The following is a 57,671-nucleotide window of genomic DNA, read 5'->3' as shown; positions in this document are numbered from 1 at the left end:
ATTTTGAATTTATGGTGTTGTGGTTCTTATTTATAACTGGTTTAAGAAGCGGTGAATCACGGGCCTTGTTATGGGACGATATCGACTTTGTCCATGGGACAGTTGATATCAATAAAACATTAATTTTTTACAATGCCAATGACTACTACTTCTCCACGCCAAAAACGCAAGCAGGTAAACGGGTAATTGTTTTAGATGCACAAACTAAGGAATTTTTACTTGAATGGTACGAAGACCAAAAATTAATGACGAGTTCTAAGTTTGTATTTTCGCTTGATGGTGTACCAACGCCAACAATGACCTATACACGGATTGTTACTGCTTACTCCGAAATTGCGGGTGTCCATCGAATTACCGTTCATGCGCTACGGCATTCGCACGCATCAGTGTTAATTGACATGGGAGAAAATCCATTAGCAATCAAGGAACGTTTAGGCCACGCGGACATAAAAACGACACTCGGAATTTATGGTCATCTGTACCCCAAAAGTAATCTTGAAGTTGCCAGCCGATTAAATGGTCAAATTAAGGCGCCACAGTGACAAAAAACTTAAAAACGCCAGAATGTGCCATTTTGGTGCCACTTGGCATATCTAACGCTTCAAAACATTGATATTAAAGAGTTTCAACGCAGTTGTTATGTTTCACGTGGAACAACACACAAAAAGATGGTCTGAAAAAGATCATCTTTTTTAATAACAAACTTTTAACGATTGTATCAATCACTGATTCCTTGCGGTAGCTGCGGTTGAGAAGAGTTTTTAGGCTGATTCAGTAATTTTTGTCTGCTCAAGGTTAAGACTACTGAAGTGGTGAAGATGATTAATAAAATACCAGTAATGGCAAAGATTGGCAAAGCTGACAGATGATCAAATAAGAAACCAAATACAATTGTCCCAAGTGGCATTAATAACATACTGATCGTGCTAGTTAGTGAGAAAATCCGTCCTTGCATGTGCTGCGGGATTAATTGTTGCATATACATGCCCAAAGGCGTGTTAATGAAGACCAATATTATACCGTTTAAAGTATTTAAGGCAATAAAGTAAATGGTATTTATATCGGCAGATAAGTTTAGAATTTCTGGAATTCCTACAGCAATGAAGACGAGTGATAAAAAGCCGATGTTTAAATATGAAATTAGAACTGGATGGTGTTTTAATTTCCTTAGGCTCAATAAAATTCCTCCAAGAAACATCCCAACGGCCAGGGATGAATCTGTGATCCCATACTGGGTGCTGGACAATTTCAACGTTTTAACCAGGAAATAGGGTTCGCCAACGTTGACAGCAGAGAAGAAAAAATTAATGGCTGCCGAAGAAATGATTAAAATACGCATTAAACGTTGGTTACGTAAATATTGAAAACCAGCGCGAAAATTCTGCCAGACTGTTTCTGTAGAGCTTGCATCTGTTGATTGAGGTTTTTGCTCTTGAATTGCATTCTTAAAACGAAGAAACATGATTGTGAATAAAGCAATTAGTTCAAATCCAATTTCAATAAATGCAAAATTGTCTATAGAAATCAATGTATAGACGAGAGCACCAATAATTGGTGCCAAGAAAGAAGCTAACGACGAAACAGATTGGTTTAACGAATTTACTTTCTGTAGTTCATCCGAGTCAAATAATTGAACAAGGCTTGCAGTGAGCGTTGTACTGAGAAAATTATCGGTAATTTGAAGGATAACAATTAGGCCGATAAGTTCCGCAAAATATTGGGCTGGCCATAGCTGAAAAGTAAAACCAAATAAAAGTAATCCAAGACTAGTTGTGATTTGAGCGGCAATCATAACTTTACGATGGTTGAAAGTATCCACCACAAAGCCAACGAAAGGAGTCAAAAGTAGAGAAATAATTGGTCCCGTAATTAATGACACACCCATACCTAACGCAGAACCGGTTCGATGAAGAATATATAAACCGGTGGCAAAAGACAGCATGCCACTGCCAAACCCACCAGTGAACTTAATTATCAATAACCTAATGGTTTGTGCAGATAATTTAATTTTATTCATAATAGCATCCCCAATTTTGAAGTAAAATTGTCCTTCAATTATTGATTAATAGTTTCTAACGCTAAACATAATGAACTGTAATGTCGCCGATATTAAAGTTCCCGGTAATCGTGACTAAAGGTCCAGTTTTTGTGGGCTTTTCTCCTGTTTCAGCAACTTCAGTGATAAATGAACTTAATTTAATTTGTGTGTGCCATTCTTTGGGCACATACAGGTAAATCTCACCCATGCTTCCGTTGAGGCTGATATTGGCTTGATCAGCAACGATACTTGCTTGATCAAAATAAATTTTAGCGTCCCCCATCGTCACATTAATTGTTGCCTGCTGAAAATTAGCAGATTGGACGTAACGAATAGCACTCCCCATGCGTACATTGACATCGACGTAGGATTCATAGTCCGTTGTTGTACTTTCTGAATAACGCTGACCATTGCTATCGATCGTTTTATTGACAATAATGTGTTGATGGGGATGAACTTTTCGTTTTAAAGGCTGTAACACGAGTGATAATCCAATACTTAGGAGTAAAGCAGCACCCAGAATTGTCCAGGGAACTAAATTGGTGATGCCAAGGGGTTTCGCATAAAGAATACTGATAAAAGCCAGGCTGAAGACAGTGCCGCTTACGCTAAAGTAAGCCATGCTCTTGATAGTAGCAGCCACCAAAATTAAAGTTAGAAAAAGTGTCCACATCCCGATATGATAAGTAAGCCAACCTGCTTTACTAGCGATTAAGACAAAAGCACAAGCTAAGAAAAATACTCCCCAGAACCAATGACCCCATTTTATTTTTGTATTCATAATTATTACCTCATTTCATTTAATCGTTCTTGTAGTTGTTTGTAGTAACGGCGCGATGCGTAAATTTGTTTATGCGAATTGCGAAATGAAATCAGACAATTTGAAATGGATTTCGACAATGCATTGACTTGGTACAGATTAATTAAAGCTGATTTCGAAACTTGGAGAAAATAACCAGGAAGTGTATCAGCTAATTCGTAGAGATGCTTTGTACTCGTGTAAATATTGTCTGCTGTATGTATTTGTAATCGCCGGTCTGCAGTTTCAATAAAAAGGATACTATCCAACTTCAGAAAATATTCGGTTTTATCTTGATAGCACTTGATGGTGTCCGCAGTGGTTGATTTTTCCAACAAGTTTTTGAGATGTTGAACGGTCGCATCATCTTTAGGTGTTTTAATAACAACTTCTGGCTCTTGTAACGAGCTATCAATTTCTAGTCGCACTTTCATTCGCATTGCCCCCTTCCTGTTGCTTTGATATTATTAGACTACTTTTAAATGAGGAATGGAATACTTTTTGTTTAAGTGGCACAAAATTACGCGTAACCGGTTAAATGGTGAACAGCTGAGAATCTAGTTAAAAAGTTGAAATAGGTATCAAAGAACATACCATATTAGTGGTAAACTATTGCTAGTTTATTAGAGTATTGAGGATGAAAAATTATGAAGCAAAAATCACAATGGATATTACTACTGGCAACTTCAATGGTGTCATTTATGTCAACAATTGATGCCAGTATTGTTAATATTGCGGTGCCACAACTTTCCCACGACCTTCATGTTCCTATGAATGAAGCTGAATGGGTAGTGTCCGTTTACTTAGTGTTAATCTGTATGTTACTAATATTTTTTGGAAAATTGTCGGATCAAATTGGCCGTATTAAACTTTTTCAGATTGGCACTTTAATTTTTGTCATTGGCTCACTAGGCTGTGGCTTAAGTATGAATTTGCCGCTTATGCTGGGAGCTCGGGTAGTTCAGGCAATTGGAGCTTCTATGACTATGGCGACAAACTTCGGAATTATTACGCAAATTTTTCCACGCAATCGTCATGGGGTGGCATTAGGTGTTAATAGTTCATTTGTTCAGGTGGGAAATATTATGGGTCCGGGACTAGGCGGACTAATTCTTTCTGTTCTTTCCTGGCATTTTATCTTTTTCATTAACGTGCCAATTGGTTTGATTGCTTTTGTGTTTGGATACAAAATTTTTCCTAAAGAGCCTGCAATCCATGAGAAAGTACAAATTGATTTTCCCGGCTATTTGGCCTATGTGCTCGCAATAGTTAGTTTTTTCGTGGCCATTTATTGGGGTCAAGAAGTTGGGTTTGCCAAACTGAAAATCCTGGGATTATTCTGCTTAAGTGCCATTTTTATTGCCATCTTTATTTTTCACGAAAACCGAGTCGGCAACCCACTTTTAAATTTACAAATTTTCAAAAATGTGGGATTTTCAATCGGTGTTATTTCAACAATGCTAGTATTTGCGGTTGGTTATTTTAATAATATGATCATGCCTTACTATTTGCAGGAAACTCTGAAATATTCGTCTGCAGTCGCTGGGCTAATCTTGATGGCCGTCCCACTTTTGAATATTTTTTCAGCACCGGTTGGTGGCATGATTGGTGATCGAATTGGTGCGGACGAGGTTTCCTTAATCGCACTTGTGATCTTTTTAATTCCTGAACTGATTTTTATGTTCATTACGCCTAATTGGGGGATTGTTTGGCTGGTTATTGGGCTAATGTTGTTTGGTTTGGCGAATGGGGCGTTCCAAAATAATCCAATGATAATGGGAAATGCTGGCAAACAGTTTCAAGGAATTGCGGGATCGATTGCGGCGTTGGCACGCAACTTAGGGATGTCAATTGGTCTGTCGTTGTCGACATCTCTGTTATATTTTGGTATTAGTCAAAAAGCGGGTCGGCATATTACCACGTACCCAGAACATAATCCAAACTGGTTTGTTTATGGTATGCATTTTAGTTATTGGTTTGCGTTTGCTCTGATCGGAATTGCACTGGTTTTATTGATTACTTTAGTTAAGCATCAGAAGAAGGCAGTCTAAAAAAGCGAGATTAAGCAAAAGGATTTTTCTGCTTAATCTCGTTATATTTTCCGGATATTATTTCTAAAAAGTGAAAAGAAGCAAGTTCTGCTCAGAATCTAACTGCTTTTCCCCTTTTTTATGTTTAATTACCTAGTTATTAGTTAAAAATTTAGTTAATTGAACTTCAAAAATTGGTGTCCAAACTTGCTTGTAACCCATTTGGGTAGGGTGGGCATCGTCAGCCATAAAATAGGGACTAGTTTTAATCAAATTATGGAGGACAGGATCTGCCCAGAGATCGATGATGGCGAAATGCCACTTTTTCTGTAGTTGGTATAACTGACTGATCAAACTTGCATAATCTTGATCTGGCTTACGCATGCAAGTGTAGAAAACAACAGGACAGCGAAAATGGGCTTGAACGTAAGCTAAAATATCTTCCATGGCGCCAAGGGTTGTCTCACGATCAAAACCGTCAGTTTGCACATCTGGAGTAATTTGGCCTAGGTCTTTATTAGCCCGGCTATCATTTGTAGAGAGCTGACAAACAAAGAGATCATAATTAGCTTGATCATCAAAATCGGTTCGAAGGCGACTTGAATACGTCTTTGGTTCGAGTCCTGCTAAAGTGGTGCCACTGATGGCTGATTTAGTAGGAATAATACCGTCTTTTGTTTGCAAGTACTCTACAAAAGACTTGCCTTTTGCAGCTGCGCCATAGGTAATTGACGAACCTAAAAAGGCAATACGTTTACCATATAATTTGGAACTGGGGTTCAAAACTTCTGTTGAAGGAAGATAAGCAGGCAAATTGCCCAACATGATTGCTTTTAACGGACGGGGAATTTTGTGAATCCCAACGGCAGTCGCTGCCAATATACCAGTATTTAATAGGAATTTTTTCATGTGAATCACCTCAGAATTATTGTAGCACGGAATAAAAAGCTGAGATGAGTTTTATGAGGAAATAAGGGATGAAAATGAACCCTTGTAAAGTTGTCAATTTGGATTTTGACTATCAAATTATGAAGAATTTATATCAGTTTAAACTTTGAACGAGATTTTTGGCAGAGTTTGCACTAAAATAGAAAATAAATAAGTTAATTGAGGAGTTTCCATGAAAACTATAAAAAGTATTCTAAGTTGGGTAGTACCGATTCTAATTGGGTTAGCAATTGCTTTATTAGTTCGTAGCTATCTGTTTGAAATCGTACGGGTTGATGGCACGTCAATGGAACCCAATCTGGTTAATAATGAACGCGTTTTTGTTTTAAAACAAGAAAAGATTAAACATCTGAGTGTCATTGTTTTTGATGCCTATGGTGCTGATCCCCAAGCCACTCCAGGGACGGAGTATGTGAAGCGAGTTATTGGGATGCCAGGTGATAAGATTTCATATAAAAATGGCAATTTGTACGTAAATAACAAGTTAGTACCTCAGAAATTCATCAGTGCGCACGAACGAACGACAGGAACAGAAATTGGAGCAGAAGCGACAGATTGGAACTTAGCTTCTGTGGCGAAAGCCCGTGGCTGGGGGAATAAGCCCGAAAAGGTGCCAGCTGGTGAGTACTTTGTGTTAGGTGATCACCGAACTGTGTCTAACGATAGTCGTTATTGGGGTTTTGTGAAGAAGAGTGAGGTTATGGGAGTCGTTAAGGTCCCATTCTGGGGTAGTACCGCTGCTAAAAAGAACGTCAATGACCGAACGAGTGATTATTAATCAACTAAACAAATTAGTGTTGAAAACGGATAAATTCCGATTTAACACTTTTTTTCTGGAGAAATTTGCTATTTGCGGAGTCTGCACTAAAATAGAAAATAATAAGTTAATTGAGGAGTTTCCATGAAAATTATAAAAAGTATTTTAAGTTGGATAGTGCCGATTCTAATTGGTTTAGCAATTGCTTTATTAGTTCGTAGCTATCTGTTTGAAATCGTGCGGGTTGATGGCTCATCGATGGAACCCAATCTGGTTAATAATGAACGCGCTTTTGCTTTAAAACAAGAAAAGATTAAACATCTGAGTGTCATTGTTTTTGATGCCTATGGTGCGGATCCCCAGGCCACTCCAGGGACGGATTATGTAAAGCGAGTTATTGGGATGCCAGGCGATAAGATTTCATATAAAAATGGCAATTTGTACGTAAACAACAAGTTAGTGCCCCAGAAATTCATCAGTGCAAACGAGCGAACGACAGGAACAGAAATTGGAGCAGAAGCGAAAGATTGGAACTTGGCTTCTGTGGCGAAAGCCCGTGGCTGGGGAAATAAGCCTGAGAAAGTGCCAGCTGGCGAGTACTTTGTGTTAGGTGATCACCGAACCGTTTCTTACGATAGTCGTTATTGGGGGTTTGTGAAGAAAAGCGAGGTTGTGGGAGTTGTTAAGGTTCCATTCTGGGGTAGCACCGCTGCTAAAAAGAATGTCAATGATCGAACGAGTGATTATTAGTTAATTAACAAATTAGTGTTGAAAAGGGATAAATTCCGATTCAACACTTTTTTTAGGAAAAATTTGCTATTTATGGTAAAAGTATTAAAATATGATTAGTTTATTCTTAATTTTATGTTTAATTTTGGAGGTGCCACATGGGAAAAGAAGTTTCACAAGAAAACGTTGCTAAGTTTCGAAAAGTTTTTAATGAGGATAACCGCAATGCTGTTGTCCAACGGGCAGCTACAAAAAACGGTGTTTTAAATGCCAGTGAAGATATTGCCGCTAAAGTACGCTTAGATCACACTTTCTCCGTTGAAATTGATACTGGTAAAGTTTCCAACCAGCTACATAGTGGTCGTTGTTGGTTATTTGCGTTATTGAATACCCTTCGGCATCAAGTTGCTGATAAATATAACGTCAAAGATTTTGAATTATCTCAAGCTTATTCTTATTTCTGGGATAAGATTGAACGAGCCAACATTTTTTACGAAAATATTATTCGCACTGCTGACAAACCAGCGAATGATCGTGAAGTTGAATTTTACTTAGAAGGACCTGGTGGTGACGGCGGTCAGTGGGCAATGGCGGCCGGATTAGTTCAAAAGTACGGGGTTGTTCCTTCATCTGTGATGCCTGAAACTTTTAATACAAATGATACGACCGGTTTCGGGGGTGCTTTAAATAACAAGTTACGTAAAGATGCTATTGAATTACGGGAATTAACAAATAGTGGTGCTTCTGAAGGTCAATTGAACGCCAAACGAGATCAATTGTTGGGTGAAGTTTATCGCATGACAGCCATCGCAGTTGGCGAACCACCTGTAAAGTTTGATTTTGAATATCGTGATGACAAAAAGAATTATCACCGAGAAGCCAACGTCACACCAAAAGAATTCTTTGATAAATACGTTGACGTTGATTTGGACGATTATGTGGTTGTTAGCAATTCACCTGATAAACCATTTAATAAGTTATATGGTTTACCAGCTGAAGATAATATCGTGGGTGGAAAACCCATTACGCTTTTAAATGTCGAAATGGATGTCATACGAAAAGCGGCCGTTGCTCAACTTAAGGATGGCGAGACCGTCTGGTTTGGCAATGATGTTTTGGAACAGATGGATCGCAAAGACGGTTTATTAGATAGTAAACTTTATCAAACCGACGCGCTGTTCGACGTTGATTTAAGCATGAGTAAGGCAGAACGTTTGCAGTACGGACAAGCAGCTGTTTCACATGCCATGACGATTACTGGTGTCGATGTGGTCGATGATGACGTCACAAAGTGGAAAGTCGAAAATAGTTGGGGCGAAAAGAACGGCGATAAGGGATACTTTGCCATGACCGATGACTGGTTTGAGAACTATGTCTATCAAGTTGTGGTCCATCGCAAATATTTAACGGCTGATCAGTTAAAGATCGCTGATTCGAAACCAGAGCCGTTACCAGTTTGGGATCCAATGATGTAATTAAAAGAAATTCGCGAAGACCGGTGTAAAAAGGCTGGTCTTTTTATTTTGGCAAAATAGGAAATAGTCTACCGTGAAAAGATTAAATAAAAATAAAAGAAAATTGTTTACATTTATTTTCGGAACGCTTATAATATCCTCTTGTATATTAAACTGGACATTGAAAGGAGATAAACATGCAAAAGCTTGTGAAAAATCATGGGATTGCGCTAATTGTTTGGATTGGCATAATTTTAATTAGTATTTTTAGTTTACCTAATATTGATCAATTAGTAAGATCTCATGGTGATACCAAGATACCTAGTGCTGCACAAAGCCAAATTGCAAATCGAATTCAGTCCAAATGGGGCTATGGACAAGGGAATACGACGCAAGTAGTTGCTATTTTTAATAATGGCAACAAAAAATTAACCGCAGATCAAAAAGAGAATATCAATAGTACCATTAATTATCTGCGCGATAACAAGAAGAAATTGGGAATTAAGGATATTACGGCTGCATCGGATAATGCGGAAACCCGTAAACAATTAATTTCAAAAGACAAGACAACAGAACTTGTTCAAGTGTTGGTTTCAAAGGATCATGGTTCTTATAAAACCATTGATCGAGAACTAACCAAAGCCGTTAAAACCCCTAATGTGAAATCTTACATTACCGGTGGTGACATTCTGAATGAAAAGTTCTCGGAAGCTACCCAAGAAGGGGTTAAGAAAACTGAGATTATTGCGGCAATTTTCATTTTTATTGTCTTAATTTTAGTTTTCCGATCACCAATCGTCCCATTAATTTCCGTTTTTACAGTGGGTGTGTCGTTTATCACAACGCTTTCGATTGTGACGAACTTAGTTTCACGAGCTAACTTCCCATTCTCAAACTTTACCCAGGTCTTTATTGTGGTGGTCTTATTCGGAATTGGAACTGACTATAATATTTTGCTGTATGATCAATTTAAAGAGCAGTTAAGTAAGGGTGAAGATCGGCATACGGCTAGTAAAAAGGCCATTCGAACGGCCGGGCGCACCATTTTATACAGTGGTTCTTCTGTATTTATTGGTTTCCTAGCACTTGGTTTATCTAAGTTTTCGATCTATAAATCAGCAGTGGGCGTTGCTTTAGGTGTCGCTGTTTTAATTGTTGTTTTATTAACCTTGAACCCATTTTTCATGCACGTATTGGGCAAAAAGATGTTTTGGCCATCTAAGAAATTTGATGGTCATTCACAAAGCAAGATGTGGCATGCTTTAGCGAATTCTTCAATTTTGCATCCACTAATTGCTTTGGCATTAGTGTTACTTTTAACTGTGCCTTTTGTGATAACTGGTTCAGGAACTTTAAATTATGATGATTTAGATGAATTGAGTGATACATTACCTGAAAAGGTTGGATTCAATGTAGTTAAGGATCATTTCTCAGCAGGAACTGCTGAACCATCCACACTATATATTCGCTCTAACAAACGTTTGGATAATGAAAAAACTTTGAAGTTAGTTGATCAAATTACCAAACAACTTCAAAAAGAAAAAGGCATTAAAACGGTCGCTTCTGCTACCCAACCTGGTGGTTCTGAGATTGGTAAATTGTATGTGAAGGGCCAAGTCAAAACAGTTACAACTGGGATTGATAAAGCTCACACAGGCTTGAATACAATTGGTAAAGGTCTAACTAGTGCGTCTGATCAGTTAGCCGCAACCAATATGAGTAGTGGTTTGAATAGTGTTCAAAAATTAATTGATGGAACTGAAGTTTTGCGTAATGGTTCCTTGAAGATTACAAGTGGTGCTAACCAACTTTCAAGTGGGGCTTCCAAAATTTCTTCTGGAGTTTCGTCAATGGGAACCCAAATGGAACCTTTAGTTAGCGGTTTGAACCAATATGCTGGTGGTGTTGACACTTTAAGTTCTGGTCTAAGCCAACTTGGTAATAGGTCTGGAGACTTAACCAGTGGTTCACAAAGCTTGCTGAATTCAGCTCAAAAACTGTCAACTGGAGTTTCTACACTGAATAGTGCAGCAGTCCAGATTGATTCACAATTGGATACGCTCCAGCAATCATTAAGTGCTGGAAATGCAGCAATGAGTGGATTCTCTGGTTTGAGTAGCAAGGTTAAAGAATTAAATGCTTTAAAGGCAAAGTTGGCTCAATCACAAAACGCAATTAATAGTCTTAAACAATTGGCACCATTATTGACTGGGTTGGAATCGGCTAAGAAAAACTTAGCTTCAGCTGCAACAGATTCTGCAAAAGCTGCGGCTTCTAATACAGACGCTCTTAAAACATTGGCTGGTATTGATCAAAGTACACTGTCATCTGCTGACAAACAAAAATTAGATACAGCTAAATCACAAATTACAGAGGGTGCTGAGACAGCGGGCGCTTCAGCACAAACGATTAAGACTACCGGTGAAACATTAAGTGGGCTTTCAAGTCTTGAAAAAGAATTGGATGCAGTCAATATTGATTCCAACACACTCACTGAGCTGAAACAGCTTGAAACAGTGATGAATTCAACAAACATTAGTGAATCACAGCTTAAAGAGTTGAGTTCATTGAGAACACAATTACGGAGTGCTTCTGGTAGCATTTCAAAACTGAAACAGTTTACGGCTGGTGTTGAGCAACTTAACACGCAGGTCAATAAGAATTCTGCTTTAGTTAACGGTGTTTCTCAGCTGAATAGTGGGATTAATACGTATGCTAGCAAGGTTCAACTTGCTTCAAGTGGTGCTTCCACATTAGCAAGCAAGAGTAGTGAACTAACTAGCGGAGTAGGAACTCTTACTAGTGGTTTAGGCACGTTAACAAGTAGCCTTAACCAGCTTTCAAGTGGTGCAAGTACTTTGGCAAGTTCAACGCCTGCTATGACAAGTGGTCTTGATCAGGAAGTTTCTGGTCAAAAGCAAATGTACAGTACTTTGAAAGGCTTATCCGGAAAAGTAACTACGCTTCAATCCGGTTTGAAGACAGCCGCAAAAGGAACTAAAACGATTGGTTCTGGGATGACAACTGCAAATAGTTACTTAAACGGTATGGGGAATTCTGCGGTAGGTAAGACCTTCTATATTCCTGCAAAGCAAATTCATGGCAAGTCATTTAAACCCGTTTTGAAGACTTACTACTCTGAAGATCGGAAAGCAACCAAGTTAACAATTGTCCTTGATTCAAATCCTAATTCAGCTGCTTCGATGAAGAAGTCTAAAGCTATTCAGAAGCAGGTAAAGGATGATCTTCGTGGAACTTCGCTGAAGGATGCAACAGTTGCAATGGGTGGTCAAACCTCACAAACTGCAGATATTAATAAGGTTGCCGGAAACGACTTTACTCGTACTGCGGCCATTATGATTGTGGGAATTTTAATTGCTTTAATGTTTGTTACCCGTTCAATCTTGATGCCATTTTATATTATCGGCACGTTGTTGTTGGCTTATTACAGTTCCTTAGGAATTACTAAGGCAATCAGTAATATGTTCTTGGGACAATCTATGTTGACTTGGAACACACCATTCTTTGGTTTCATCATGATTATCGCGTTAGGTGTGGATTACAGTATCTTCTTAATGATGAGGTATCGTGATTCCAACAAGAGTTTGAAACCAAGCGCAAGGATCTTAGAAGCTTCAGGAGTCATTGGTGCTGTTGTCCTTTCAGCCATGATTATCTTGAGCGGAACCTTTGCCGCGATGATTCCATCTGGAGTGTTGACGTTAATTCAAGTTGCCTTGGTAGTTATTATTGGGTTGATTATTTTAATCATTATCATCCCAGTACTCTTACCAGCCTTGATTAAGTTAACGTACGAAGGAATTTCATTTGGGAAAAAGAAGAATAAGAATAAACATTAACTTGTAGTTTTCTACAAAGGAGAAGTGATGATTTTAAATTGTCACTTCTCTTTTTTGTATAGAGCGTACAATGGAGTTATATAACTATTTTCGAGGAGGCGAGATCATGGACTTTGATCCAAACTGTGTATTCTGTCAAAAACAACCATCAGATTATGTACTTGAAAACAAACTCGTGATTGCGTTCTGGGATATTCATCCAGTTAGCAAGGGACACTTACTTATTATCCCTAAACGGCATGTAACGCAAGTTTGGGACGTTACGGACGCAGAAAAAGCCGAACTAGTACAAATGATCGCAGATGCAAAAAAACTGTTAGACGCCAAATTTGATCCTGATGGGTATAATGTCACAATTAACTCTGGTGCTGCGGCCGGTCAAAGCGTTTTTCACTGTCATATTCATCTAATCCCGCGTTATTGGAATAAAGTAACTAAACGGGTTGGCGCAATTCCTGGTCAGTTTTTGGTGCCCAAGTCGCGACCAGAGTTCAAGGATCTTAAATAGTTTTGATAGCGAGAAACAACAAAACGACGTATAATTTAGTTAGCAAATGACGCAAGCAAAATGGGGTGAGCGCGATGAAAAGATTTAAAAGATTAGCTATTTTTATTGGAATATCAGTTTTAGGATTAAGCTTGGTATTAACGGGTTGTGCGCAATCTGGAACTGATTCGGGAAGATCCATCAAATCCAGCGCACCAAAAGTTTCTAAAGTGTCCGCCAGCAAACAAATTCGGAATAATAGTGGGTTATGGTATTTTTCTAAATCAGTAAAGGCCAAGTCCAATTCTGGAATAGAGGCGTTTGTGTTTTCAAAAAAAGGAACTGTTGAAGCTTATAACGTAAAAAAGTACTATTCTTCCTATTCAGCAGCTAAAAAAGCTAAGGGTCTTAATAAATTTGGTAAAGGAACTTATAAACTTAAAGTAAATAAACAAAAACAGACAATTGTAACTTTAAAAATGAAACTTTCTGGGATTCCTGCTACTTATCAATTTAAGTTAAAAAAGGGGTTGGCCAAAAAGTATAAGGGACTCATTTTTCATGGCTTTAATGCAGCCCGGACTGTTGATAGCGATAGTGTCAACGGTGTGTTAGTTCAAGTTAGAAAGTAAAAAAGAAGATTATCGCAATTTAAAATGCGGATAATCTTCTTTTCTTGTATCTTGAAGGGTGAAGTAAGCCGGTGACTCCCACGAGGATTTACCAATGATTTTAAACCCTTGTGCTTTATAAAAAGCAAGTGCGTTGGTATTTTTACGTACGCATTTTAAAATAACTGGGGCAGTTGCTAGTTGGCGGACATGGTCAATTAACTGGCGGCCAATTCCTAAATGCATATATTCAGGGTCAATAAATAAAAGATGAACAAAATTATCCTGTTCATAAAAACTAATGAAGCCCACAATTTTGTCATTTAAAACAGCCTTTAAGGTTAATTCACCTTTTGAATCACGTTCAAAGTCAGAATGGGTGGGATGTTTGACCCACGGAAAGGTTTCTTGTCGTGAATGCAGATACACCTGGGCTAACTGCAAAGTATCTTCTGCTTTGGCGGGTAATATTTGGACTTTGTTAGTTTGTGTCATCGCGTACTTTTCCTTTTTAAATTTAATTTTAAAAATGTATTTTAACTGCAATATTGTCTTCACAAAATATTCACAATTTGTGAATATTATTAATCATATAAACAACTTTTTCATTTACTCCCCCCATAAAGTGAATGGATGATCATGTATATGGTCATGTTACTTATTTTCCGTTGCCGCGGCAACGGTTTTTTTGTACCCAAAATTTAGAAACACCAAACTGGTTTGGAAAAGAGATGATCTTTTTAAACCAATTTTTTTGCAAAAAACCAAAACCGGTTTTAAATATGCCTATGTAAGGGTAGAATAAACACATGACACTGGATGCTGCTTATTTTGTTACTATTTGTCGAAACGTTAGTGCATAAAGTGTGCATTTATTATAAAAATTAGTAGTATATTAGCTATCGGGGGATAATTATGAACTGGGTACATATTATCATAGAAATTATTGTTGCAGTGAACTCACTAGCTGCTATTGTGACTGTTTTTCGTGAAAAACGAGATATTGCTGCAACGTGGGCTTGGTTACTTGTCCTCTTTTTTCTTCCCGTTGTCGGTTTCATCTTTTATGCGTTTGCAGGACGAAAACTGCCTAAAGGTAAAATGTTTCAATTGAGAAAAGAAACTAAAATTGAATTACAACGAGTTTTAGCTCGACAAACACAAGAATTAAATAGTGATCATACAGCGGCTGACAAGGTTGTTGAAGATGCAAGCGGGATGGCAACTATGTTTATGAATGCAGATTCCGCCTTTTTGAGTCACCGAAATCGGGTGAAACTAATTACGGATGGTAAAGAATTATTTCATGAAATGTTCCAAGATATTGAACGTGCAAAAAAGCATATTCATATTGAATTTTACACATTTTATGCTGATGAAATTGGTCATGATGTACTCCATCTATTGGAAAAGAAGGCTGCTGAAGGCGTTGATGTGCGTGTTATCTGGGATTCTTGGGGATCAATGGGTACCAAGACTAAATTTTTTGATCATCTTCGTGAACTTGGTGGGCATGCTTCACCATTCTTGGGGACTCATTCACCAGTCACCGACTTTCGTTTAAACTTCAGAGACCATAGAAAAATTGTGGTTATTGATGGTCAAGTTGGGTATACAGGTGGGTTCAATATTGGCGATCAATATTTAGGTCGAAAGAAAAAATTTGGGTATTGGCGTGATACGCATATGCGGATCGCTGGCTCTGGTGTATATGGTTTACAGGCTCGTTTTATTCGTGATTGGAATGCCACTGAACCTGAGCACTCAATTGATAAAGTATTTGATCCCGGTTCAACCTATTTCCCTGTGGCCAAGGTTAATGGTAATACCAGTTTGCAGGTGGTCGCGAGTGGCCCGGATTCGGATACAGAAACCATTAAACTGGGCTATTTGAAGTTGATTTATTCAGCTCATCGTTCAATTTGGATGCAGACCCCCTATTTAATTCCGGATGATAGTGTGTTGGATGCTTTACGAGTAGCGGCACTATCAGGAATTGATGTGCGGATTATGATTCCTCACATGCCAGACCATGCCTTTGTTTACCGTGCAACTCAGTACTATGCACGACAATGTGCTAAATGGGGTATTCAGATTTATAACTATGATGCTGGATTCTTACATGCAAAAACGATGGTTGTGGACGGAAAAATAAGTTCAGTCGGTTCAGCCAATATGGATTTTCGTAGTTTTAAACTAAACTTTGAAGTTAATACGTTCCTGTACGACGAAAAAGTAGCTGAAAAGTTAGAAGATATATTTAAAGCGGATATTCGAAAATCAACTTTACAAACCTCGAAAATGTATGACGAACAATCAGCATGGCTGAAGTTCAAGCAATATTTTTCTCGCCTGTTATCACCAATTCTCTAATTTATTTTTAATTTTTAGTTGACGAGAATTTTTTGGCGTGGTAAGATGCATTCAACTTAATATTTAACGTTAACTTTCATACCAAGTAGCTAATTATCTGGGTGTCAGAAAGTCGGTGGTTGCTGCGAACCGATCAGGATAATTTAGATGAAATACCATGAAACAGTTTCAATTGAACGGATAATAACTAGAGCCGTTACCTTCTAGTGAGTGGAGAGAATCTGTTTTTGGGATTCTTTCAATTTGGGTGGTACCACGGTTTTATCGTCCCTGTTGTATAAATTACAGCAGGGACTTTTTTGTTCCCTAAAATTTGGAAGGAGCGGAAGAATTATGGAAAAACTAACATGCGGAGGAATGCCTCGTTATTAAGGCTTCCTTAGAAATTACAGGTGGTCAAAATTTTTAAGAAAACTAAAAATGAGGTGCAATATGAAAAATAAAGTGAGTTTTAAAGAAGCAGTTATTGTGTTGTTAGCAATGTTAATCATTATGGGATTAGGCGTAATTAAGTTCGGTTTATCGCCACAAGTACCCATATTATTGGTTTTAGTCGTGGTTACATTTTGGGCGCGGATTCGTCACTTTGCCTGGACAGATGTCGATAATGGCATTAAAGAAGGTATTCAAACCGGAATTATTCCAATTTTTATTTTTATTCTTGTCGGCGCATTAATTAGTACTTGGATTGCTGCTGGGATTATTCCTTCAATGATGGTTCTAGGATTTCACATGATTAGTGTCACTTGGTTTATGCCATCGGTATTCTTTGTTTGTGCCTTGGTTGGAACTTCAATTGGCTCAGCGTTCACCATTATTTCCACAATTGGAATTGCCTTTTTCGGAATGGGTATGACAATGGGTGTCAATCCTGCATTAGTTGCTGGGGCAATTATTTCCGGCGCAATCTTTGGTGATAAGTCTTCACCACTATCAGATTCCACAAACTTAGCTTCTGCCGTTGTCGGTGTTGACTTGTTTGATCATATTAAAAACTTGATGTGGTCCACGATTCCTGCCTTTTTAGGCTCATTGATTCTTTACGCCATACTTGGTTTTCACGCTACATCTTCTGCTAATTTGGGAAAGACTGATCAAACTGTGGCAGTTTTACAAGCGCACTTTAGTGTTAATTTCTGGGCAATTATTCCAATCGCTTTGATGTTCTTCTGTGCTTGGAAGAAAATTCCTGCAATTCCAACTTTATTTATTAACATTGTCGTTTCCGTGTTGATGGTATTCATTGAACAACCCCAAACTCAAGTAAGCAAAATTGCCACGATTATTGAAAGCGGGTTTGTATCTAAAACGGGGAATGCAAGTGTTGATGCATTATTGACTCGTGGCGGCATTGGTAGCATGATGGGCACTGTTTCCTTAATTATCCTTACCCTGTCGTTAGGTGGCCTTTTAATGAAGTTTGGCTTGATTCAAGCCGTGATGGAGCCCTTAACAAAGCACTTGAACTCAGACGGTAAAATGGTCACTGCCACAATTCTTTCTGGAATTGGGGTCAACATCTTTATTGGTGAACAGTACTTATCAGTGATTCTACCAGGAAAAGCTTTCAAGAAGGCGTACAATCAATCTGGGTTAGCTAACCTTGCCTTGAGCCGTGTCCTTGAAGATGGCGGAACAGTTATCAATTATTTGATTCCATGGGGGGTTGCCGGCGCGTTTTCCGCAAATACATTGGGTGTTTCGACCCTCCATTTTCTGCCCTTCGCATTTTTTAGCATCTTGTCACCAATCTTCTCGATCATTAGTGGCTTTACCGGGATTGGATTGAAGCATACAACTGACGAAAAAAAAACGGCAACTAAAGAGAAACTCGTTGCTGATTCTGAAAGTAGTTTGAACTAAAAAAGACTAGGATTATCTGATCTTAAAGCTAGTTAAACATCAAAATATGATTTGCCATAATGTTGCAGTAAGACTTGCGAAAGGTTTTGGGCGATGATCTTAGAGCCGTTTAGGTCGGGATGCACGCCATCTGTATAAGTGATTGGCCAAGCGCTTGTTTCAATTAAGTAAATTAGTTGAGGAAATCGATCGGCCAATTGCTTAAGTTCCTTAGCAAAACTCTGATTAAATGGAACTAAGACATTTAAATGAGCGTCCGGAAATAGCGCATGAAGTTCTTGGAAAAAATTTAAGAACTGTTCTTGGACGAGTAGAGCTTCAAAACGGCGGTCATTTGTACCAATATTCACGATGACTTGGTCGGGATGGTAGGCTGGGGCGGGCGTTTCAAAATCGATATATTTCACAAATCGGGGCGCTACCGGCACTCCACCAGTACCATAGCGCAACAAACCAGCTGCACTATAAGCGATACGAATATCTTGCGCATTAAGCAATCTGGCAGTCTGTGCAGCGTAGTTTTGTTCCGCTGCATAGCCAGAAGAAGGGATGCGTTTTAACACCCAACAACCAGCTGTAATTGAGTCACCTACAAACGCAATTGTTCTACCAGCAGGCTTAACCGCAATGAGATTTCCGGAAGTAGGCATGGAAATTGAACTGATTGCTAAGCCTTGCTGATGTAACCAGACCTCATCTGCATCTGAATTTCCCGCAAAGGTAATCCGGATCAGATGGGGCTTTTTTGTTTCAAATTGAAGTTCGCTATGTACTTCATTGACCTTCAATCGAAGCTCGGGCTGGTCATCAATAAAGATGGCGATTTCGGGCTGAAATTTAGAAGTGGGTGTGGTATTTAAAAACTTAAGCTTAAGCCGTTTGGTGTCTTTAGTCATCATTAGTAAAGAGGCACCTAAGTTTGTGGTGTACATCACGGATTGATTATCAATCGTTTTAGGTACCCAACGACCCATAAAATAAACTCCAGAGAAGAGCCCGTTAGCCTTGGCTTCAACGTATTTTGCCTGTGTCATAATTTGTTAGCTCCTCTGTAATTAAAATTAACCAGGATTATCCATACAACTGATTTCATGATCGTTTACTAGTCCAATTGCTTGCATAAATGAGTAAGTGATCGTGGGACCCATAAACTTGAAGCCACGTTTCTTTAGATCCTTAGCGATTTTCTCGGAGAGTGGTGTTTTAGAATGAATTTCGACAGGAATGCGGATGTGATTATTTACCTGACGATTATTGACAAATTGCCAAATGTAATGATCGAAACTTCCAAATTCCTTTTGAATTTTAAAAAATGCCTTAGCGTTGCTAACTGTGTCTTGAATTTTTAAACGATTTCGAATGATGTTGGGATCTTGGAGAAGTTTTTCAGTATCTTCTGCCGTCATTGCGGCAACTTTGTTTAAATCAAAGTTGGCAAACGCCTTTTGAAAAGCAGGGCGCTTTTTTAAAACGAGTTCCCAGTTCAGCCCGGCTTGAAAAATTTCTAAACTCATCATTTCAAAAATATACTGGTCATCGTGGGCTGGCTGACACCATTCATTTTTATGATAGGCGCGAATTTCTGGGCCACCAGTTTTCGCCCAAGTGCAGATAAAATCATCTAATGTTTGTTTCATTTCATGTTACCTCCGCTGGTTGCCAGTGAGGTGGGAATCTGACAACGATTAATTAACTTTATTATATCGCATTTTGCACAAGAACTTGAATTATTAAAATTTGATGATAGAATAAATGCATTATTAATATTAATGCGATGAAGAGAAGAGTAAGTCCAGCAATTGCTTAGAGAGTTCCGATTGGTGAAAAGGAATCGATTGTCAGGATTGAAGATGAGCTCAGAGCTAATGTTTGAGGTACAAGCTTTAAACACGTGAGGATACGATATAATCCCAGATATAAGTTTAGTTTACGTTTGTATCGTTGAGGTGCTGTTTGTGAGAAGAGCATAAACATGGGTGGTAACACGAAGTTTTCGTCCCTAGTCTTTTAATTAAGACATAGGGCGGAAACTTTTTTTATTGCAAAAAAGAGGGTGATTGGATGACTGAAACTATTATTGATTTAAAGAAAATTACGGTGGCATTTAAGGATGGTGAAAACCAAGTCCAAGCAGTTAAGGACGTTGACTTACAAGTGGAAAAAGGTGACATCTATGGCATTGTTGGTTATTCAGGCGCTGGGAAAAGCACATTGGTTCGGGTGATTAATCTATTACAGAAACCAACATCTGGTGAAGTGCATATTAATAACCAAAATTTACTGAAGTTAAAGCCAGTTGAATTACGCCAGGCACGCACCAAAATTGGCATGATCTTTCAGCACTTTAACCTGATGAAATCCAGAACAATTTTAGGCAATGTTGAATATCCACTGTTGAAGACAAAGCTATCCAAAAAAGACCGCATTCAACGGGCCACAGAATTACTAAAGCTGGTCGGTTTAGAGCAGCGCAAAAATGATTATCCTCGTCAGTTATCTGGCGGTCAAAAACAACGAGTGGCAATTGCCCGGGCATTAGCAAATAATCCCGATATTTTGATTAGTGATGAGGCCACAAGTGCCCTAGATCCAAAAACAACCTTGTCGATTTTAAAATTATTAAAACGCCTAAACCAAACTTTGGGATTGACGATTGTTTGAATCACCCACGAAATGCAGGCAGTGAAAGAAATTTGTAATCACGTGGCGGTCATGCAAAAAGGCAAAATTGTGGAACGGGGCAACATTGAAGATATTTTCTCAACGCCGCAAAAGAAGTTAACCCAAGAATTCATCAATATTGCGACCAACGTGGGTCCGGCTGTTGAAAAAGTGACGGAAAATCCAAGTTTTAAACTACTCGCGCAAAAACAACAGTTGGTTCAATTGAACTTCATTGGTCATTCTACTGAACAGCCGATTATTTCCACTTTAGCAAAACAATTTGATGTGGATGGCAATATCTTGTTTGCCAATGTAGAACAACTGCATGAGGAAACATTAGGATTCATGATTTTAGTTTTAACGGGTGAAAGCAAAAATATTGAAACGGCAATTCAGTTTCTGAAAGAAAATCAAGTTCGGGTAAAACGACTTAATGAAGTGCCCAAAAGTGAGGTGCAAAGCTAATGGCAAGTTGGTTTCCAAATGTAATTCATATGCAAACAGAATTTGTTCAAGCCACATGGGAAACTGTGTACATGACGTTAATTTCAGCCATTATTGCGGGCGTATTAGGTCTGGCAACCGGTATTTTCCTGATTGCAAGTCAGCCAGGGGGAATTCTAGAGGACAGCTTCATATATGGTCTCCTAGATAAGATTGTAAACTTGTTGCGATCGATTCCATTCATAATTTTATTGGCTGTTATTGCCCCGTTTACTCGGTACTTAGTGGGTACCACAATTGGTACAACGGCGGCATTGGTTCCTTTGATTATTTGAATTTTTCCATTCTATGCCAGACAGATTCAAAATGCTTTAACGGAAATTGATCCTGGTGTGGTGGAAGCAGCTCAGGCCTCCGGGTCAAGTCCCACCGAAATTATTTTTCGTGTGTACTTGCGTGAAGGGTTACCAGATATTATCCGAGCTTCAATTTTAACGATCATTAGTTTAATTGGTCTAACCACCATGGCGGGAGCAATTGGGTCTGGTAGTTTAGGTGATATTGCAATTAGCATCGGTTATGCGCGATTTGAAAATGACGTCACAATTGTCGCAATGATCATTATTTTAGTCATGGTGTTTGTTATCCAGTTCGTTGGGGATTGGTTAGCAAAACGGTTAGAGCATTAAAAGAGGCGATCTTAAATGAAGTTCAGAGATAGTGTGGGAGGATTAGTACGAATGTGGTTTGAGCAACTATAAACAATAATAAAGACAAGGGGAGTTAGATATGAGAAAAAGTGTTTGGTGGGTTTTAGGGATAATTGTGGTATTAGTCGCTGTAGTGGTTGGGATTCATCAAATAAGCCACTCGGCTAAAGCTAAAACAGAAACGATTACAGTTGGTTCAATGGGTTCGGATTATGACATCTGGAAGCATATTGCCAAGAGTAAGGATGCTAAAGAGGCAGGTTTAAAGATTAAAGTACAGCAGGTCACAGATGGTGTGCAACTGAATAACGGCACGGCGCAAGGCAACATTGATGTAAATGCGTTTCAATCTTATTCTTACTATGAAGCGTATAATAAACAACATCAAAAACAACAGTTATCTGCTTTAGGAACCACTTACTTGGAGCCAATGGGAATTTACTCGAAAAAGTATGAAAAAGTTTCCCAGATTCCGGATGGCGCAACGATTGCCATTGCCAATAATCCCGCTAACACGGCACGCGATTTATTATTGTTGCAGTCAGCAGGTTTAATCACATTGAAGGCTAATTTTAGTTCATTAGGTAATGTGAGTGATATTAAGAGTAATCCCAAGAATCTGAAGTTCAAAGAAATTGATGACACAACTGGACCACGCGTCTTAAAGGATGTGGATGCAGTTCTTATTTCCAATACAGTGGCTTTGGAGGGCCATCTGCATGTACTTTCAGATTCGATTTTTCATGAGAAAGCTGATCAAAGTACGCGTGCTAATATTAATATTTTAGCAACTGCCAAGAAGCATGCGAGTAACAAGCAATACAAAAAGTTGGTAAAACTGTATCATAAGAAAGATATTCAGCGTTATATCAAAGATAAATATTACGGCACTAAAATTGAAGTTCAAAAACCGATTTCTTATTTGAAGTAAATAATTAGTTTAACAAGACATCTCAGCGGTTATTAAGTAACTGCTTGAAAAAAATAATTTTCGGATGCAAAATAGACAGTGTATACATGAAAGGAAGTTTCTAAATTATGGCAAAAGTTGAAAGTTTTACATTGGATCACACAAAGGTTAAAGCACCATATGTTCGTTTGATTACAGTTGAGAGCGGTGCAAAGGGCGATAAGATTTCGAACTTTGATTTACGGTTAGTACAACCCAACGAAAATGCGATTCCTACTGCAGGATTACACACGATCGAACATTTATTAGCAGGTTTGTTACGTGACCGTTTAGACGGCGTGATTGATTGTTCACCATTTGGTTGCCGGACAGGTTTTCATTTGATTACATGGGGCGAACATTCTACCGAAGAAGTTGCTAAGGCTTTGAAGGGCTCATTAGAAGACATTGCCGACAAGATCGAATGGAAAGACGTTCAAGGTACTGACAAGTATAGTTGCGGTAACTACCGTGATCATTCATTGTTCTCAGCCAAAGAGTGGTCAAAAGCCATTCTCGAAAAGGGAATTAGTAGCGACCCATTCAATCGTCAGGTTGTTTAATATATAAGTGAATACGAACTAAAAGAGGCTGGAAATTCTTTCCAACCTCTTTTTTACACTTATTTGACTATCTAATTAGATTTATGAACTTCAGATTTTGACTCATCACCCTGCATACCATTGAAAAACAAATTCAAAACGACGGCGACGATGCTGGCAACAACGATTCCATTCGTGAGTAACATCCGCGCGGCAGTTGGTAAAAATTGGAAAATTTGTGGGTAAACGGTAACTCCGAGTCCCATTCCAATTGACAGGGAGGTAATTAAAATATTTTTATCTTTTGAAAAATCAACCTGTTGGAGAATCTTAACACCTTGGGCACCGACAATTCCAAACATGACGATCATGGCGCCTCCTAAAACAGGATCAGGAATAATTGTAGCTACAGCACCGGCCTTGGGAAGCAATCCTAAGATAATTAAGAAGAAGGCTGAATAGTAGATTGGTTTACGAGTTTTTACTCCGGAAAGTTGAAGAACGCCCACGTTTTCCGAGAATGTGGAATATGGGAAAGTATTAAACAGTCCGCCAAGCATAGCAGCAATTCCTTCGGCCCGGTAGCCCCGCTTTAAATCATCTTCTTCAATTTTTTTACCTGTCAAATCGCCGAGGGCAAAGAAAACGCCGGTGGATTCAATCATTGTGGTTAAAGAAACCATAATCATTGTAATAATTGCGGAGCCGTGAAAAGTTGGGGTTCCAAAGTAAAATGGTTGAGGCAAATGAAACCAGCTGGCCTGGGCCACGGGACTAAGTGATACCATGCCCATTGCGCCTGCTAATAAGGTACCGGCAAGAATGCCAATTAGAATTGCAATCGAATGCATAAATCCTTTTCCCCAAATGTTGACGGCGACAATGATAATGACGGTGACAAAACCAATGATTAAACTCTTGGGATCCCCAAATGATTTGGAAGAAACCGTACCGCCACCCAGATTCTGGAAGGCAACTGGAATTAGGGTAAAACCGATAATGGTGATTAAAGAGCCGGTAACAACGGGCGGAAAGAGATTTTTTATTTTTGAAAACAGACCACTAATTAAGAAAACAAACAGGCCTGCACACATAATGGCACCGTACATCGCACCAATTCCTAAAGCCCCACCAATATTTTGCAACGGTTGAACAGCCTGAACGGCACAGCCAAGGACGACGGGTAAGCCGATTCCAGTTAGCGCCGTTTTTTTTAGTTGTAAGAGCGTGGCAATCCCACACATGAAGATATCAATAGAGACTAAGTAGGTCATTTGAGAAGCTGTAAAATGCAAGTAACCACCAATTAACAACGGGACTAAAACATCTCCAGAATACATGGCTAAGAGGTGTTGCAAACCTAGTAAGGCCGCTTTGGGCTGTGAGATAGTTTGAATTGGTTTTGCATGAGTTGCTTCAATAGACTTCAATTTAGTTCTCCTTTTCTGTCACTTACAACGTATAAATTGAGAATATGAAAGTAAAACAGGCCACAACATTGCTGTTGTGACCTGTATAAGTCTGTCGTCTATTGTTAAAGATACGCCAAAAATAGCTATCTAAAACACTATTCGCCCATAGTCCAACATTTAAGGTGTCGGGTAGAAACTTATCAACCATATTATGACATTATACAGGTAAGTGCTATTAAATTCTGTGGTGCCTAGTTTAGCATATTGTGTTTTGATTAACAACTGGTAAATTTCAAAGAAAGGCTAAATCTAAACGGCAATTTTACTTTAATTTAAGTTCATTGAACACTTTGACTAAGTTAAATTAAGCTAGTTTTTGTAAGCCATCACGAATAATTGCAATCCCAGTTTTGATTTCTTCTTCCGTGATTACTAGAGGCGGTTGAAATCTTAAAATGTGGTCCATAGTAGAAATCATAATCAGGCCATGTTCAAAACAGTACTCACTTAAGGCGGTCACAAAAGCAGATTTAGTGGCTTCAAATTCAATACCGCCATTTAATCCGATCATGCGCACCTGTTTGATAATTGGAAAGTCTTGTTGCAATTCTAAAAATTGGGTTTTGGCGAACACCCCCAATTGTTGCGAGCGTTGAGGTAGATTTAGCCTTTCAACCTCATCTAAAGTTGCCAAACCACCTGCACAACAGATTGGATTGGCTGCAGTAGTTGTGGCATTTGCAGGTGAAGCTAGACTATCCATGATTGGGACTTTTCCAATGACAGCTGAAAGTGGCATACCAGAGGCTAGTGATTTTCCAACAGCCATCAAATCAGGCTCTAAGTTAAAATGATCAATTGACCACATTTTGCCACTTCTGCCAAATCCTTGATTGATCTCGTCTGTACAAAACAAAATCCCGTTATCATGGCAGAGCTGATACAAACCTTGCATATAGTCATTGGGTGGCATGATGATACCCGCATCACCTTGAATCGGTTCAATCAGAATGGCCGCAATTTGGTCGGCAGGAATATCATGTTGAAACAAATCTCGAAGGTCGTCCAGATATCGTTTCGAAAAATCGGCCAAGGTTTCGTTTGGAAATCTTTTTTGCGGATCTGGGAATGGCAAATGGTGAATATCTGGCACTAATGGACCGATATCTCTATGCATATTGGCATCAATGGCTGAAAGGCTTGCCGCGCCTAAAGTTGTGCCATGCCATGAATTTTGAAACGTTAAAATAACGGAACGTTTGGTGTAGCTGCGGGCAAATTTCACAATCCCTTCGGCTGCTTCAGAACCAGAAGTGCTAAACGAAACCTGCTTTGGCGAGTTTCCAGGTGCTAGGAGTGCTAGGTGTTTAGCGAGTTCGATTGCTGGTTCATGATAAAAGTAGCCTGAAATATAGTGAACAAGTTTGTCAGCCTGTTGCTGAATTGCGGCCACTACATGGGGATTTCCATGACCGATATTGACTGCCGAAGCACTTGCTAAAAAATCAATGTAACTATTGCCATCAGCATCCCACACAGTAGCGTCTTTAGCGTGATCCACCACTAAATCAAACTTTGGAACTCGGCCGGCTGGAGCCACGTATTGATGATCCAGTGCGATCAAACGATGGCGATTTGGATTTTTTTCGAAACTCATTTACAACACTTCCCATAGTCATTAATTTGAATTGATTATAGCACAGCAATTTTTGTGAGTTCGTTTTATAATGATGTTACGACATATATGAGGAGCAATCGACATGAAACAGGTTTTGGTTATGGGTGTTGGTGATAGAGTTGGGCAGGCATTTTTCGAAGCTTGCCAAGGCGAAAAAAATAACGAACTTCAATTTAACTTCATTGAAGAAGAGGGAAATATTCCAGCAGGTTTTCAAAATATTCAAGTTGTTGACTTACAGGACGCTGAACAACTAACTGCCCATTTGACACCTGCAGATATTTTGGTTATTAATGTGAGTGGCTGGGACGTAGATTACGTCTTGGATGCGGTGATGGATGCCATTGAAGTTCATCGGATTAAATTAGAGAAAATCATTTTTCGATCCGTAGCCGGAGTCAATGCCGAATATCCAATTAAAAATATTCAAACAGTGACGCACGATCAAGAAGAGTTTGTAAAACAGCAACAGTATGCGGGCAAACTAGTCGACGAATCAGAAATTCCGTATACTATTTTGCGTCCGACAAATGTTTTAGATTCAACTGATCTAAGTTATCGGCTTGTGGATGAAGGGACCACCATGGACAGTGCAAAAGATGTGGGTGCAAAAGCCGTCGCTAAGGTAATTTTAGAAACCGTCAAAAGTGATCAGTACAAAAATCAATCCATTGGAATTTGTGGCTGAAAAATGTGGTTAAATCAAGTATAATAAAAATAAAACGAACATACGTGCGTATTTTTTTGATAGGAGGTTCTTATGACTTTAAAATTTATTTTAGGTAAGGCCAGTCGTGATCAACGACAGGCGATGATTGATGAAGTTGGTCAAGTTTTGGAGGCCGATTCGGAATCACAAGTTTATTACATTGTGCCTAATCATATCAAGTTTCAATCTGAATTAACTGTTTTAAATGCTTTACGAAAAAAGCACAACGGAAACGAGGCCACCTATGCCCAAAATCAATTGCAGGTGTTCTCGTTTTCACGATTGGCTTGGTATTTTATGAAAAATGAACCAATCTATCAAGTGCCAAGATTATCCAAGGCTGGCATAGGAATGTTAATCGACAGAATTATTTTGGAACATCAAGATGAACTGACGGTTTTTAATGGTGAACAGACGCAAACTGGCTTTATTCAACAACTAGCTAGTCAATTTGATGAACTTCAAAAGGGACGGATTACTGCTGAGGATTTTGAAACTTTGACTCAAAAAGTTAATGCTGACGAAAATTCCACAATTGATTTAACGGCCAAAATGCACGATTTAGCAATTATCTATACAGCTTTTGAAGAAGAAATGTTGGGAAATTATGTCGATAGCAATACGCTCATGGAAGCTTTGTGTGAGTACTTAGCCGAGCAAGATTTAAGTCACATGGTGTTTTTATTTGACAGCTTTTCGTCGCTTACGGCTCAAGAAATGAAGTTAGTGAAAGTCCTCATTCAAAAATCAAAAGCAGTGATTTTTAGTTTGACCCTGGATCACGCTTACACGGATTCGAAACCTCAAGAAGAAGATCTTTTTTACGAGTCAGCAAAGACCTATTATCAGCTGTATCATTTTGCGCACGCAAACGCCATAAAAATCAAGACAGATAGTTTTGCAGATCAAACACGGGTGAGTGCTGACCTTGTTAAACTTGAAAACTTCTGGCTCCAGGCGTCTAACATGCAGGATTCTCAACCCGAGAGTTTAACGGATGAAAATAGTATTCAAATTAGGCATGCAGATAGTCGCCAAACTGAAATTGAACAGGTCGCACGGCAGATTAGACAAATGGTCGCAAACGATCCGCAGATTCATTATCATGATTTTCTTGTATTGGCGCGCCATTTAGATACTTATGAAACAGTTTTAACACCAGTTATGACGGAATATGAAATCCCCCATTTTACTGATTTGCAGATTTCAATGAAGGATCATCCGTTTGTAGCTTTAATTGAAGCTTTGTTTGCAGTAAAGTCTCATTATTATCGCTATCAAGATGTGATGCGCCTCTTGAAAACTGAATTACTTATTCCAAAAATTGATGATAAATTTATGGATATTCAAGCCTTTCGCCAAGCAAAGGATTTAACTGAGAACTTAGTTTTGAAGAACGGTTATGAAGGTGGCAAATGGCTGCAAAAAGATGACTGGCAATATATGCGGTTTAATCCCAGTGATTTTGGTATTCAGTCTGATCGTGACATTGCGATTACTAAACAAGTCAATAGTATTCGCAATTACATTCGGCAAACTCTGCCACCGTTTTTCAAAGCTTTGGATCAGGCAAAAACAGGTAAGGAAGCTGTCACTGTTCTCTATCAATTTTTGATTAACCAAGGCGTGACTGAGCAACTTAAAAAATGGCGTGACACAGCGGTTAATGCGGGTGATTTAGCGAAGGGTGCCCAACCAGAACAAACCTGGCAGACCTTTTGTGACATGTTAGATGAGTATGTAGCCATTCTTGGAGATCGCGAGTTTACTGTGGATAATTTTGTGGCATTATTGGAAGCTGGTTTTGAAGGTGCTTCCTATTCATTAATTCCATCCACATTAGATCAAGTTATGATTTCTGAAACAGGGATGGCCCAGATGAATGATCGTAAGTACACCTTTATTATCGGGGCTACAGATGCGGTGATGCCAGAGCAGTTTAATGATCAAGGAATCTTGTCGGATGATGACTGTGCAGCTCTAAAAGACGACTTGTCTGACGAACAATTTTTTACTGATAATACGAATGAACAAGCGCATTTTGAGCGATATTTGAATTACGTGGCGTTCCTGTCGGGATGCCAAACAGTAAGCTTCTCGTACGCGGATACCAATAGTGACGGTATCAAACAAAAATTATCTCCGTATGTACAAGAAATTCGTGATCATTTTAAAATTGAAGTTCAGCGGAGTTTTGATCGCCCTCGTTTAGATGAAGAATCAGTCAGTGAGTTTTTAGGCTCAAAACGAAGTACGTTAACTCACCTGCTACAGGTGAGCCGTGATAGTAAAGATATTCAAAAAATGATTCAACCTAAATGGCAGTATATTTATCGTGTCTTAACTACCGATTTGCAGTTACGTCACCTAACCAACCGCGTATTTCAAAGTCTGAATTATAAAAACGAACCCGTTAAACTTCAACCAGAAATTGTCAGTGATTTATACGGGGATACCATCAATACTTCAATTTCAAAGTTAGAGGAATTTTATCAAAATGAATACGCCTATTTCTTGAAATATGGCTTGAAACTGCAGGAAAGGGATGTATTTGAACTTTCTCCAGCAAGTACTGGTGAATATTTCCATATGGTCTTAGATCACTTCGTAAAGCTGATTAACCAGGAACAAGTGGATATTGCCAATCTGTCTGATTCTGAGATGGAAAACTTCTTAAATGCTGTGGTTAAAGATATCAGAGATGAACCCCAGTTTGAAATTTTAAAAAGTTCAAATCGCATGCATTATATTAACAATCAATTGAACCAAACAATCAAGCAAATGTTGAAAATCTTCGTATTGCAAAGTTCTAGTTCCAAGATGCGTCCAATTAAGACCGAAGTTCTGTTTGGTCAAGTTGGGTCAGAGACTGGCATAAAGTCCTTAGATTTTGATGTTTCACCTACTCAGAAGGTGCGGGTTCGAGGCAAGATTGACCGAATCGATGAACTTAAATTAACTTCAGAATCGGGTAAATCAAGACAATATTTTGGCATTGTCGATTATAAGTCTAGCCAACACGATTTCAATTTTCGGGATGCCTATTATGGTTTGGCAATGCAAATGTTGACCTATATTGATGCTTTGAAGAAAAATATTGCCTTAATTGATCAGCACGCAGTGGATCCATTGCTATCAGGGGCACTGTACATGCATTTACAAAATCCATCCGTTGATATTGCTAAGCTAAAGACAGCAGATCCCAAGGAAGTTCAAGAGGCGCTATTGAAGGACACCAAATACAAAGGCATTATTTTAAGTGATCCGGAATTATTAGATAATTTGGATACGCGATTAGATTCAGGATCCTCGTTAATTTATCCATTCAGCAAGACTAAGGGTGGTAAGTACGGCTCAAGGAGTAATCAAATTGTGACGAAAGAAGATCTTGAGCGTTTGATTAAGCATGCCGAGAAAAAGATTGTGGAAGCTAGTCGAAAAATTTTTGCTGGTGAGTTGAAGTTGAATCCTGCTCGGTGGACGGATCAACACACGGCATTACAGTATTCACCATATAAAGCGATTATGCAGTTTGATGAGATGCTTCCGGAAAACAATTATCATAAATTGGAAAATTACAAAGCAAAAGATGTTCTAGAAATGTTAAAGGAAGAAGATGACAAGCATGGGCAAAACTAATTTTACGGATGATCAACGACATGCGATTTATCATGATGGTCATAATGTGCTTGTCTCTGCTTCTGCGGGTTCAGGTAAAACGTCGGTATTAGTTCAACGTGTGATTGAGAAAATCCTGAATGGGACAGATGTCGACAAATTATTAGTTGTGACTTTTACTGAAGCGGCAGCTAAGGAAATGCATGATCGAATTCAAAAAGCGATCAATGATCAAATGCGCGTCAAAAAGGAACCTGCTCAACGACAGCATTTATTTTCCCAGCTCACAAAGCTAAATACAGCCAATATCAGTACAATCCATGCGTTTTGTATGTCAATTATCAAACGCTATTATTATGTGATTGATTTGGATCCCATTTTTCGATTGCTAACAGACGAAACAGAAGGAATTTTGCTTCGCGAAGAGGTTTGGGGTGACTTGCGCGAATCATTGTATGAAACAGATGGTGATATTTTTGCACAGTTAACCGCCAATTTTTCAAATGATCGTAGCGATGATGGTTTTACTGATTTGATGCTGAAACTATACGATTTTGCAAATGCAACCCCCGATCCGAGAACTTGGTTATCCACGCTTTCTCAACCATATCAGATTGATGGAGATCTCGATGATACTTCGTTTTATAAAGAACAAGTTGTTCCAGTTATTAAAGATGAGCTAACTAATAGTTTGGAAGAAGCTCACTCTTTACAAGAACTTATTCAAAATGGTTCAGAAGATCTTGAAAAGCTGCGCCCCATTATTGATGCTGATGTGAATCAAATGCAAGAAATTTTAGATAGTGGATTATCTGACTGGAATGATTTACGAGGGAAACTCCGTAGTTTAGATTTCAAGAGTATGAGCGGGGGTAAAAGAAACGATGAAGTGAAAGAATTTAAGGCACGTGTCAAAGAGGTGCGTGGGGATACAAACCATAAAAATGGGTACAAAATGCGGATTCAGGAACTGACGCAAAAGTATTTCAGTTTAGACAAGGACCAGATGACAAAGGTCATGAAGCAGTCTGAAGCACTGATTACAGAGTTAGCCAAAGTTACAAGTGCCTTTAGGGATGCCTACGCTAAAGAAAAACGGCATCGACAGATTCTTGATTTCAGTGATCTTGAGCATTTTGCAATGCAAATTTTGAATGGCCCGTCAGCAGAGTCAAAAAGTGCTCGTGCCGCTTATCAAAAACAATTCGAAGAAGTCATTGTGGATGAGTACCAAGATATTAATCCCATTCAAGAAGCTATTTTGACCAGTGTGACTACTGAAGACCCGGGTAACATGTTTATGGTGGGGGATGTCAAACAGTCCATTTATGCTTTCCGGTTGGCCGATCCGCATCTATTTATCAGCAAAGATCGAGCTTATCAATCAGATGATTTAACGGGAGAACGCATTATTTTGTCACAAAATTTCCGTTCGGTCAAAAACGTTGATGCATTCACTAATTTAATTTTTGAACAGTTAATGGATCGTAAGTTGGGTGAAATTGCTTATGATGATGACGCTAAACTGGTATATGGCGCAATATACTATCCAGAAAAAGATCATAAGGGAGAAGCAATTTCAAAGAGCACCGAAGTTCTTGTTTATGATGATGAGAAACAGACCAGCAGCCGGCCGAACGATGAGGTTGAAGCAGGTAGTTTTGAAATCGATGATAAATCACGAGGACAAGTTGCCATTGCGGGCCAACGAATTAAAGAGTTAATTGAAAATAAAACGGAAATTTACGATCGACAAATTAATGACTGTCGGAAATTAACTTATGGGGATATTGTTTTGTTAACGCCAACCAGAAAAAACAATTTAACTATCGTAGCGTTGTTTAAACAGATGGGGATCCCAGTTGTGGTAAATGATGCACAAAACTATTTTCAAACCACCGAAATTGCCATTATGATGGCATTGTTGAAGATTATTGATAACCCTTATCAAGATATTCCGTTAGCTGCCGTTTTGCGATCCCCAATTGTGGGTTTGAATGAAAACGAATTAGCTTTCTTACGAATTAATAATCGGACCGGAGACTATTTCCAGGCAGTTAAAGATTTTCAGAGTAATTTTAAGGATAACGAAACGAATGAATTTCAAAATCAGTTATTTGCAAAGGTAACACACTTTTTGGAACAGTTGACGCATTTTCAAGATATTGCAAATCAAAATCAATTAGCCACTTTGATTTGGACAATTTATGATGAAACTGGTTTCTTGGATTATGTGGGTGGCATGCCAGCTGGTCAGCAACGTCAAGCCAACTTAAATGCGCTATATGATCGCGCAAGAAGTTATGAACAAAGCAGTTTCAAAGGTCTATTTCAATTTGTTCGCTTCATTGAAAGGATGCAAAAGCAGAGCAAAGATTTGGCTGAGATTCCTGTGACTAGTGATGAGGCTGCTGTAAAGGTCATGACTATTCATGGGAGTAAGGGTCTTGAATTTCCAGTGGTATTTTTGATGGATGCGTCTCATCAATTTAATACAACTTCTATGAAGGACAGGTACATTCTGGATTCGAAAGCTGGAATTGGGATCACCTATCTTGACCCGAATACACGAATAAAAGTAGATACACCACAAAAACTATCGATTTTAGATCAGGTAAAACGGAATAGTTTGGCTGAAAACATGAGACAACTTTATGTGGCTTTAACCCGTGCCCAACAAAAACTCATCATTGTAGGCGCCTGTGACGCTCAAGAAAAAATCTTAAAGAAATGGCAAACAGCTTCACGCAGTAAAGAGATGTTACTGACAGAAGCCACACGATTAACCACTCATAATTTCTTAGACTGGATAGGAGAAGCCCTAATTCGCCATCCTAGTTTTGATCAAGGTAGCGAAGACCAAACCCAACTTGCTGAATTAAGCGGAGATACGACTAAGTTTGAAGTTCAGTTTAAGACAAAGACAGATCTGCAAGATGTTGCCATTATGCAGGCTGGAAAGCCCCAAAAAGATTGGTGGCAGAAATTTCAAACGGCTACGCAAAAATTAGATGTCAGTGATCTAAATACGTATCAAATTGATCAAGTTTTAAACTTGAAATATCCGCATCAGGTAGCGACTGAAACAACTGCATATCAATCTGTATCTGAAGTGAAGCGATTATTTGATGATCCGGATAGTTTGGAAATGACACAGTCCACTGTTGAACGCGATCGAAAGCTAAAAGTGCAGAATCGATATGTTTCAAATGAGCTAGCAACACCAAAATTTTTACAAACTACTGTCAAACCAAAACCAACTGAAATAGGAACGGCCACGCATTTAGTATTACAAGAAATTTCGTTAAAAACGAAGCCTACCGAGGATAGTGTTCGGGATCTGATTGCTAAACTGGTTACCAACAAAGTGTTAAGTCCAGAAGTTGCCAACTTAATTGAAGTTCAGAACATTTTACGATTCTTTGATTCTCAGTTGGGAAACCTATTACTGGCACATCCTGATCGGGTTCACCGAGAAGTACCATTCTCACTACTGATGCCAGCTAACCAATTATTTAGTGGTTTTAAGGACTTCTCGGATACAGAAGAAACGCAAATCCTGATTCACGGAATTATTGATGGTTATATTGTCATCGATAAGCGAGCAATTTTGTTTGACTATAAGACGGACTACGTTAAACCAGGAAGCACAAAAAATGGAGTTCAAAATATCATTAATCGTTATGCCGGCCAGGTTAATTTATACGCGGCAGCATTGACAGATATTTTAAAAATCCCAGTAGAAGAACGCTATTTGTATTTACTTTCAATTGGTGAACTCGTTGAAGTTCATTAAATAAATCACTTTATATAAAAAGTTGATAGGCCAGTCGTAACTCAGATGGATCGTGGTCCATTAATACTGTTCCGCGATAGTCAAAGCCACTTTTGGTTATTAAGTGTTGCATCAGTTTGTTATCGGGGTGAGTATCAATGCGGACCTGATGGTAGCCAAACTGACTTGAAAGCGTGAGTAATCCAGAGATCATCTTTTCAGATAAGTGTTGACCGCGAAAATCTGACGACATGGCAGTACGCTGAATAGCGGTGTATTTAGCATCCGCGGCACCTTGCCAAGCACCATCAGCGATCACATCGTAATTTGAATCATGATCGGGGAGTAAGGCTGCTGTTCCCGCGATTTGATTATCAATTATTAGCACATAGCCGATTTGATTTTTGACATCGGCTTCAAGTGCTTCTAAGTCTGGGTAGCCATCCTGCCACTGATCAATGCCTTGAGCTTTCAGAAATTCTTTAGCAGATGTAATAATTTTTGAAACAGTTGGTAAATCTTCAAGGGTTGTTTTGCGTAAATATGAAACCATCAATGAAGCCACTTCCTCAATGTTTTTTAAAAATCAATTTTAGCGCAATTTAACTACGCTGTCATTAAAATGATTAATATACGGTAAAAAAGCTTGTTTCTGTAAAACTGAAGTTCAGTTTTCTGGAGACAAGCTTTTTCGATGCAGGTAAATTTTACCTTTTGAGGGCTTTGCTTGTTTGATAGAAAAATGCAGCAAAAAAATAGCATTAGAAAATCAATCTGATTTCCTAATGCTATCCTTTTTAGCCTAGATATTATCTTTGTCATCAACGTGCTTGTTGATCTTTTTAGCTGCTTTATCTTTTACGTCAGCAGCCTTATCTTTAAGCTTACCTTTTTCTTTTTGTGTTTTACCTTCTAACTCTTTGGAATCATCGTGGGTCATTTTCCCAATAGTTCCTTTGGCTTTACCAGCGGCCTTATCTTTTAATGCGTCTAACTTATCATTAGCTTTTGACATTTTGAAAACCTCCTTATGGTTTATATAATTATTATCTTTGATTTTGGGGGAATCGTCAATGTGTTTGCTTATGAATGGAATAATGTTGGAGTGTAAATAGTTGAAACTCAAACTGTAAGTATTATAATTACAATTGAAATCAAGAAAGGGGTTTTCTAAATGAGTAAAATTATTATTTTGGGGGCAGCTGGACACATTGCACGCCTGGCCGCAAAGCAATTAATTAAAGAAACAGATGATCAATTAAAGTTGTTTGTCCGCCATCCTAAGAAGTTGACCGATGTTGATAAGAATCGTGAAACGGTAGTTGTTGGTGATGTAAATAATGAATCAGAATTAGCAGCTGCATTAAAAGGACAAGATTTGGTGTATGCCAACTTAGGTCCGGATGATACGGATAAAATGATTCCTCATATTGTGAATGCCATGCATGAAGCTGGCTTGAAACGGTTGATCTGGATTTCAACTTTAGGTGTGTTCGATGAGGTTCCTGGTAAGTTTGGTGATTGGAATAAACAAATGCTCAATCCGAGTGGTTATCTTCCAACTCAATCCAAGGCAGCTAGTGAAATTGAAGCTTCCGACTTGGATTACACGATTATTCGTCCCAACTGGTTAACAAATAAGGATGAAGTGGATTATGAAGTGACGGGCCGCCATGATGAGATGAAGGGGACTGAAGTTTCGCGTAAGTCAGTAGCAGATTATGTGGTCAAACTTGTTCAGAATCCCAAAAAAGATGTTCGGACATCTACAGGGTTAAACAAACCAAATACAGATGGTGATAAACCAAGTTTTTATTAGAGTTTATAAAAAATGATCAATTGAAAGTCGGGTAAAATTCCGAATCAATTGATCATTTTTTTAACTATTAAATTATTTTTGACTTAAAATCATGGGTTGCTGAATCATATTCGTGTTTATAAAGTAAGTTTTCGTGTTTTTCGAAAAAGACGTTACTGTATTGGGGATCAAGATAGAAAAATGAGCTATCTTCACCGTTTTTAAACAAAATACCGGCCTCAGGATCCGTGACTTCTGTCAATGAGGCAGTGGGAGTTGCTAGATGAGAAGCGATATATTTTTTAATCAATCGATAGTTCATGGTTAGTTTTCCTCGTTTGAAATTGTATTAGTCGTCGTTGTTTCATCAGTGTTGAGAATGTATTTACTCAAAATATCTGACGAAATTCCGGGCGTCTTTTTGATGATAAATTGCGCCACTTGTGAATCTGAAAGCTGGGCTTGATAAGTGTCGTTGGGCAGAAATTGGCTCACAATTAATAGAATAAAAATGACAAAATAAGCAATCACAAGGCTAATAAGGCCACCTGCCAGTCCGTTGACTTGTTTAATGACCGGAATCCACGTGATTAAACGGGACCAGCGTGCGATCAGACGCACTAATAGCCAGCCAATGGCCATGAGAATGAAAAATGAAACGGAGCTCATCATGGCAGTGCTGCTGGTGGAGCTTTGGTCACTGCTAAAAGTTGTGGATAGGAACTCGGCAACTGGCGTACAAAGGACTTTGGCAAAGATAAAGACGGCAAAATAACCGATTGTATACAGAAGCTCGATAACAAATCCTTTATGGAGCCCACTGATGAATTTCCATAATAATATAGCAAGAATGATAATCGAGAGAAGCATCACGCAACCTCCTTTAAAATGAATACTCTGAATTTACCATATTTCACAAAGAATTGCTTGTGGGTAGTGGAAACTTAATACAATTTAAATGAGTGTGGCAAGGATGTGGGAGATTGCTGGGAATGAAAAATCAGTATCCATAGAAGCTGTAATGGATACCGATTTACATATATTGTATCAGTCTTTTCGAGTGCTTCCTATAGTTTTGAGTGTACCATCTTTTATGGGTTCAGATGAGCATTCTAAGGCAGATTCAGCTTGTTTTTCATATGGGGAATTGTATGTAACTGTGAAGGTAAAGACACGTAAGGGTTGATTTTTATTTTTGCTGTTACTGCTTGTCAAAAAACAGCAAAACGTGTACCATTGTTTTGTAAACAAAAAAGAACTAGGGATGTTCCTCCCCAGTCCGTGTGGTCAGTATATGCTTGCAACTTGTAAAATAACTTGTTAGCGCTGATTGTTAATAGATTGCTTTATCTTAAACCGTTGCCTCCAAGCAAAGCGGTTTTTTATTTTGTCTACAAAACCTTACATACCATAAGTGTTAAACACAACACGATAATAATAATTGTACCTAAAACACCAAACTGTACACGTTCTGAAAGACCATGCATAGCATTAATAGTTTCAGGGAACCATCTAAATTTTGGTAACACTGGATAGACGCTGTCCCCAGTACTCCACATAATTAAATGTCAAAACAAAAAGTTTTTGCATTGGCATCGCCTCCGTTTTTAAATTTCAGCGCTACCATGCAATTTCACAAATACACTTATCACAATAATAAGGATAGCACAAAAAAAGTTAAAATAAGGTCTTGAAATTAAGTGGTAAATGGTATTGGTTTTTAAGATTAATGTTATTGACTGTCACCACAAAAAAATTGTTATCCAAAATGGATAACAGTTATTCCCGACCGCAAGGGCTTATTAAATTATCTTAAGTTATTTCGTGAATGTCCTTTGATGATTAAAAAACAATACAAAACTAAATAAAAAGACTGATACAGCAGGCATTTAAGCCACATGTCTGTATCAGTATTTTCCTATCAATGGACCCTAACGGATTTGAACCGTCGACCTCTTGCATGCGAAGCAAGCGCTCTCCCAGCTGAGCTAAGGGCCCAAAAAGCTTACTTAATTAGTATACCGCAAAATTAGTGAAGAGAGAATTCAAAATTTAATTGAAATTTTGGAAATGTTTTTGCTTTATGAAAATCATTGAATTATGATTCTTAATCAACTATTGAATTATAAGTATCAATAAAATTAATGTATTTAGCTGACGCGCCCGTGCAAATGCACAAAATTACCACCAATTCAAAACGATTTTCACATTTTCATCATCAAACTAAGATATAATAAAGAAGAAAAGGGTTTCACTAATTGAAACTATTCAAATGGTGAAGCGACCACTTTAATATAAAAAGATTGATTGGAGATGATGACGTGCATACAAAAAAAGCTTTAAAAATCGCCGGCATATCGTTGATTGGTGTGGCAGCCAGCCTAGGCATTAGCAGTTTAGTGAGTTATCAGATGGGAATTATCAATTCTGATGCGCATAAACGACGCGCAATTCGGAATGCTCGCAGTAAAGACAACACGCCAGACACATATAATTGGTATAAGCAACTGATTAAGCAGACGTGGTTTATTCGTGCGGAAGATGGCATTCATTTAGTGGCCGCCTATATTTCAAACAATAGTGATAAAACAGTCATTCTCGCGCATGGGTACCATCATGCCCATGAACAAATGATTCCGTATGCTAAATTATTTATGGATTTGGGCTACAATGTTTTGATGCCAGACGCTCGGGGCCACGGAGTAAGTGACGGAAATATTGTCGGTTTTGGCTGGCTAGATCGACGTGACTACATTAAATGGATTGAAGAAATCAATTCGCGTAGCAAAACACCTCAACAAATTGTTTTATTTGGGATCAGCATGGGAGCTGCAACTGTATTGGCCACAGCAGGTGAACCTGATTTACCTGACAATGTAAAAGCTGTAGTGGAAGATAGTGGCTTCAGTTCGGCCCAGAAAGAATTTAGTTATCGTTTAGGGCATCATTTTTATTTACCCCCATTTATTAGCACGTTTGTGAGTTTAATGACGCGAGTTACTGGCGGTTATTCCTTAAAAGAAGCCGATATTGCGCATCAAGCGTCAAATATTACCATCCCAGTTTTGATGATTCACGGGGATGCCGACCGTTACGTGCCGGTTGAAATGATGGCAGAAATTAAAGCATCACTGGCAAAACAATTGCCTAAGGAAAGTCATGAAGTTCCGGGCGCAGATCACGTGGAATCACGCTTAACAGATCCGCAAAAATATCAACAGACCATTGCCCATTTCTTGAAGCAGTGGATAAAAGAGGCTTAATCAATGAAGGATTGCATCCACGAAATATTAGGGTGCAATCCTTTACTGTTTTTTCATGTTTAACTTTTATAAAAAATCAGTTAAGGTCGCAATAGGGCTGGTTTATGTGTGAATTCATATGTTAAACTAATTCGTAATGATTACAAGTTAAGTGTGGTGAATTCAAATGACAGAAATACGACCGAGTTTTTTGATGGTGGTAAATGTCTTTGCGGGAGCAGGGAAAGCTAAGCATATCTGGCAAAAAATTGAAGTTCAATTGAAGGAAGAAAAGGTTGATTATCGGGTAATGATGACCAACCATCCTGGACATGGCGTCCAATTGGCGACTGATTTTGCCCTCCGTCATAAGTATGATGCAAAATGGGTCGTTGTGGCTGTTGGCGGCGATGGAACTTTACATGAAGTTTTAAACGGATTGCATCGTGGTGGGGGCGATCAAATTCCATTAGGTTATATTCCGGCTGGATCTGGAAATGATTTTGCCCGCGGAATCAATTTGCCAACTCAACCGTTAGTGGCGTTGCAAAAACTTCTTGAAGTTCAGCATGCGACTAGCTTAGATGTGGGCGCCTATCAAAATCGATTGGATTCACACGCCACTCTGTTTACAAATAACGTGGGAATTGGGTTTGATGCTTCGGTGGTTCATGCTGCCAATGCTGGTCAAAAAGACCATTTGCGTAAATATCATTTGGAGTCCGGCGCATACGTCTCTTCTTTAATTAAAACCTTTTTCAAACAAAAATCCTTTGGTTTATCTGTAAAAACGGAACAGGATCAGCACCGGTTTAATCGTGCGTTTTTGGTCACGACCACCAATATTAAATATTTTGGTGGTGGGGTTCCGATTATGCCAATTGCTGATTTACATGATGGTAAATTGGACTTAATTGTTGTGGAACAAATTGGCGTGTTACGCTTTGTAAAGCTATTCGGTGAAATGCTGACTACTGGTAATCACCTTAAGTCATCTGCTGTTCACCATTTTCGTTCGCAACGATTACATATTCAAACTGATTTACCTGAAAACGGTCAGGTAAATGGTGAAAATATTCAAAAGCAAAAATTTGATCTGAATTTTTGGGTAACTCAGCGACCATTTTGGATTAGTTAAACATTTACAAGTAATGACTAGCGCGTTTAGACAATCGTTGTCTAGACGCGTTTTATGTACACACGTAGAGCTTTCTTTTGCCCTCATAAAATAGTAGAATGAGCGATGTTGCCTATTAAGTAGGGTGGCAACCTAATTTAAATGTAAATGGGGGATTTAAATGAATGCAGCAACCATTTTTGTTCACGGTTTTAATGGTGGCGTGGGCTCAACAAGTCATATGATTTCAGCGGCTCAACATGCAGGTTGGGCCAAACAAATCATGACGGCAACCATTACGCGTTATGGTCGAATCTCTATTACCGGTTCTGAAAAAATGAATGTTAAAAATCCAATTATCCAAGTTTTGTTTGAAAATAATCGTGCCCCAGAGTTTGTTCAAATCAATTGGTTACATAGTTTGTTGATCCTCCTAAAACGAGAGTTCAATGTGATGGAATATAACGGTGTTGGTCACTCTTTAGGTAGCAACGATCTTGTCAATGAAGCGTTAATGTATGGGGATGATTTGCGGGTGCCTAAACTAAAAAAGTTGGTGACCATAGCTGGACCCTTTAATGGGCTTCGTGGTTTCTTGCATGCCAAATCGGTTCCTGCGTTATTAAAGATGGATCATCGTCCCTCGCATCAAACCAGACATTTTAAACGAATGTTGCAGTATCGTGATCATTTTCCAAAGGACGTTCAATTATTCAACGTTGTGGGCAAAGTCGATGGCTACTTGGATAACGATTGTTTCGTGTCAGTGAACTCTGCTCGATCTGTTAAATACTTGTTACACGGAGTTTTAAAGGATTATCGAGAACTCTTAATTACAGGCGAAGAAGGATATCATTGCAGTTTAAATCATAATCCAATGGTTTTTAATGCTCTAAATGAGTTTTTATGGGATGATTATGTGACATTGCCTAATATGCAAACCCGTAATGTGCCAATCAGTGCTTCTGAATTAAATGAAACTAACGCACTAGCTTCGAATGTGGGATAAACCTGCACAAGGGCTATTTTTTTAAGATTTAATTTAGTTTGCTGATTTGAGCCAAATTATATGCTTTTTTAATGAATGGCGTTCAGAATGGAAGATGTGATTAAGTCTATATAGGAGGCAAATAATGGTAGAAAAAGTAAAAATTGGTAAAACAGATGTGTTGGGAACACCACTTGGCTTAGGAACCAATGCGGTTGGTGGACATAATTTATTCCCTAATTTAAATGACGCTGAGGGAGTTAAAATTGTTAAAACGGCTTTGAATAACGGAATCAACTTTCTAGACACAGCCTATGCCTATGGATTCGGCCGTTCGGAAGAGTTAATTGGTCAGGCAATTCAGGGCTATGATCGTAAAAAAATTGTGATTGCAACCAAGGCCGCACAAACGCCAGGACATCCCGATCAACTAGATAATTCACCTGAGTTTTTAAAACAGGCTGTCGAAGATGTCCTTAAACGTTTGAAAACAAGTTACATTGATATTTTCTATATTCATTTTCCAGATGGTAAAACACCGTTAAACGAAGCAGTTAAAGCCTTAGATGAAAAACGACAAGAGGGTAAAATTAAAGCGATTGGGATTTCAAATGTGAGCCTTGATCAGGTTAAAGAAGCCAATAAAGACGGGTTAGTTGATATTGTGGAAAATCAATATAGCTTGATTCATCGGGATGCAGAAAAAGAATTGATGCCTTATTTGAAAGCTAATAACATTTCGTTTGTACCGTTTTTCCCATTGGCATCTGGTTTATTAACTGGAAAGTATTCCAGCGTAGTTTCATTTGCTTCGGATGACATTCGGCATAGTAACCCGGATTTTCGTGGTGAGCGTTTTGCCAAAATTATCAAACAGGTTCAAAAAGTACAACCGATTGCTGATAAATATCAGGCAACCATTGCCCAAATTGCGTTAGCATGGTATATTAAAAATCCAGACGTCACAGTGGTTATTCCGGGCGCCAAACAGGCTAAACAGGTTGAGGCAAACGCAGGTGCGCAAAAAGTTACCCTATCCAAAGAAGAATATGATACAATTAACTCATTGTTCAAAGACTTATAAAAAGTAAGTGTTTGACAACTAAAGTTTAAATTTACGGGAGGAATTATTATGGATGCACAAGAACAACAATTAACGGATCAAGAAATCCTTGATGCGATTAAAACTGGTAAGAAGATGCTATTTTTTACGGCTGGATGGTGCCCTGACTGTGCATTCATTAAGCCAGTAATGCCTGAAATTGAAGCTGAATACGATCAGTACGATTGGATTACAGTAGATCGCGATGCTAATATCAAGATTGCGCAAAAATTCGGCGTTATGGGAATTCCAAGTTTCATCGCCTTAGACAATGGTGAAGAACTCGGCCGTTTTGTTAACGGTGACCGCAAAACTCGTCAAGAAGTCGAAGCGTTTGTGGATAGCATCGGCAAATAAATAATCAAATCATTAAAGTGTAAACAGGATCGACTGTATAATTAATACAGAGGATCCTGTTTTTTAATATTAAAATTTAGGGGAGGTAAGGCTTTAAATGAATGTGACAACACAGCTTGACTTAATTTTGCGGGTATTAATTGCTGGCGCATGTGGTTTTGCGATTGGCTATGAACGTGATGCACGTGCCAAAACTGCTGGGTTACGAACCCACATCATTATTGCTGTGGGTGCAGCGTTGATGATGATCGTGTCAAAGTATGGTTTCATGGATGTCCTTGGTAACAAAGGATTTGAATTGGATCCTTCACGAATTGCTGCACAGATCGTGAGTGGAATTGGGTTTATTGGTGCCGGGACAATCATCGTGAAACATGAAGATGTGAACGGCTTGACAACGGCCACTGGCTTATGGACGACAGCTGGAATTGGCATGGCAATTGGAGCGCGAATGTACGTTGTGGGAATCATTTCTGCTTTATTAGTGCTAGGGACACAAGTGATGTTACATCGAAACTTGAGCTGGCTTCGATTGCCAAATACCAACGAGATAAGATTACAGGTGAAACCCGGTGATCATCATATCTCCATCATTCAAAAGCGACTTCAGGCCGAAGATGTTGAAGTCACAAGTATGCATGTACGAAGAACGGATGAAGTTACAGTTGTTCATTTAGCAGTTCAATCTGAAGGACCGACTGATATGGAGAAACTAACCGCGGTATTGGAAACAATGCCTCAAGTTGTGGATATTGAAATTTATTAATTGCATTTGAAGGACCAACTATTTCCACAAAAATTCTGCAACCAACTTATCAACGTTTGGATTTTCATGGAGGGCACTGTGCTGAGCCACGAAACGATTGCCTGAAATGGTGACGTGGCGATAACTGGCAACGTGATCGGTTACAACGGCTGCCAACGCTTTGTTGCTTTTAAGTGGGACGGCAGTATCAGAGTCCGTGTGGTTCAAATTGCCACCAATATTCAATATCTGGAGGTTTTTAGGAAGATTATCAGCAGCAGTTGCTAAACTATTGGTTGGGGTGATATAGCCAAACGGAGTACCAATGGCGACAAACTTTTTGATGGTGGGATATTGACTAGTTTGAACTTGTTTATTTTCCAAATAAGCTAACACCACGCTACCACCCATTGAATGAGCGATGAAGTCTACATTTTTGATGTGATAAACAGTTTTTAGTTCCTTCATGAAGGCCGGTAAAGTTTGCATCTGTTTTTGAGGATTTGTGTCGTCAGTAAAAGTCAGCTGAATTAATGGATTTTGTGTTAAGGAACCGACTTTTTTAAAATGCGCTTGGCCGTTAGAATCAATATTGACCTGTAGAGCAGCGTGCGCCAGATTTTTGCGATTAAGGCGCCGAATCATCCCATTAAAAGTGTGTTGGCCACCCTTATATCCTGGAATTAAGATAGTGGCCGTGTCTGATTGGGAAACGTTCACGTGATTTAAAGGTGCCTCACGATGATTAATGTAAAAAAGACAGCCGGCAAAAACAGCGACAAGTAAAATGAAAACGCGAATTAAGATTTTTTTCATGTTAACGACCTTTCAAGGGCTTTTAGTTCAACATACCACGCGAAAATGTTAGTGTGAATTTATAGAATTGAAACGTTACGTATATTTAATTAAACGGAGGTAATTTCATGAAAGTATTTGTAATTGGGGCCCATGGACAAATTGGAAAACTATTGGTAGCACAGTTGCTTGATCGGGGAGATGAAGTTGTGGCTGGTATTCGAGATGCCAAACAACGTGACTTTTTTGAAGATCAAGGGGCAGCAACTCAGTTGTTCGATATAACAGAACAACCTGATGAAATGGCAAAAGTGTTAGCTGGTGTGGATGCAGTCGTTTTTAGCGCTGGATCTGGTGGTAAAACCGGTGATGATCAAACACTACTTATTGACCTAGATGGTGCGGTTAAGAGTATGGAAGCCACACAAAAGGCGGGAATCAAACGATTTGTGATTGTGAGTGCGATGAATGCTGAAGATCGGACTCGTTGGACAGCTATTCAGCCTTATTATGTGGCTAAGCATTATGCCGATCTTTATCTTAAAGATGAAACTAGTTTGGATTACACAATCATCAAACCGGGAGTATTAACAAATGATGCCGGTAAAGGTGGTCTCATTTTAGACCAAACAAAGGGCAAAATTGCCCGTGAAGATGTTGCCGAAACAATTGTCAGTGCCTTGCATAATGACAACACAATCAAAAAAGAATTTGCAATTAGTGAAGGGGAAACACCAATTAATGAAGCGGTAAAACAGGTATAACATACTGGTATGTAACAGACTAGCAAATATTAAGAAACATGTTCCAAACGAGGTACAACAACCTTATTTGGAACATGTTTTCTATTTGAGAAACACGGTATACACGGGGGTTTGTTAAGTTTATAATGGGTTTGTTGAAAGCGCTTCATTTTAGATAATCTTTGGCCGAAGATTTATTGATTATTATTTATTTTATTGGTTTTTGTCGTAAGCAATTATTATTTGAGGTGATTTTATGAATGATTGGATTAACAACAAACTTTTGCCCCCAATTATGAAGTTTGTTAATACCAAAGCGGTCACAGCCTTAAAGAATGGTATGTTAGTCAGTTTGCCATTTATTATGGTTGGGTCAGTATTTCTACTTTTAAGCTCATTTCCATTACCCGCTGTAGCTAACTGGATGAATGCAACAGGGCTGACGCCGTACTGGACGCAAGCTTATAATGCTTCATTCGGTGTTTTAGCAATTTTTGCCGTAGTCGGAATTGCATACAACTGGGTAAAAGATGATGGCTTTGAACCACTACCAGCAGGGATGACTGCACTGGTAAGCTTTTTCTTAATTATGCGTCCCACAACTGCTGTTATGAATGGTACTAAAACTGTTATTTCAGCTGCTCAAGCGCCTACAATGTTAGGTGGATTTATCGATCGTACTTGGCTTGGCGGTCAAGGAATGATCGCTGCTATTATTATTGGATTGTTAACTGGCTGGATTTATTCAATGTTTCTTCGACACAATGTGACTATTAAGTTGCCTGATCAAGTTCCACCAGCAGTGTCCGATTCTTTTGTAGCTTTAATTCCAGCCTTTGTAATTGTTACTGGTTGGCTTCTAGTTTATATCTTATTTGATGCCACGGCTCATACAACAATGACTCAATGGATTTATCAAGTAGTACAAACGCCATTACAAGGGATGACAGATTCATTTGGTGGTGTAGTAGTTATTGCACTTTTGATTCCTTTCTTCTGGTTCTTCGGAGTGCATGGCGCAGTTATCGTTGGTGGAATAATGGGTCCCATTTTGCAAGCCAATGCTTTACAAAATGCCGCAATTTTTCATGCAAATCATGGTATTGTTAATGCCGCAAATGGTGGTCATATCTTTATTCAATCATTATTGGATCAGTTTGGTACGGTTACTGGATCAGGCATGACCATTGGCTTGGTCGCATTTATGGCTTTCTTTGCAAAATCGGCACAGATGAAGAGTATCGGAAGATTGTCATTTGTTCCAGGGCTATTTAATATTAACGAACCTGTCCTTTTCGGTGTTCCAGTTGTCATGAATCCACTATTGGTTATTCCATTTATGTTAATGCCTCTTATTTCAATGGGCTCAACATATTTGCTAATTAAAGTTGGCTTTTTACCATATTTGAATGGAGTATATATTCCATGGACAACCCCGCCAATTATTTCCGGATTGTTAGTCGGTGGCTGGAAGATGATGATTTGGCAAGCAATTGTGTTAGTACTTTCGTTCTTCGTTTACTGGCCTTTTGCTCACAAACAAGATCAAATCTTGTATGGTCAAGAACAGGCTGCTGTAGATTCAGAAGTTCATACTAAAGAAGCTGAAGCTGCTGCAACTACAGAACATGCAACAGACTAATTAGTTAAACTTAAAAGTCTATTTATGGCGATGAAAATCAAAGTGAATAGACTTTTTTATGAAAGTGAATGTAAACAAACAATTTTTAGTAAAACGTTTTCAAAGTGAGTTATACTTGAATTGTACGTTATTACAAAATGAGAGGAGTTCATAAAACATGAGTAAATTAAAGGATGGTTTTCTATGGGGCGGTGCAGTTGCCGCTCATCAACTTGAAGGTGGTTGGCAAGAAGGCGGCAAGGGTGTTAGTGTCGCAGATGTGATGACAGCGGGCGCCAATGGTGTTCCACGTGAAATCACGGACGGTGTTTTGCCAGGGAAAAACTATCCTAATCATGAAGGCATTGATTTTTACCATCGCTACAAAGAAGATGTGAAGCTTTTTGCTGAAATGGGCTTCAAATGTTTCCGAACCTCCATTGCTTGGACCAGAATTTTTCCAAATGGTGATGAAGATAAGCCTAACGAAGCAGGACTGAGATTTTATGATGATTTATTTGATGAATGTCATAAATATGGCATTGAACCAGTTATCACATTGGCCCATTTTGAGATGCCATATCATCTCATTAAAGAATACGGTGGTTTTGCCAATCGTAAGGTGATTGATTTCTACACGAATTTTGCGGAAGTCTGCTTTAAGCGTTACAAGAACAAAGTTAAATATTGGATGACATTTAATGAAATCGATAATCAAAGCGATTTTAACAGTGAATTTGCGGTAGCAACAAATTCTGGAATTCTATTTAATAACGTGAAGAAGGAAGACCGCGAAGCAACAATGTACCAAGCAGCTCACTATGAATTGGTGGCTAGCGCTAAAGCTGTTAAGTTGGGTCATGAAATTAATCCCGATTTCGAAATTGGGTGCATGATTAATATGACGCCAATTTATCCACTGAATGCGGATCCTAAGAATATTATGTTAGCAGAGCGCATGATGCAACGCCGCTATTGGTTCTCAGATGTGCATGCAAATGGGGTTTATCCAAATAACGTGGAGACTTATTTGCAACGTAAAGGTTATCGTCAAGATATTACTGATGAGGATCGCGAAATTTTGAAACAGGGTACTGTGGATTATATCGGTTTAAGTTACTACAATTCGATGACTGTGAAGGCAGATGGCATTGATTTAGATGGCGATATTAACCCAGAGGAACCTGTGACAAAGAATACAACATTGGAAACTAGTGAATGGGACTGGCCAATTGATCCAGTGGGACTGCGTTATTCATTGAATTGGTTGACGGATCGGTATCATTTGCCATTGTTTATTGTTGAAAATGGTTTGGGTGCGCGTGATAAGGTTGAGGATGACGGCAGTATTCACGATCCATATCGAGTGGACTACTTGCGTGCGCATATTGCTGAGATGGAAAAAGCGGTAGAGCTGGATGGTGTGGATCTGATGGGTTATACGCCATGGGGTTGTATTGATTTGGTTTCGGCAGGAACGGGCCAAATGTCTAAGCGTTATGGCTTTATCTATGTGGATAAGGATGATGATGGTAAGGGAACGTTGAATCGTTCGAAGAAGGACTCATTTGACTGGTATAAGAAAGTGATTGCTAGTAATGGGGAAGATCTGAGATAGAGTGTTCAAGAGAGCGGTAACTTCTGAGCATTAGCATAGATAGTCGAATGATTCGGGTTAGGAATCGTTTGACTATCGTAGCTAAGCGGAGGAAGTTGCTCTCTTTAACACGTTTCAGATATAAAAGTTCAAAGTAATCAAAATACGAACTTAAGCAGTCGAAAATAGCATCTCGGATCCACAAAATCATTTTAAGTACTAAATCACAAGATCGTTTAAAAAGGGATCTGAACTATAAACGGGCGATCATCTGATTGTTTTGGCTCGATCCTTTTTCATACATAAAAAATAATACGAGGGAGTTAGGAAAATGAAATATTATATTGGTTTAGACATTGGTGGGACAACCATTAAATGTGGATTAGTGGATGAAACAGGTAAAATTATTGAAAAAGATAGTGTCAAAACGAGTATTAAAGGTGAAGAGATTCTTCAAAACATCGAAACGATTGTGAGTCAGTTTAAATCTGAAAAGCCAATTACGGCCATCGGGGTGAGTGCACCAGGGATTGTTCAAAAAGATGGATTCATGACAACAGGAGGCGCAATTAAGGATTTCTTTGGAATTAATTTGAAAGAGGAAATCGAAAAACGTACGGATATCAAAACGACGGTGGAAAACGATGCGAACGCTGCGGCATTTGCGGAGCAGTGGAAAGGTAATGCGATTGGATTTCACAATTACTATTGCATGGTTGTCGGTACCGGTATTGGCGGTGGTCTAATTATTAACGATCAGATCTATCGCGGCGGCCACGGTATGGCTGGCGAACTAGGAATGATGTCGGTTATGAATGTGGATAATGATCAGCACCTAGAATTGAATAGTTTGAGTTTTACCGGAGCGACGGTGTTTGGCCTCTTGAACTACTATAATCATCATAGCGATAAGCCAGAGGTTACCGATGCTCGTGTAATTTATGAGCTGGCTGATAAAAAAGATAAACTTGCTTTAGAAAGTTTAGACTTCTTCTACACAGCGCTAGCGAAAGGAATTATTAACCTAATGGTGGCTTTGGATCCAGAAATTGTACTAATTGGTGGTGGTATTTCTGCTAATTCACAATTTATGGAAGGTCTCCAAGCGAAGATTGCAGATTTGAAATCTCGGAATAGCGATGTACGTGATTTGACCTTTGCGGAAGTGAAACCGGCCAAATTACGAAATGATGCTGGCATCATCGGTGCCGTTTACCGTGCAATTCAGGCCAATTAACAAAACGCCTATTACATGTATGAGATAAAGAGCTTGAAGCAACTTAAATTCGTGCTTTTAATGGCTGTTTTGGTCACCGTTACCCCCTAGAAAACTGATAATTGTGTTAAAATGTATGTGTAAACATGACAAGGGGGCCCGATCGAATGAAATTGGATTTTTCAGTTGCGGTACACAGTTTATTTTACTTGGAAGCAAACAGCCCTCGTAAGATTGCTAGCCGAGAATTGGCCGCTTCTTTAGATCTGAATGCGGTGGTTATTCGCAATATTCTATCAGTCCTCCATAAAAGAGGTTATATTGAGGGAACAGTAGGGAAAAACGGTGGCTATCAGCTGAAAAAAGCGTTAGCAGATATTAACGTTGGTGAGTTATATGATGTCACAATTCCACCGACTTTAAGCTATGCCCGTTTTATTACCGGCAGATCTGAAGGAATTAACAAAACAGATCAAATTTCTAGTAACATGTCAGAAACGTTGACGGATCTGTTTACGTTAGCAGATGACCAGTATCGTGCATTTTATCATCGTTTCACGTTAGCAGATTTAAAACAAGATTTGTATCATCATGGCTATTTTAAAAAACTAGTCAAAATAAACGATAAGTGAGATGAGTTTTTCTATGGATTATTATGATCAACATGTACATACAGATTTTTCATTTGATTCAGATGAAAAAATGGCGGCGTACTTGAAACTTGCAGGAGATAATTTTGTCAGCACAGAACATCTAGATTTTAAGGATCCTGATGACAAAGATGGTGATGACTTATTTGACTATGATGCTTATTCACGCGAGATTCACCGTTTGGAAGAAGACACGGGCAAACACATTTTTAAAGGTGTGGAAATTGGCTATTTTGCTGGACGCGAAAAGGATATCAAATCGTATTTGAAAAAACATGACTTTGATATTAAGCTTTTGAGTTTCCATCGGGGACCTGATTATGATTTTGATGACAGCATGGTTTCGCAGATGGATCCATTGAAGGTTGCTGACCAGTATTATCGTTTGATGTGGAAAGGAATTAATGCGTTCCATGATGCTGATGTCTTAGCTCATTTTGACTATGGTGTACGCCAACTTAATTTAACTTCAGGAATGTTTGAAACAAAGGCCGGAGTGTTGTTGGCTAACATTTTAAAACTCGCTGTACGTTATAATATGGCCTTTGAGTTGAACACCACTAGCATGTATAAGTACCATAACATCGGTTTATATGACTATGCCCTTGAAATTTATAAACAACTTGGTGGCAAACGGTTTACTATTGGCTCCGATGCGCATGATACTACGCAGTATATGCGGAATTACGAAAATGCAGTTGATATGCTGAAGGCTCATGACATTCATCACGTCAATGTCTATCGTAAGAATGTCATGATTATTGTGCCTTTGGATGATGTGGATGAAGGTATTAAGTACTAAAATTAAATGTTTTTTTAAATAAATAAGGGACGGAAAATCTAATTTTGATTTTCTGTCCCTTATTTATCGATTTTTGTGTTTTGGTGAGTTTTTTACGACAAAATGAGGAATGTAACATTTTACCTTCTTCATGTAACGTTTTGCCTTCTTATATTTTTATCACCTTTCTCTTAAGTTTGTGAGAGAAAGGTGTTTTTTTAATGAAAAGAATATTTTTAGGATTTTTGGTAATGTTTGAGTTGATGGGGGTTAATAATGTGTCAGCAAGTTCTATTTATAAAGTAGCCCATACAACTAGAGGATCTTGGCATGCCAGTTATGAGGTTGTTGTAAGTCATAGTCAAATTAAATCGGTGAAAAAGGTGAAATATCGTGCCATTTATTGACATAGGAGCACTTGAAGAAAAGCTACGTAAATTGCGTGATGCTGGTAAAACCATTTTAATTGCTAGCCATGATCGAATGGTGATTCAGAGCGTGGCCGATCATGTTTATCATGTGAATGAAGGTGAAGTCACTGCGTAAAATTAAAGTAAGAATGTGTAAATAACTAGTAAGATTTACGGAAGAGCAGTTAAATGTGGGTCCATTATTTTTGTGTTGTGCGCTGCCATAATAGAAATCTACTGCCCTTTAGTATTGTGGCTGCTGCATAATTAAGGTTTGGAACAATTTTTGTTGTGCTCTTAAAAAATGGTGATATTATTGTTATACTGGATAACGTACAAAAACAAGAATAGGGAGATCTAGAAAATGAATGTCGATGCTTTAGTTAAAAAGTACCCAGAAGTAAAAACCATGCAAGATTTGAAGCCATTTTTCTGGCGAAATCCAGATTACGGTAAAGAGGCCAAACTCTCAATCGGAATCGAAGATATTTTTGATGCCGAAGCACGATTCCATCGTTTTGCACCTTACTTTGAAGTCGCTTTTCCAGAAACAGTTGCCACTCATGGTATTCTTGAATCTCCATTAGTTGATCTTCCTGACATGAAAGCCCGTTTAAATAAAACTTTTGCTCACAAAATTGAAGGCGGCTTGTACTTAAAAGCTGATAATTACTTGCCAATCTCTGGCTCCATTAAGTCACGGGGCGGCATTTATGAAGTATTGAAGTTTGCTGAAAAGATTGCTGTTCGCGAAGGCAGATTAATTTATGAAGATAATTATGCTGTTCTAGCTAGCAAGAAGTATCACGATTTGTTTGCTAAATATGGAATTGCGGTTGGTTCGACAGGTAATTTAGGTCTTTCAATCGGAATTGTGGCTCAAAAGCTTGGTTTTCGGACTTCTGTGCATATGTCAGCAGATGCTTCACAATGGAAGAAAGACAAACTGCGGGCATTTGGTGTAAATGTTGTGGAGTACAATGATAACTTTACCCATGCCATCACGGAAGCACGTAAAATGGCAGCTGAAGATCCGATGACTTACTTCATTGATGATGAAGGCTCATATGATTTGTTCTTGGGTTACTCTGTGGCGGCTTTACGTTTACAAGCTCAGTTAAAATCACAAGGAATCAAGGTTGATAAAGATCATCCTTTGTTTGTATACTTGCCAGCTGGTGTTGGTGGTAGTCCAAGTGGTGTAACCTTTGGATTAAAGAAGGTCCTAGGCGAACATGTGCATGCAATTTTTGCGGAACCGACGCATATTCCATCTGTTACTTTAGGAATGGTGACCGGTTTAAACGACAAAATTTCTGTCTATGATATTGGCATTGATGGAACCACAAAGGCTGATGGTTTGGCTGTGGGTCGCGCATCAAGAATTGCTGGTAAAAATATGCGAACGTTATTGTTGGGAACCGCAACGTTTAATGATAGCGATATGATGGAAGATGTTGTTCGTTTATACGAGACCGAGAAAATTGGTTTGGAGCCATCTGCCGCAGCTGGTTTCACAATTATGGACCAAGCATTAGGAAATCTAGCTGCAGACTTTTCATTGAAAACTGCTAATCATATTGTCTGGGCAACTGGTGGTAGCATGGTTCCTCAAGAAGATATGGACCACTATCTTGAAGTTGGTCGTGAAGAATTAGCTAAATAGTGTAGATTAAGGATCGGTGGAAGCTGGTCCTTTTTTGTGCAACGAAGAGATTAATTATTTGAAGCATACTTATAGCTGCATACTAATGGCAAGTTAATAAATTGTTGGCAGGAGCATCTGCACTTGTGGCTGTAAGGGCACTGATTGTAGTGATTTACTTAGTATAAGAAAAGTTGGTTTTCCAGCACGTTTTGAAGTTCAGAATTAACTTCAGAACGTGTTTTTATTATGGCTTATTATTTGCCCGCGTTATACTGAAAGAGAGAATAACGGAAAGAAGAGGCGGTTTAAATGGCAATTCAGCATAAAGAAACAATACCTGATAACATCGAGGTGATGGGCGCACATGTTAACAATTTAAAGAATCTCAATGTGACGATTCCCTTAAACGCATTTGTAGCAATTACGGGCAAATCTGGATCCGGAAAATCTTCGTTGGCAATGGGGGTCCTTTATGCTGAAGGTGCTCGCCGATACTTGAATTCTTTATCGACATACACCCGCCGTCGCATTAGCCAAGTTGGGAAGGCTAACGTGGATGAAGTAAAGTATCTACCCTCTGCTTTGGCGCTGCGTCAACGGCCAACGGTGCCTGGTGTGCGTTCGACAGTTGGTACCATGACTGAGAGTTTAAACGTTTTACGACTGATGTTTTCTCGTCTGGGTTCACATGTCTGTCCGAATGGGCATCGGGTACCGCCAACACTAGAGGTTGCCGAAAACATGGGGTACGTGGTTTGCCCAACTTGTGGCGTGAAATTCATGGCGCCCGGTGCAGAAAGCTTTGCCTTTAATTCGGAAGGTGCTTGTCCGACATGTAATGGAATTGGCAAGGTTCGTCAGATTGTGAAGGAGCGACTCATTCCTGATCAAACGAAAACTCTGCGGGAAGGTGCGGTTGCGTCATGGCGGTTGCCCGGGAGAAACTTCATGATTTATGTAGCGGAACAAATCGGCATCCCGATTGACACCCCGTTTAATCAGATGAGTGCTAAAGATCAAGAGCAAGTTTGGCATGGTGAAAATAAAAAGTATGCGATTAATATTCCTTCTAAAACAGGTAAAATTTTCCATATGGATAATGCTCAATTTGAAAATGCTTATGCAGCCGTTGAGGATAGTTTAGCGACCACTACCAATGAACGAGCAATCAAGCGTTTGAACCGGTTCTACTCATTTGATACCTGCCCTACTTGTCATGGCAGCCGATTTGATCCCAAACTATTAAAAACTAAATTAGCCGATAAAAATATTGCTGAAGTTTCAAAAATGACTGTAACTGAATTAACCCAATTTATGCCTAAAATTGGGCCTTGGTTGCCAAAACAAGTGCAAGAATTAGGAGCCAGTTTAGTTGGTGAATTGAAAGATAGTTTGCAACCGGTTCTTGATTTAGGCTTAGACTATTTAACTCTTGATCGAGCTGGTGATACGTTATCAACTGGTGAGTTACAACGAATTCAGTTGGGAAGAACGCTGCGAAGTCAAACAACGGGCGTCTTATATGTATTAGATGAACCCTCGGTTGGGTTACATCCCGCTAATGTCAGCGGCCTGATTAAAATTTTGCATCAGTTAGTTGCGCAAGGCAATTCATTGGTCGTGGTTGATCATGATACACGCATTATTTCGGCTGCAGACTATGTGATTGAAATTGGACCGGGTGCTGGTAAAAATGGCGGAACAGTCATTGATCAAGGAACGGTTCCGACAATTCAAAAAAGTTCGAAATCCTTGATCGCGCCGTTTTTAAATGGCACTGCAAAGCTGTTGGTTCGCAAACAAATTCCTAAGGGGCAATTATTTGCTAAAGGTGACATTGCGGTTGGAGTTTCGGATCGCTATAACTTGCATGACGTTACAGCCCATTTTCCGAAAGGACGTCTCAGCGTGGTTTCTGGTTATTCTGGTGCCGGAAAAACGACTTTGATTTTAGATAGTTTGATTCCAGCCATTAAGGCGGCCATTAAAAAAGAGCCAATTCCAAGTCATGTCAGCCATTTGGATCGTGCACATATTCACCGGTTTGTGATGGTAGATTCTGTGCCAGTCGGGAAAAATGTGCGATCGACAGTGGCCACTTACTCTGGAATTTTGGACACCTTGCGAGTTTTATTTGCCGACACAGAAGCGGCCAAACAGCAAAAGTGGACAGCTAGCCATTTTTCATACAACGTGGGATCTGGAGCCTGTCCTAACTGTAAAGGAACTGGAACAATTTCGCTTGATATTCAGTATTTGCCGGATATGGTGGAAACGTGTCCTGTTTGTCACGGGAAACGTTACAATGATGAGACATTAGCTGTCAAATGGCATGGCTATTCAATTGCTGATATTTTGGCATTGGATGTTGAGCACGCGTTACCAGTATTTGCCGATGTTCCGGCCATCAAAACGATTCTTGAAAAGCTGGCTGAAATGGGATTAGGATATTTAGTTCTCGGCGAAAGTACTCCGATCTTATCCGGTGGGGAAGCCCAACGGTTGAAGCTTGTTTCACAAATGGGGCGTAAACAAAGCGGCACGTTATTTGTGTTTGATGAACCTTCCGTAGGGCTACATCCCCTGGATATTCAAACCTTAATTCACGTATTTGATCGCCTGATCGAACAAGGAGCTACCATTATTATCATTGAACATGATTTGGACGTTATTGCTAATGCGGATTATGTGGTTGATCTCGGCCCCAAGGGCGGTCAATTCGGGGGTCAAATTATTGCTGCAGGAACTCCCAAAGAAGTGGCAAACACAGCTAAAAGTGAGACTGGCAAGTATTTGAAAGCTCATTTTGACTTGTTTCAGTAAATGATGGTTAGCGTTTCATTAGAGTGGTGATAATTTTTAGCTTATGAAAGTTATAACTATACTGGCTATTTTTTAAAAAACATGCTATGCTGTTAGAAGATGAAGAAAAGGCTTTCATATCTAATATTATTACTGGAGGAATGACCTATGCGAATTAACCAAAATGATTTATATGATTTAGTGCGTTCAGAGGACGGACCATTTATCACGATGATTTTGAATAATCCGGCCGATTTAAAAGAAGTGCAACAAACAAAAATCACTTTTAAGAACTTAATAAAAGAAGCAAGAGAAAAGTTTAATAAACAATTTGCTGATGTTGATTGTGATGCCTGTTTGAGTCGTTGGGGAATTTATGGCGATGACAGCAGTTTCTGGCTAAACGCTAAGGGTCGCTCAACAGTATTAATTGGTAATATGGACCGGATTGAAACTTTCCAATTGGCAGAGGCATATACGAATCAGGTTTCTGTTTCGCGTAAACCAAATGTTTTACCAATTATTCAAGAACTTGAAATGAAATTCGAATACTTATTAGTGACGCTTAATCAAACTTCATTTGAGCTTTATCGTGGTGAAGGCTATGATTTGCAGAAAGTTCGTTTGGATGAGGATGCACCGAGAACTTTAAAGGAAGCATTGGGGGACAATGAATTAGTTGGTGGTGAGGTCACATTCCGTGGTGCTTCGAATCATGGCGGCGATGTGGCAGTAGCTTATCACGGTCACAATGAGAAGAGTCAAGAAATTACAAATGATCAAATTAACTATTACCAAATGGTAGATCAGTATGTTACAGAAACTTATGCGCAACCAGAAGGCTTGATGACAATTGTTTTTGCTTTACCAGAGAATCAGGCACGTTTCCGACAAGTTTCAAAAAATCAAAACTTATCGAAGCATTTACGAATTGAGGAATCGCCAAGTGGCTTGGGATTGGATCAATTAGAGGACAAAATGCGTCCGGTGGCACATAAGTGGTTTGAAGAGATTATGGATGTGCAAAAACAGCGTTATGAAACGGCGAAGGATAAGAATAAGGCGACGAGTGATATGCGTGAGTTGGTAAGATGCGCGGTGGCTGGCCAGATTGATACGTTGTTTGTGAGAAATGATACAACGGTGATAGGTAGAATTGATGAAGAGGGCAAGCTGGATACGGATACGCCGGAAGCTCAAAGTAATAATTTGATTACGGATATTGTGGATAAGACGATGCAGAGTGCAGGCCGTGTGGTTCTGTTGGATGCGGAAGATATGCCAACGGATAAGGTGGCTGCGGGAATATTGAGATATTAAGAAGAGTGAGTGAGACATAACGATAAGCGTAAAGAAATAAGCGTGCTGGATGCGGGGAGAATTCCCCGCTGGAAGCATGCTTATTTCTTTACGCTTGTTATGTCGAGCTGTCCTAGGGCTCAGCGGAAAAAAGGTAGGACGACTGGCCAGTGCTGGATGCGGAAAGAATTCCCTGCTGGAAGCATGCTTATTTCTTTACGCTTGTTATGTCGAGCTGTCCTAAGAATAAGTGAGTTCTTCAAGTCGGTAAAGGGGGGCGTATAAGTGTGACGGAGGCAGGATCGAAATC

46 protein-coding genes, 1 tRNA gene, 2 pseudogenes and 1 riboswitch (1 of these 50 cut by a window edge) are annotated in these 57,671 nt (G+C 39.0%); of the genes and pseudogenes, 34 read left to right on the top strand and 15 right to left on the bottom strand.

Features of this window, described 5'->3' with window-relative positions; all coding sequences use genetic code 11:
* Positions 1–542: the end of a tyrosine-type recombinase/integrase gene (locus tag DD627_RS05175; protein WP_260274748.1), read on the top strand. 577 nt of this gene lie to the left of the window's left edge; only the last 542 of its 1,119 coding nucleotides appear in the window; the start codon falls outside the window, past its left edge; its stop codon occupies positions 540–542.
* A 176-nt stretch (positions 543–718) separates the two neighbouring features.
* On the opposite strand, the gene DD627_RS05170 is transcribed toward DD627_RS05175, so the two are convergent.
* From DD627_RS05170 to DD627_RS05160, 3 genes are all read right to left on the bottom strand, one after another.
* A complete protein-coding gene (locus DD627_RS05170; RefSeq protein ID WP_260274749.1) occupies positions 719–2,017 on the bottom strand; it encodes an MFS transporter in 1,299 nt (432 codons plus the stop codon).
* Positions 2,018–2,078: 61 nt separating this feature from the next.
* The gene (locus DD627_RS05165; RefSeq protein ID WP_057782926.1) at positions 2,079–2,819 is read right to left on the bottom strand and encodes a LiaF transmembrane domain-containing protein; all 741 of its coding nucleotides are present in this window, start codon (positions 2,817–2,819) and stop codon (positions 2,079–2,081) included.
* A gap of 5 nt (positions 2,820–2,824) precedes the next feature.
* Positions 2,825–3,271: a LytTR family DNA-binding domain-containing protein gene (locus DD627_RS05160; protein WP_260267489.1), complete on the bottom strand. Its 447-nt coding sequence runs from the start codon at positions 3,269–3,271 to the stop codon at positions 2,825–2,827.
* Positions 3,272–3,484: 213 nt separating this feature from the next.
* Between DD627_RS05160 and DD627_RS05155 the strand changes: the two genes are divergently transcribed.
* Positions 3,485–4,888 carry an MFS transporter gene (locus DD627_RS05155; protein ID WP_260267487.1) on the top strand — a complete coding sequence of 468 codons (1,404 nt, stop codon included), beginning with the start codon at positions 3,485–3,487 and terminating at the stop codon, positions 4,886–4,888.
* 132 nt (positions 4,889–5,020) lie between these two features.
* On the opposite strand, the gene DD627_RS05150 is transcribed toward DD627_RS05155, so the two are convergent.
* On the bottom strand, positions 5,021–5,776 hold the full coding sequence (locus DD627_RS05150) for an SGNH/GDSL hydrolase family protein (RefSeq protein WP_057782932.1): 756 nt from the start codon (positions 5,774–5,776) through the stop codon (positions 5,021–5,023).
* A 211-nt stretch (positions 5,777–5,987) separates the two neighbouring features.
* On the opposite strand from DD627_RS05150, the gene lepB (DD627_RS05145) reads away from it, so the two are divergent.
* From lepB (DD627_RS05145) to DD627_RS05120, 6 genes are all read left to right on the top strand, one after another.
* Positions 5,988–6,593, top strand: coding sequence for a signal peptidase I (gene lepB / locus DD627_RS05145; RefSeq protein WP_186806938.1), 606 nt, complete (start codon positions 5,988–5,990; stop codon positions 6,591–6,593).
* Between the two features lie 123 nt (positions 6,594–6,716).
* The gene (lepB, locus tag DD627_RS05140) at positions 6,717–7,322 is read left to right on the top strand and encodes a signal peptidase I (protein WP_260268033.1); all 606 of its coding nucleotides are present in this window, start codon (positions 6,717–6,719) and stop codon (positions 7,320–7,322) included.
* Between the two features lie 137 nt (positions 7,323–7,459).
* Positions 7,460–8,776: a C1 family peptidase gene (locus tag DD627_RS05135; protein ID WP_260274750.1), complete on the top strand. Its 1,317-nt coding sequence runs from the start codon at positions 7,460–7,462 to the stop codon at positions 8,774–8,776.
* Positions 8,777–8,952: 176 nt separating this feature from the next.
* On the top strand, positions 8,953–12,615 hold the full coding sequence (locus tag DD627_RS05130; RefSeq protein WP_260274751.1) for an MMPL family transporter: 3,663 nt from the start codon (positions 8,953–8,955) through the stop codon (positions 12,613–12,615).
* A gap of 106 nt (positions 12,616–12,721) precedes the next feature.
* Entirely contained in the window at positions 12,722–13,123 is a 402-nt protein-coding gene (locus tag DD627_RS05125) for an HIT family protein (protein ID WP_260274752.1), read from the top strand.
* A gap of 74 nt (positions 13,124–13,197) precedes the next feature.
* Positions 13,198–13,734, top strand: a complete 537-nt coding sequence (locus tag DD627_RS05120) for a hypothetical protein (RefSeq protein WP_057782940.1) — start codon at positions 13,198–13,200, stop codon at positions 13,732–13,734.
* A 9-nt stretch (positions 13,735–13,743) separates the two neighbouring features.
* On the opposite strand, the gene DD627_RS05115 is transcribed toward DD627_RS05120, so the two are convergent.
* Positions 13,744–14,208 (bottom strand): GNAT family N-acetyltransferase, encoded by a 465-nt coding sequence (locus DD627_RS05115; protein WP_068808471.1) that lies wholly within the window; start codon positions 14,206–14,208, stop codon positions 13,744–13,746.
* Positions 14,209–14,628: 420 nt separating this feature from the next.
* Here DD627_RS05115 and cls point away from each other — a divergent pair, with 420 nt between their 5' ends.
* Together cls and nhaC are read left to right on the top strand one after the other, a co-directional pair.
* The gene (gene cls / locus DD627_RS05110; protein ID WP_068808420.1) at positions 14,629–16,086 is read left to right on the top strand and encodes a cardiolipin synthase; all 1,458 of its coding nucleotides are present in this window, start codon (positions 14,629–14,631) and stop codon (positions 16,084–16,086) included.
* A gap of 432 nt (positions 16,087–16,518) precedes the next feature.
* The gene (nhaC, locus tag DD627_RS05105; RefSeq protein ID WP_260274753.1) at positions 16,519–17,949 is read left to right on the top strand and encodes a Na+/H+ antiporter NhaC; all 1,431 of its coding nucleotides are present in this window, start codon (positions 16,519–16,521) and stop codon (positions 17,947–17,949) included.
* 32 nt (positions 17,950–17,981) lie between these two features.
* Here the strand turns inward: nhaC and DD627_RS05100 are convergent, their stop codons facing one another.
* On the bottom strand, positions 17,982–18,983 hold the full coding sequence (locus DD627_RS05100) for an SGNH/GDSL hydrolase family protein (RefSeq protein ID WP_260274754.1): 1,002 nt from the start codon (positions 18,981–18,983) through the stop codon (positions 17,982–17,984).
* A gap of 27 nt (positions 18,984–19,010) precedes the next feature.
* Positions 19,011–19,586 carry a DNA-3-methyladenine glycosylase I gene (locus DD627_RS05095; protein WP_260267089.1) on the bottom strand — a complete coding sequence of 192 codons (576 nt, stop codon included), beginning with the start codon at positions 19,584–19,586 and terminating at the stop codon, positions 19,011–19,013.
* 424 nt (positions 19,587–20,010) lie between these two features.
* Here DD627_RS05095 and DD627_RS05090 point away from each other — a divergent pair.
* The 4 genes and pseudogenes from DD627_RS05090 to DD627_RS05075 all read left to right on the top strand — a co-directional run bounded on the left by DD627_RS05090 (position 20,011) and on the right by DD627_RS05075 (position 23,279).
* Positions 20,011–21,078, top strand: a pseudogene (locus tag DD627_RS05090) (methionine ABC transporter ATP-binding protein).
* Positions 21,078–21,746: pseudogene (locus tag DD627_RS05085) on the top strand (methionine ABC transporter permease). The pseudogenes DD627_RS05090 and DD627_RS05085 overlap by 1 nt, the downstream one beginning before the upstream one ends.
* 100 nt (positions 21,747–21,846) lie before the next feature.
* Entirely contained in the window at positions 21,847–22,698 is an 852-nt protein-coding gene (locus tag DD627_RS05080) for a MetQ/NlpA family ABC transporter substrate-binding protein (RefSeq protein ID WP_068807139.1), read from the top strand.
* Positions 22,699–22,805: 107 nt separating this feature from the next.
* Complete coding sequence (locus DD627_RS05075) at positions 22,806–23,279, top strand: S-ribosylhomocysteine lyase (protein ID WP_057782956.1); 474 nt, start codon at positions 22,806–22,808, stop codon at positions 23,277–23,279.
* 71 nt (positions 23,280–23,350) lie between these two features.
* On the opposite strand, the gene DD627_RS05070 is transcribed toward DD627_RS05075, so the two are convergent.
* The gene (locus DD627_RS05070) at positions 23,351–24,679 is read right to left on the bottom strand and encodes a nucleobase:cation symporter-2 family protein (RefSeq protein ID WP_260274771.1); all 1,329 of its coding nucleotides are present in this window, start codon (positions 24,677–24,679) and stop codon (positions 23,351–23,353) included.
* Positions 24,680–24,816: 137 nt separating this feature from the next.
* Positions 24,817–24,915, bottom strand: a riboswitch (purine riboswitch).
* 119 nt (positions 24,916–25,034) lie between these two features.
* Positions 25,035–26,327: an aminotransferase class III-fold pyridoxal phosphate-dependent enzyme gene (locus DD627_RS05065; RefSeq protein ID WP_260274755.1), complete on the bottom strand. Its 1,293-nt coding sequence runs from the start codon at positions 26,325–26,327 to the stop codon at positions 25,035–25,037.
* 103 nt (positions 26,328–26,430) lie between these two features.
* Between DD627_RS05065 and DD627_RS05060 the strand changes: the two genes are divergently transcribed.
* The 3 genes from DD627_RS05060 to addA all read left to right on the top strand — a co-directional run bounded on the left by DD627_RS05060 (position 26,431) and on the right by addA (position 34,471).
* Positions 26,431–27,036, top strand: a complete 606-nt coding sequence (locus DD627_RS05060; RefSeq protein ID WP_260274756.1) for an NAD(P)H-binding protein — start codon at positions 26,431–26,433, stop codon at positions 27,034–27,036.
* 72 nt (positions 27,037–27,108) lie between these two features.
* Complete coding sequence (locus DD627_RS05055; RefSeq protein WP_260274757.1) at positions 27,109–30,696, top strand: PD-(D/E)XK nuclease family protein; 3,588 nt, start codon at positions 27,109–27,111, stop codon at positions 30,694–30,696.
* A complete protein-coding gene (addA, locus tag DD627_RS05050; protein WP_260274758.1) occupies positions 30,683–34,471 on the top strand; it encodes a helicase-exonuclease AddAB subunit AddA in 3,789 nt (1,262 codons plus the stop codon). Before DD627_RS05055 ends, addA begins: the two co-directional genes overlap by 14 nt.
* Positions 34,472–34,481: 10 nt before the next feature.
* Here addA and DD627_RS05045 read toward each other — a convergent pair whose 3' ends face one another.
* Together DD627_RS05045 and DD627_RS05040 are read right to left on the bottom strand one after the other, a co-directional pair.
* Positions 34,482–35,006, bottom strand: coding sequence for a GNAT family N-acetyltransferase (locus tag DD627_RS05045; RefSeq protein ID WP_260274759.1), 525 nt, complete (start codon positions 35,004–35,006; stop codon positions 34,482–34,484).
* A 246-nt stretch (positions 35,007–35,252) separates the two neighbouring features.
* Positions 35,253–35,465, bottom strand: coding sequence for a CsbD family protein (locus DD627_RS05040; protein ID WP_260274760.1), 213 nt, complete (start codon positions 35,463–35,465; stop codon positions 35,253–35,255).
* A 159-nt stretch (positions 35,466–35,624) separates the two neighbouring features.
* Between DD627_RS05040 and DD627_RS05035 the strand changes: the two genes are divergently transcribed.
* Complete coding sequence (locus DD627_RS05035; protein WP_260274761.1) at positions 35,625–36,269, top strand: NAD(P)H-binding protein; 645 nt, start codon at positions 35,625–35,627, stop codon at positions 36,267–36,269.
* A gap of 67 nt (positions 36,270–36,336) precedes the next feature.
* Here DD627_RS05035 and DD627_RS05030 read toward each other — a convergent pair whose 3' ends face one another.
* The 3 genes from DD627_RS05030 to DD627_RS05020 all read right to left on the bottom strand — a co-directional run bounded on the left by DD627_RS05030 (position 36,337) and on the right by DD627_RS05020 (position 38,246).
* Complete coding sequence (locus DD627_RS05030) at positions 36,337–36,570, bottom strand: hypothetical protein (protein ID WP_260274762.1); 234 nt, start codon at positions 36,568–36,570, stop codon at positions 36,337–36,339.
* A gap of 2 nt (positions 36,571–36,572) precedes the next feature.
* A complete protein-coding gene (locus DD627_RS05025; protein ID WP_057782975.1) occupies positions 36,573–37,118 on the bottom strand; it encodes a CvpA family protein in 546 nt (181 codons plus the stop codon).
* Between the two features lie 1,055 nt (positions 37,119–38,173).
* Positions 38,174–38,246: transfer RNA gene (locus tag DD627_RS05020), tRNA-Ala, on the bottom strand.
* 323 nt (positions 38,247–38,569) lie between these two features.
* Between DD627_RS05020 and DD627_RS05015 the strand changes: the two genes are divergently transcribed.
* The 6 genes from DD627_RS05015 to DD627_RS04990 all read left to right on the top strand — a co-directional run bounded on the left by DD627_RS05015 (position 38,570) and on the right by DD627_RS04990 (position 43,820).
* Entirely contained in the window at positions 38,570–39,511 is a 942-nt protein-coding gene (locus tag DD627_RS05015) for an alpha/beta hydrolase (RefSeq protein ID WP_260274763.1), read from the top strand.
* 166 nt (positions 39,512–39,677) lie between these two features.
* Entirely contained in the window at positions 39,678–40,628 is a 951-nt protein-coding gene (locus tag DD627_RS05010) for a diacylglycerol/lipid kinase family protein (protein WP_057783007.1), read from the top strand.
* A gap of 160 nt (positions 40,629–40,788) precedes the next feature.
* Positions 40,789–41,616 (top strand): alpha/beta hydrolase, encoded by an 828-nt coding sequence (locus DD627_RS05005; RefSeq protein ID WP_260274764.1) that lies wholly within the window; start codon positions 40,789–40,791, stop codon positions 41,614–41,616.
* A 124-nt stretch (positions 41,617–41,740) separates the two neighbouring features.
* Entirely contained in the window at positions 41,741–42,679 is a 939-nt protein-coding gene (locus tag DD627_RS05000; protein ID WP_375710190.1) for an aldo/keto reductase, read from the top strand.
* Between the two features lie 48 nt (positions 42,680–42,727).
* The gene (locus tag DD627_RS04995) at positions 42,728–43,054 is read left to right on the top strand and encodes a thioredoxin family protein (protein WP_057783013.1); all 327 of its coding nucleotides are present in this window, start codon (positions 42,728–42,730) and stop codon (positions 43,052–43,054) included.
* Between the two features lie 97 nt (positions 43,055–43,151).
* The gene (locus DD627_RS04990; RefSeq protein WP_057783015.1) at positions 43,152–43,820 is read left to right on the top strand and encodes an MgtC/SapB family protein; all 669 of its coding nucleotides are present in this window, start codon (positions 43,152–43,154) and stop codon (positions 43,818–43,820) included.
* Between the two features lie 18 nt (positions 43,821–43,838).
* On the opposite strand, the gene DD627_RS04985 is transcribed toward DD627_RS04990, so the two are convergent.
* On the bottom strand, positions 43,839–44,615 hold the full coding sequence (locus tag DD627_RS04985; RefSeq protein WP_068807220.1) for an alpha/beta hydrolase: 777 nt from the start codon (positions 44,613–44,615) through the stop codon (positions 43,839–43,841).
* A 107-nt stretch (positions 44,616–44,722) separates the two neighbouring features.
* On the opposite strand from DD627_RS04985, the gene DD627_RS04980 reads away from it, so the two are divergent.
* From DD627_RS04980 to DD627_RS04935, 10 genes are all read left to right on the top strand, one after another.
* Entirely contained in the window at positions 44,723–45,358 is a 636-nt protein-coding gene (locus DD627_RS04980; protein ID WP_260274765.1) for an SDR family oxidoreductase, read from the top strand.
* A 235-nt stretch (positions 45,359–45,593) separates the two neighbouring features.
* Positions 45,594–46,979 carry a PTS sugar transporter subunit IIC gene (locus DD627_RS04975; protein WP_260274766.1) on the top strand — a complete coding sequence of 462 codons (1,386 nt, stop codon included), beginning with the start codon at positions 45,594–45,596 and terminating at the stop codon, positions 46,977–46,979.
* Positions 46,980–47,136: 157 nt separating this feature from the next.
* Entirely contained in the window at positions 47,137–48,576 is a 1,440-nt protein-coding gene (locus DD627_RS04970; RefSeq protein ID WP_260267272.1) for a 6-phospho-beta-glucosidase, read from the top strand.
* Positions 48,577–48,886: 310 nt separating this feature from the next.
* A complete protein-coding gene (locus DD627_RS04965) occupies positions 48,887–49,792 on the top strand; it encodes an ROK family protein (protein WP_068807232.1) in 906 nt (301 codons plus the stop codon).
* 146 nt (positions 49,793–49,938) lie between these two features.
* Positions 49,939–50,403, top strand: a complete 465-nt coding sequence (locus DD627_RS04960) for an RrF2 family transcriptional regulator (protein WP_057783026.1) — start codon at positions 49,939–49,941, stop codon at positions 50,401–50,403.
* Between the two features lie 13 nt (positions 50,404–50,416).
* Positions 50,417–51,223, top strand: coding sequence for a PHP domain-containing protein (locus DD627_RS04955; RefSeq protein WP_260274767.1), 807 nt, complete (start codon positions 50,417–50,419; stop codon positions 51,221–51,223).
* A gap of 372 nt (positions 51,224–51,595) precedes the next feature.
* Positions 51,596–51,748, top strand: coding sequence for a P-loop NTPase family protein (locus tag DD627_RS04950; RefSeq protein ID WP_260267274.1), 153 nt, complete (start codon positions 51,596–51,598; stop codon positions 51,746–51,748).
* Between the two features lie 228 nt (positions 51,749–51,976).
* Positions 51,977–53,278, top strand: coding sequence for a D-serine ammonia-lyase (gene dsdA / locus DD627_RS04945; RefSeq protein WP_260274768.1), 1,302 nt, complete (start codon positions 51,977–51,979; stop codon positions 53,276–53,278).
* A gap of 291 nt (positions 53,279–53,569) precedes the next feature.
* Complete coding sequence (locus DD627_RS04940) at positions 53,570–56,083, top strand: excinuclease ABC subunit UvrA (RefSeq protein WP_260274769.1); 2,514 nt, start codon at positions 53,570–53,572, stop codon at positions 56,081–56,083.
* 147 nt (positions 56,084–56,230) lie between these two features.
* Positions 56,231–57,382: a baeRF6 domain-containing protein gene (locus DD627_RS04935; protein WP_260267278.1), complete on the top strand. Its 1,152-nt coding sequence runs from the start codon at positions 56,231–56,233 to the stop codon at positions 57,380–57,382.
* The last annotated feature ends 289 nt before the right edge of the window (positions 57,383–57,671 follow it).

This window comes from Pediococcus sp., from assembly GCF_003533255.1.
Lineage (GTDB): Bacteria > Bacillota > Bacilli > Lactobacillales > Lactobacillaceae > Pediococcus > Pediococcus parvulus.
This window is presented reverse-complemented; position numbering and strand designations above follow the sequence as displayed.

Excerpts from the sequence above, each read along its gene's own strand:
- DD627_RS05170 (WP_260274749.1), bottom strand. The coding sequence starts at position 2,017 with ATGAATAAAATTAAATTATCTGCACAAACCATTAGGTTATTGATAATT.
- DD627_RS05165 (WP_057782926.1), bottom strand. The coding sequence starts at position 2,819 with ATGAATACAAAAATAAAATGGGGTCATTGGTTCTGGGGAGTATTTTTC.
- DD627_RS05160 (WP_260267489.1), bottom strand. The coding sequence starts at position 3,271 with ATGAAAGTGCGACTAGAAATTGATAGCTCGTTACAAGAGCCAGAAGTT.
- DD627_RS05155 (WP_260267487.1), top strand. The coding sequence starts at position 3,485 with ATGAAGCAAAAATCACAATGGATATTACTACTGGCAACTTCAATGGTG.
- DD627_RS05150 (WP_057782932.1), bottom strand. The coding sequence starts at position 5,776 with ATGAAAAAATTCCTATTAAATACTGGTATATTGGCAGCGACTGCCGTT.
- lepB (WP_186806938.1), top strand. The coding sequence starts at position 5,988 with ATGAAAACTATAAAAAGTATTCTAAGTTGGGTAGTACCGATTCTAATT.
- lepB (WP_260268033.1), top strand. The coding sequence starts at position 6,717 with ATGAAAATTATAAAAAGTATTTTAAGTTGGATAGTGCCGATTCTAATT.
- DD627_RS05135 (WP_260274750.1), top strand. The coding sequence starts at position 7,460 with ATGGGAAAAGAAGTTTCACAAGAAAACGTTGCTAAGTTTCGAAAAGTT.
- DD627_RS05130 (WP_260274751.1), top strand. The coding sequence starts at position 8,953 with ATGCAAAAGCTTGTGAAAAATCATGGGATTGCGCTAATTGTTTGGATT.
- DD627_RS05125 (WP_260274752.1), top strand. The coding sequence starts at position 12,722 with ATGGACTTTGATCCAAACTGTGTATTCTGTCAAAAACAACCATCAGAT.
- DD627_RS05120 (WP_057782940.1), top strand. The coding sequence starts at position 13,198 with ATGAAAAGATTTAAAAGATTAGCTATTTTTATTGGAATATCAGTTTTA.
- DD627_RS05115 (WP_068808471.1), bottom strand. The coding sequence starts at position 14,208 with ATGACACAAACTAACAAAGTCCAAATATTACCCGCCAAAGCAGAAGAT.
- cls (WP_068808420.1), top strand. The coding sequence starts at position 14,629 with ATGAACTGGGTACATATTATCATAGAAATTATTGTTGCAGTGAACTCA.
- nhaC (WP_260274753.1), top strand. The coding sequence starts at position 16,519 with ATGAAAAATAAAGTGAGTTTTAAAGAAGCAGTTATTGTGTTGTTAGCA.
- DD627_RS05100 (WP_260274754.1), bottom strand. The coding sequence starts at position 18,983 with ATGACACAGGCAAAATACGTTGAAGCCAAGGCTAACGGGCTCTTCTCT.
- DD627_RS05095 (WP_260267089.1), bottom strand. The coding sequence starts at position 19,586 with ATGAAACAAACATTAGATGATTTTATCTGCACTTGGGCGAAAACTGGT.
- DD627_RS05080 (WP_068807139.1), top strand. The coding sequence starts at position 21,847 with ATGAGAAAAAGTGTTTGGTGGGTTTTAGGGATAATTGTGGTATTAGTC.
- DD627_RS05075 (WP_057782956.1), top strand. The coding sequence starts at position 22,806 with ATGGCAAAAGTTGAAAGTTTTACATTGGATCACACAAAGGTTAAAGCA.
- DD627_RS05065 (WP_260274755.1), bottom strand. The coding sequence starts at position 26,327 with ATGAGTTTCGAAAAAAATCCAAATCGCCATCGTTTGATCGCACTGGAT.
- DD627_RS05060 (WP_260274756.1), top strand. The coding sequence starts at position 26,431 with ATGAAACAGGTTTTGGTTATGGGTGTTGGTGATAGAGTTGGGCAGGCA.
- DD627_RS05055 (WP_260274757.1), top strand. The coding sequence starts at position 27,109 with ATGACTTTAAAATTTATTTTAGGTAAGGCCAGTCGTGATCAACGACAG.
- addA (WP_260274758.1), top strand. The coding sequence starts at position 30,683 with ATGGGCAAAACTAATTTTACGGATGATCAACGACATGCGATTTATCAT.
- DD627_RS05040 (WP_260274760.1), bottom strand. The coding sequence starts at position 35,465 with ATGTCAAAAGCTAATGATAAGTTAGACGCATTAAAAGATAAGGCCGCT.
- DD627_RS05035 (WP_260274761.1), top strand. The coding sequence starts at position 35,625 with ATGAGTAAAATTATTATTTTGGGGGCAGCTGGACACATTGCACGCCTG.
- DD627_RS05030 (WP_260274762.1), bottom strand. The coding sequence starts at position 36,570 with ATGAACTATCGATTGATTAAAAAATATATCGCTTCTCATCTAGCAACT.
- DD627_RS05025 (WP_057782975.1), bottom strand. The coding sequence starts at position 37,118 with ATGCTTCTCTCGATTATCATTCTTGCTATATTATTATGGAAATTCATC.
- DD627_RS05010 (WP_057783007.1), top strand. The coding sequence starts at position 39,678 with ATGACAGAAATACGACCGAGTTTTTTGATGGTGGTAAATGTCTTTGCG.
- DD627_RS05005 (WP_260274764.1), top strand. The coding sequence starts at position 40,789 with ATGAATGCAGCAACCATTTTTGTTCACGGTTTTAATGGTGGCGTGGGC.
- DD627_RS05000 (WP_375710190.1), top strand. The coding sequence starts at position 41,741 with ATGGTAGAAAAAGTAAAAATTGGTAAAACAGATGTGTTGGGAACACCA.
- DD627_RS04995 (WP_057783013.1), top strand. The coding sequence starts at position 42,728 with ATGGATGCACAAGAACAACAATTAACGGATCAAGAAATCCTTGATGCG.
- DD627_RS04990 (WP_057783015.1), top strand. The coding sequence starts at position 43,152 with ATGAATGTGACAACACAGCTTGACTTAATTTTGCGGGTATTAATTGCT.
- DD627_RS04985 (WP_068807220.1), bottom strand. The coding sequence starts at position 44,615 with ATGAAAAAAATCTTAATTCGCGTTTTCATTTTACTTGTCGCTGTTTTT.
- DD627_RS04980 (WP_260274765.1), top strand. The coding sequence starts at position 44,723 with ATGAAAGTATTTGTAATTGGGGCCCATGGACAAATTGGAAAACTATTG.
- DD627_RS04975 (WP_260274766.1), top strand. The coding sequence starts at position 45,594 with ATGAATGATTGGATTAACAACAAACTTTTGCCCCCAATTATGAAGTTT.
- DD627_RS04970 (WP_260267272.1), top strand. The coding sequence starts at position 47,137 with ATGAGTAAATTAAAGGATGGTTTTCTATGGGGCGGTGCAGTTGCCGCT.
- DD627_RS04965 (WP_068807232.1), top strand. The coding sequence starts at position 48,887 with ATGAAATATTATATTGGTTTAGACATTGGTGGGACAACCATTAAATGT.
- DD627_RS04960 (WP_057783026.1), top strand. The coding sequence starts at position 49,939 with ATGAAATTGGATTTTTCAGTTGCGGTACACAGTTTATTTTACTTGGAA.
- DD627_RS04955 (WP_260274767.1), top strand. The coding sequence starts at position 50,417 with ATGGATTATTATGATCAACATGTACATACAGATTTTTCATTTGATTCA.
- dsdA (WP_260274768.1), top strand. The coding sequence starts at position 51,977 with ATGAATGTCGATGCTTTAGTTAAAAAGTACCCAGAAGTAAAAACCATG.
- DD627_RS04940 (WP_260274769.1), top strand. The coding sequence starts at position 53,570 with ATGGCAATTCAGCATAAAGAAACAATACCTGATAACATCGAGGTGATG.
- DD627_RS04935 (WP_260267278.1), top strand. The coding sequence starts at position 56,231 with ATGCGAATTAACCAAAATGATTTATATGATTTAGTGCGTTCAGAGGAC.